At 30.6% G+C, this 53819-nt stretch carries 45 protein-coding genes; 21 read left to right on the forward strand and 24 right to left on the reverse strand.

The annotated features are described in order from the left end of the window. Window positions 1-109: 109 nt before the first annotated feature. The 7 genes from HX088_RS07685 to HX088_RS07715 all read right to left on the reverse strand — a co-directional run bounded on the left by HX088_RS07685 (window position 110) and on the right by HX088_RS07715 (window position 8661). Window positions 110-817 (reverse strand): rhomboid family intramembrane serine protease, encoded by a 708-nt coding sequence (locus HX088_RS07685; protein WP_171622721.1) that lies wholly within the window; start codon window positions 815-817, stop codon window positions 110-112. After that, entirely contained in the window at window positions 817-3390 is a 2574-nt protein-coding gene (locus HX088_RS07690; RefSeq protein ID WP_286483835.1) for a DNA gyrase/topoisomerase IV subunit A, read from the reverse strand. Before HX088_RS07690 ends, HX088_RS07685 begins: the two co-directional genes overlap by 1 nt. A gap of 4 nt (window positions 3391-3394) precedes the next feature. Continuing rightward, entirely contained in the window at window positions 3395-3901 is a 507-nt protein-coding gene (locus HX088_RS07695) for a hypothetical protein (protein WP_260541415.1), read from the reverse strand. Between the two features lie 52 nt (window positions 3902-3953). Further along, window positions 3954-5804, reverse strand: a complete 1851-nt coding sequence (locus HX088_RS07700; RefSeq protein ID WP_171622724.1) for a DNA topoisomerase IV subunit B — start codon at window positions 5802-5804, stop codon at window positions 3954-3956. Window positions 5805-6072: 268 nt separating this feature from the next. Next, window positions 6073-6870, reverse strand: coding sequence for a T9SS-dependent choice-of-anchor J family protein (locus HX088_RS07705; RefSeq protein ID WP_171622725.1), 798 nt, complete (start codon window positions 6868-6870; stop codon window positions 6073-6075). A gap of 215 nt (window positions 6871-7085) precedes the next feature. Beyond that, complete coding sequence (gene ychF, locus HX088_RS07710) at window positions 7086-8177, reverse strand: redox-regulated ATPase YchF (RefSeq protein ID WP_171622726.1); 1092 nt, start codon at window positions 8175-8177, stop codon at window positions 7086-7088. An 82-nt stretch (window positions 8178-8259) separates the two neighbouring features. Further along, on the reverse strand, window positions 8260-8661 hold the full coding sequence (locus HX088_RS07715; RefSeq protein ID WP_171622727.1) for a hypothetical protein: 402 nt from the start codon (window positions 8659-8661) through the stop codon (window positions 8260-8262). A gap of 61 nt (window positions 8662-8722) precedes the next feature. On the opposite strand from HX088_RS07715, the gene HX088_RS07720 reads away from it, so the two are divergent. After that, window positions 8723-9235 carry a thioredoxin family protein gene (locus HX088_RS07720; RefSeq protein WP_171622728.1) on the forward strand — a complete coding sequence of 171 codons (513 nt, stop codon included), beginning with the start codon at window positions 8723-8725 and terminating at the stop codon, window positions 9233-9235. Between the two features lie 35 nt (window positions 9236-9270). Here HX088_RS07720 and HX088_RS07725 read toward each other — a convergent pair whose 3' ends face one another. Next, window positions 9271-9966: an ABC transporter ATP-binding protein gene (locus tag HX088_RS07725; protein WP_284582821.1), complete on the reverse strand. Its 696-nt coding sequence runs from the start codon at window positions 9964-9966 to the stop codon at window positions 9271-9273. A gap of 247 nt (window positions 9967-10213) precedes the next feature. On the opposite strand from HX088_RS07725, the gene HX088_RS07730 reads away from it, so the two are divergent. From HX088_RS07730 to HX088_RS07780, 11 genes are all read left to right on the forward strand, one after another. Further along, window positions 10214-11035: a prephenate dehydratase gene (locus HX088_RS07730; RefSeq protein ID WP_225542407.1), complete on the forward strand. Its 822-nt coding sequence runs from the start codon at window positions 10214-10216 to the stop codon at window positions 11033-11035. Continuing rightward, entirely contained in the window at window positions 11032-12174 is a 1143-nt protein-coding gene (locus tag HX088_RS07735; protein ID WP_286483836.1) for a pyridoxal phosphate-dependent aminotransferase, read from the forward strand. Before HX088_RS07730 ends, HX088_RS07735 begins: the two co-directional genes overlap by 4 nt. Further along, window positions 12171-13019, forward strand: coding sequence for a prephenate dehydrogenase (locus HX088_RS07740; protein WP_171622732.1), 849 nt, complete (start codon window positions 12171-12173; stop codon window positions 13017-13019). Before HX088_RS07735 ends, HX088_RS07740 begins: the two co-directional genes overlap by 4 nt. Window positions 13020-13118: 99 nt before the next feature. Then, on the forward strand, window positions 13119-14198 hold the full coding sequence (locus tag HX088_RS07745) for a bifunctional 3-deoxy-7-phosphoheptulonate synthase/chorismate mutase type II (protein ID WP_286483837.1): 1080 nt from the start codon (window positions 13119-13121) through the stop codon (window positions 14196-14198). A gap of 6 nt (window positions 14199-14204) precedes the next feature. Continuing rightward, entirely contained in the window at window positions 14205-15125 is a 921-nt protein-coding gene (gene rsgA, locus HX088_RS07750; RefSeq protein WP_286483838.1) for a ribosome small subunit-dependent GTPase A, read from the forward strand. Between the two features lie 108 nt (window positions 15126-15233). Then, window positions 15234-15506: a hypothetical protein gene (locus HX088_RS07755; protein ID WP_286483839.1), complete on the forward strand. Its 273-nt coding sequence runs from the start codon at window positions 15234-15236 to the stop codon at window positions 15504-15506. 150 nt (window positions 15507-15656) lie between these two features. Beyond that, the gene (gene dtd, locus HX088_RS07760) at window positions 15657-16106 is read left to right on the forward strand and encodes a D-aminoacyl-tRNA deacylase (RefSeq protein WP_225539126.1); all 450 of its coding nucleotides are present in this window, start codon (window positions 15657-15659) and stop codon (window positions 16104-16106) included. Between the two features lie 21 nt (window positions 16107-16127). After that, a complete protein-coding gene (locus tag HX088_RS07765; RefSeq protein ID WP_260541427.1) occupies window positions 16128-18023 on the forward strand; it encodes a DUF3857 domain-containing protein in 1896 nt (631 codons plus the stop codon). A 9-nt stretch (window positions 18024-18032) separates the two neighbouring features. Further along, window positions 18033-20051, forward strand: coding sequence for a transglutaminase family protein (locus tag HX088_RS07770; protein ID WP_286483840.1), 2019 nt, complete (start codon window positions 18033-18035; stop codon window positions 20049-20051). A gap of 87 nt (window positions 20052-20138) precedes the next feature. Then, window positions 20139-20465, forward strand: coding sequence for a nucleotide pyrophosphohydrolase (locus HX088_RS07775; protein WP_135834709.1), 327 nt, complete (start codon window positions 20139-20141; stop codon window positions 20463-20465). Between the two features lie 2 nt (window positions 20466-20467). Then, window positions 20468-21697: a 3-phosphoshikimate 1-carboxyvinyltransferase gene (locus HX088_RS07780; protein WP_286483841.1), complete on the forward strand. Its 1230-nt coding sequence runs from the start codon at window positions 20468-20470 to the stop codon at window positions 21695-21697. Window positions 21698-21755: 58 nt separating this feature from the next. Here the strand turns inward: HX088_RS07780 and HX088_RS07785 are convergent, their stop codons facing one another. Next, window positions 21756-23588 (reverse strand): ABC transporter ATP-binding protein, encoded by a 1833-nt coding sequence (locus HX088_RS07785; RefSeq protein ID WP_188319525.1) that lies wholly within the window; start codon window positions 23586-23588, stop codon window positions 21756-21758. Between the two features lie 146 nt (window positions 23589-23734). Further along, entirely contained in the window at window positions 23735-24160 is a 426-nt protein-coding gene (locus HX088_RS07790; protein WP_225541950.1) for a DUF2147 domain-containing protein, read from the reverse strand. Window positions 24161-24494: 334 nt separating this feature from the next. Between HX088_RS07790 and epsC the strand changes: the two genes are divergently transcribed. From epsC to clpB, 3 genes are all read left to right on the forward strand, one after another. Then, a complete protein-coding gene (epsC, locus tag HX088_RS07795) occupies window positions 24495-25268 on the forward strand; it encodes a serine O-acetyltransferase EpsC (RefSeq protein ID WP_260541430.1) in 774 nt (257 codons plus the stop codon). Between the two features lie 12 nt (window positions 25269-25280). After that, window positions 25281-26189: a cysteine synthase A gene (cysK, locus tag HX088_RS07800; protein WP_286483842.1), complete on the forward strand. Its 909-nt coding sequence runs from the start codon at window positions 25281-25283 to the stop codon at window positions 26187-26189. Window positions 26190-26347: 158 nt separating this feature from the next. Further along, complete coding sequence (gene clpB / locus HX088_RS07805; protein ID WP_286483843.1) at window positions 26348-28960, forward strand: ATP-dependent chaperone ClpB; 2613 nt, start codon at window positions 26348-26350, stop codon at window positions 28958-28960. Between the two features lie 49 nt (window positions 28961-29009). On the opposite strand, the gene HX088_RS07810 is transcribed toward clpB, so the two are convergent. Next, a complete protein-coding gene (locus tag HX088_RS07810; protein ID WP_188319520.1) occupies window positions 29010-29519 on the reverse strand; it encodes a DUF2480 family protein in 510 nt (169 codons plus the stop codon). 100 nt (window positions 29520-29619) lie between these two features. Here HX088_RS07810 and lpxB point away from each other — a divergent pair, with 100 nt between their 5' ends. The 4 genes from lpxB (at window position 29620) to HX088_RS07830 (ending at window position 33328) form a co-directional block, all read left to right on the forward strand. Continuing rightward, window positions 29620-30735, forward strand: coding sequence for a lipid-A-disaccharide synthase (gene lpxB, locus HX088_RS07815; protein WP_286483845.1), 1116 nt, complete (start codon window positions 29620-29622; stop codon window positions 30733-30735). 248 nt (window positions 30736-30983) lie between these two features. Continuing rightward, window positions 30984-31424, forward strand: a complete 441-nt coding sequence (locus HX088_RS07820; protein ID WP_225541945.1) for a hypothetical protein — start codon at window positions 30984-30986, stop codon at window positions 31422-31424. Between the two features lie 12 nt (window positions 31425-31436). Continuing rightward, a complete protein-coding gene (locus HX088_RS07825; protein ID WP_286483846.1) occupies window positions 31437-31982 on the forward strand; it encodes an RNA polymerase sigma factor in 546 nt (181 codons plus the stop codon). Continuing rightward, window positions 31979-33328 (forward strand): putative outer membrane beta-barrel protein, encoded by a 1350-nt coding sequence (locus HX088_RS07830; RefSeq protein WP_286483847.1) that lies wholly within the window; start codon window positions 31979-31981, stop codon window positions 33326-33328. Before HX088_RS07825 ends, HX088_RS07830 begins: the two co-directional genes overlap by 4 nt. A 15-nt stretch (window positions 33329-33343) precedes the next feature. Here the strand turns inward: HX088_RS07830 and HX088_RS07835 are convergent, their stop codons facing one another. Further along, the gene (locus HX088_RS07835) at window positions 33344-33781 is read right to left on the reverse strand and encodes a DUF2141 domain-containing protein (RefSeq protein ID WP_225532481.1); all 438 of its coding nucleotides are present in this window, start codon (window positions 33779-33781) and stop codon (window positions 33344-33346) included. A 77-nt stretch (window positions 33782-33858) separates the two neighbouring features. Here HX088_RS07835 and HX088_RS07840 point away from each other — a divergent pair, with 77 nt between their 5' ends. After that, the gene (locus HX088_RS07840; protein ID WP_286483848.1) at window positions 33859-35832 is read left to right on the forward strand and encodes a ComEC/Rec2 family competence protein; all 1974 of its coding nucleotides are present in this window, start codon (window positions 33859-33861) and stop codon (window positions 35830-35832) included. Here the strand turns inward: HX088_RS07840 and HX088_RS07845 are convergent. The 12 genes from HX088_RS07845 to HX088_RS07900 all read right to left on the reverse strand — a co-directional run bounded on the left by HX088_RS07845 (window position 35822) and on the right by HX088_RS07900 (window position 52562). Beyond that, a complete protein-coding gene (locus tag HX088_RS07845; RefSeq protein ID WP_171622751.1) occupies window positions 35822-36265 on the reverse strand; it encodes a thioredoxin family protein in 444 nt (147 codons plus the stop codon). The genes HX088_RS07840 and HX088_RS07845 overlap by 11 nt on opposite strands. 14 nt (window positions 36266-36279) lie before the next feature. Then, entirely contained in the window at window positions 36280-38364 is a 2085-nt protein-coding gene (locus HX088_RS07850) for a peptide MFS transporter (protein WP_225541940.1), read from the reverse strand. A gap of 29 nt (window positions 38365-38393) precedes the next feature. Then, window positions 38394-39878, reverse strand: a complete 1485-nt coding sequence (locus HX088_RS07855) for a peptide MFS transporter (protein ID WP_286483849.1) — start codon at window positions 39876-39878, stop codon at window positions 38394-38396. Between the two features lie 118 nt (window positions 39879-39996). Further along, window positions 39997-41583: a peptide MFS transporter gene (locus HX088_RS07860; protein ID WP_286483850.1), complete on the reverse strand. Its 1587-nt coding sequence runs from the start codon at window positions 41581-41583 to the stop codon at window positions 39997-39999. A gap of 26 nt (window positions 41584-41609) precedes the next feature. Beyond that, window positions 41610-43769: a S9 family peptidase gene (locus tag HX088_RS07865; RefSeq protein WP_260541440.1), complete on the reverse strand. Its 2160-nt coding sequence runs from the start codon at window positions 43767-43769 to the stop codon at window positions 41610-41612. Window positions 43770-44671: 902 nt separating this feature from the next. Next, window positions 44672-45175: a hypothetical protein gene (locus HX088_RS07870; RefSeq protein WP_286483851.1), complete on the reverse strand. Its 504-nt coding sequence runs from the start codon at window positions 45173-45175 to the stop codon at window positions 44672-44674. Next, window positions 45168-46937 carry a dynamin family protein gene (locus HX088_RS07875; RefSeq protein WP_286483852.1) on the reverse strand — a complete coding sequence of 590 codons (1770 nt, stop codon included), beginning with the start codon at window positions 46935-46937 and terminating at the stop codon, window positions 45168-45170. Before HX088_RS07875 ends, HX088_RS07870 begins: the two co-directional genes overlap by 8 nt. Then, complete coding sequence (locus HX088_RS07880; RefSeq protein ID WP_286483853.1) at window positions 46927-48504, reverse strand: GTPase domain-containing protein; 1578 nt, start codon at window positions 48502-48504, stop codon at window positions 46927-46929. The genes HX088_RS07875 and HX088_RS07880 overlap by 11 nt, the downstream gene beginning before the upstream one ends. 3 nt (window positions 48505-48507) lie before the next feature. After that, window positions 48508-50805, reverse strand: a complete 2298-nt coding sequence (locus HX088_RS07885; RefSeq protein WP_286483855.1) for a dynamin family protein — start codon at window positions 50803-50805, stop codon at window positions 48508-48510. 23 nt (window positions 50806-50828) lie between these two features. Beyond that, window positions 50829-51515 carry a hypothetical protein gene (locus tag HX088_RS07890; RefSeq protein WP_286483856.1) on the reverse strand — a complete coding sequence of 229 codons (687 nt, stop codon included), beginning with the start codon at window positions 51513-51515 and terminating at the stop codon, window positions 50829-50831. 97 nt (window positions 51516-51612) lie between these two features. Next, window positions 51613-51813, reverse strand: coding sequence for a DUF6140 family protein (locus tag HX088_RS07895; RefSeq protein ID WP_286483858.1), 201 nt, complete (start codon window positions 51811-51813; stop codon window positions 51613-51615). Window positions 51814-51869: 56 nt separating this feature from the next. Beyond that, the gene (locus HX088_RS07900; RefSeq protein ID WP_286483859.1) at window positions 51870-52562 is read right to left on the reverse strand and encodes a hypothetical protein; all 693 of its coding nucleotides are present in this window, start codon (window positions 52560-52562) and stop codon (window positions 51870-51872) included. A gap of 69 nt (window positions 52563-52631) precedes the next feature. On the opposite strand from HX088_RS07900, the gene HX088_RS07905 reads away from it, so the two are divergent. Next, window positions 52632-53519 carry a helix-turn-helix transcriptional regulator gene (locus HX088_RS07905; RefSeq protein ID WP_286483860.1) on the forward strand — a complete coding sequence of 296 codons (888 nt, stop codon included), beginning with the start codon at window positions 52632-52634 and terminating at the stop codon, window positions 53517-53519. Window positions 53520-53819: the final 300 nt, after the last annotated feature.

The following is a 53819-nucleotide window of genomic DNA, read 5'->3' on the forward strand; positions in this document are numbered from 1 at the left end:
AGCCCGATACAATATCGAACTCATTTTTATAATTATTAATTTTTAATCTGTCCAAACTTTTGGGTGCAGTCTATAAATTTTGAAGCTTTTTATTTTGATAATCATTTTTTTATTTCCGATGTTCTTTCAATATCATTATAAATAAAACGATTAGCGGAAGCATCATTCCTAAAATATAATAGGTATTAATTTGTAATATAGTTGGATAAAATAGAATAGCAGTAAGCATCCCTACAATTGCGCCTCCTAAATGTGCGGAATGTCCAATGTTACCTAAATTAGTTTTCATCCCGTAAACAGAATATCCTAAATATAGAATGGCAAAAATCCAAGCAGGAATAGGAAGTGCAAAAAATAATCGTAATTCCATTTCAGGAAAAGCTGCAATCGCAGCAAATAAAATTCCTGTTACTCCTCCCGAAGCTCCTACAGCTGAATAAAAGTTTTCTTTTTTATGAATCAATACCGACAAAAGGTTTCCCCCTATAACAGCTGCTAAAAAGACCAAAAGAAACATGCCGTAGCCTATATTTAATTTTGCATTCGAGAAATCTCCAAACAAAAATCCTTCTGGACTTGCAAAAAATGCAATCACAGGGTTTGCAAAAAAATACAAGGTTAACATATTAAACAACAAATGTGTAAAATCAACATGTAAAAACCCAGAACTTAAAATTCTATAATATTCTTTGTGATGCAGGATAGATCCTACCTGAAATTTATATTTATCAAAGAAAGCATGATCATTAAATCCTTTCCAACTTACCAATACATTTACGCCAATTACGGCTAATGCAACGAGTGAGATATCCCCCATTATTCTTTTATATTTTCTTCTTCATTTGTATTCTCCTCTATTGCATCAAACAATGTCGGCTGCTGCTCTTCTTCTGACTCTGATTCTTCCTCTTCTTCTGGTTCGTCGAATGGAAGTGGCTCCAAAATATTTATTTGTTTCAACTTAAACGTTGTTAACTGATTTCCTTGTGCTTTTATACCTTTAACCGTTATAAATTCTTCTAAATTAATCACTTCTGGTTCTTTTTCTACACCTTTCACTTTAGGAAAAATCAGTTCAATTACAGGTAAATAATCTGTCGAAATAACTTTAATTGACGATTTTCCATCTTCTAATGTATAGAAAATTTGAGGAGAAAACGTATCCTCTAATACAAAGCGTTTCACGAAATAACGTTCTTTCTCTGCATCGAAATACACACAAGAAATTGGTTTTGCAGGTTTCCATTTTTCGATAATTTCTAAATCCTCGTCAAAACGATTACTCAAATCAAATGAAACCAATTTCGCTTCACCTTTTTTATTAATCGTTAAAATTTTATCATCTCCTTTAAAAGAACCCAATAAAATGCCAATTCCATCGGCGTTTAAACGTTTTGTACCCGTGTCAAACCAAATTTCACGAGGGGCTAAAGTTGAAACTCCCTCCTCTTTTAATTCTATTTTTTTGATAGGGTATTTAGTAACCAAATTACCTTTTGAAGCACGACCTTTAATGGCTAAATCAGCAAAATCTATATCAAATTTCATTTTTTTGATGCGTTGATGCGTTTTCAGAATAATTGAAACGACTTCTGCTTCTCCATTTGGATTTGCTGAAAAATATAACACTTCTGAACCTTTATTTCCTGCTGTTAAATCATATTCTTTGTCGCGTGTAATTCCGGTTACAGCAAAACGTTTTTGATAAGCAGGGCCATTTTTACCATCGCGATAAATCAAATTATAAATGGTACGTTTATCATTTTTATGCCAAATTCCGATATGAATAATTCCTTTTCCAACAAATGTCTTTGTATCAACCTTAGTTACAATCATGGAGCCATCATTTTTGAAAACAACAATGTCATCAATGTCAGAACATTCGAATAAAAATTCATCTTTTTTCAATGAAGTTCCGATAAAACCTTCTGTTCTATCCACGTAAAATCGTGTATTTGCTACTGCAACTTTTGTTGCATCAATCGTATCAAATGTTCTAATTTCTGTTTTACGTTCTTTACCTTTTCCGTATTTTGTTTTTAGATTTTTGAAATAATCAATCGCATAATCAATTAAATTAGCTAAATGATGCTTTACATTTTCGATTTTATCTTCTAACGATTCAATAAATTGTTGGGCTTTATCTAAATCAAATTTCGAAATACGTTTGATTCGGATTTCAGTTAATCGGACAATATCTTCTTCTGTAACAGGGCGAACTAAGTGCGCAATATGTGGTTTTAACCCTTTATCAATCGCAGCAATTACTCCTTCCCATGTTTCTTCTTCTTCGATATCGTGGTAGATTCTATTCTCGATAAAAATTCGTTCCAAAGAAGAGAAATGCCATTGTTCTTGTAACTCATCTAACTCAATTTCCAATTCCTTTTTCAATAAGTCAACAGTATTGTTGGTGTTATGAATCAGAATTTCAGAAACGGTCAAAAATTCGGGAGTTTGTTCATTGATGACACACGCATTTGGCGAAATAGAAATTTCGCAATCAGTGAATGCATAAAGTGCATCAATTGTTTTATCGAGGCTACTTCCTGGAACGAGATGAATTAAAATTTCAACTTCTGCTGCGGTATTATCTTCGATTTTTTTAATCTTGATTTTCCCTTTGTCATTGGCTTTCAACACCGAGTCGATCATAGATCCTGTTGTTGTTCCAAAAGGAATTTCTGTGATTTTGAGCGTTGTTTTATCTTCTTGTAAAATTTTTGCACGAATCCGAACTTTACCTCCTCTTAATCCGTCATTATAATCAGAAACATCAATCAATCCTGAAGTTAAGAAATCTGGAAAAATTTGAAATTTCTTTCCTTTTAGATGTAAAATTGACGCATCAATTAATTCATTAAAATTATGAGGTAAAATCTTTGTTGATAGACCTACTGCAATTCCTTCTACTCCCTGTGCTAAAAGTAAAGGAAACTTGATTGGTAAATCGATTGGTTCTTTATTTCGACCATCATACGATGGTTGCCATTTTGTTGTTTTTGGATTATAGACAACTTCTAATGCAAATTTAGTTAATCGTGCTTCTATATAACGAGATGCAGCTGCACGGTCGCCAGTGTAGGTATTTCCCCAGTTTCCTTGCATGTCAATCAACAATTCTTTTTGACCAATTTGCACCATTGCATCACTAATCGCCATATCACCGTGTGGATGATATTTCATTGTATTTCCTACAATGTTCGCAACTTTGTTGTATCGTCCGTCTTCCAACTCACGCATTGAATGTAAAATTCTACGTTGAACTGGTTTCAATCCATCATAAATAGAGGGAATTGCTCGTTCTAAAATTACATAAGAAGCATAGTCAAGAAACCATTCTTGGTACATACCAGAAACTTTCTTGATGCTCTCTTGATTGTCTTGCATCATGTTAAATAGCTACTTCTACTTTTTTTTTAACTATAGAATTAGACGAAACAATTTTATCTAATTCTGTCAAAATAATATTAAGATTTCGATTAGATATGAATGCTAAACGAAATTTCACTTTTGTTAAATTGGTAGGATTCTTTTTACTATTGATATAAAAAACAAGTGTTTTAGAAAATAGTCCTTTCTGAAAATCGTACTTGATTAATTTATATTTTGGTAAATCGATTTTGTTTGGTTTTGAATTTAAGAAGGATAAAAATCCTACATTCTTTGTTTCAAATGTTATCGTTTCCCCTTTTGTGTCAATTGCAAAAAATTGATTTCCACTTTTACAACTCACATAAATCAGTAATGCGATAAAAACAGATACAATATAAGGTGGTATTATGTGATACTTGTGCGGTAAAATACCCGTATACATAATGATGTTTAGAATGATTAAAATAACGATTGTGATGTTAAGCATTCTGAAAAGCTGTATCACATTTATATTATTTTTTTTCATAAATATTATAATAGGTTATTAGGTAGATAGAAAGAATTTGATTTATATAATTTTAATTTTTTATAGCTTCTATTGCTAAATTGTTAATAATAAACTCTTGTCTTGTTGGTGTGTTTTTTCCCATGTAAAATTCTAAAAGACTATCAATCGTTTGATCTTTTCCAATCATTACAGGTTCTAAACGAATATCTTTTCCAATAAAATGTTTAAACTCATCTGGCGATATTTCACCTAATCCTTTGAATCGTGTGATTTCAGGATTTTTCACTTCTTCCAACGCTTTTATTCGTTCGGCTTCAGAATAACAATAACGTGTTTCTTTTTTATTTCTTACTCGAAAAAGAGGTGTTTGTAAAATATATAAATGCCCTTCTTTGATCAATTCTGGAAAAAACTGTAAGAAAAACGTAATAATCAACAAACGAATATGCATTCCATCGACATCGGCATCAGTTGCAATTACAACATTATTGTAGCGTAGATCTTCTAATCCTTCTTCTATGTTTAATGCAGCTTGTAACAAATTAAATTCTTCATTTTCGTACACAATTTTCTTTGTTAAACCATACGAATTTAACGGTTTTCCTCTCAAACTAAATACAGCTTGCGTTTCTACACTTCTACTTTTCGTGATTGATCCGCTGGCAGAATCTCCTTCGGTAATAAAAATCGTTGTATCTAAACGCAATTCAGCTTTTGGATCGTTATAATGTTGACGACAATCTCGCAATTTTTTGTTATGCAAACTTACTTTTTTAGCTCGATCACGTGCTAATTTTCGAATTCCGGAAAGTTCTTTTCGTTCGGTTTCCGATTGTTTTATCTTACGTTCAAGTGCTTGTGCAACTTCTGTATTTTTGTGTAAAAAATTATCAAGATTTGTTTTGATAAAATCATTTACAAACGTACGAACTGTTGTCATTCCTGGTCCAATTTCATTCGAACCAAGTTTTGTTTTCGTTTGAGATTCAAAAACAGGTTCAATGACTTTAATCGAAATTGCTCCAATTATTGACTTTCTGATATCCGCAGGATCATAATTTTTATTGTAAAATTCGCGTACTGTTTTTACAATTGCTTCTTTAAAAGCTGTTAAATGTGTTCCTCCTTGCGTTGTGTTTTGTCCATTTACGAAAGAATAATACGTTTCTGAATAAGATTTTGAGCTATGCGTCATCGCTAATTCTATATCATCTCCTTTCAGGTGAATAATCTCGTAGATTGTTTCTTCTTCAATATTATCTTTCAATAAATCTTTCAATCCATCTTTCGAAAAGAATTCTTCTCCATTAAAAATAATTTTCAATCCAGGATTTAAATAGACATAGTTTCTCAACATTTTATCTACATATTCCTTTCTGAATTTAAAATTCAGGAAAATTGATTTATCTGGAACAAACGTAATTTTGGTACCTTTTCTTAAAGAGGTTTCTTTCTCATCTTCTTGAGATTTCAGAATTCCTTTTTCAAAATCTGCTACACGCGTTTTTCCATCACGAATAGATTGAACACGAAATGATGTCGACAAGGCATTTACCGCTTTTGTACCAACACCATTTAAACCAACCGATTTCTTGAAGGCCTGTGAATCGTATTTACCTCCTGTATTCATCTTAGAAACAGCATCTACCATTTTTCCAAGAGGAATTCCACGACCATAATCACGAATTGTTACTTCATCTTCGCGCAGATTAATCTCGATAGTTTTCCCTGCTCCCATCACAAATTCGTCGATACAGTTATCTACAATCTCTTTCAACAATATATAAATCCCATCATCTTGAGACGAACCATCTCCCAGCTTCCCAATATACATACCAGGTCGCATACGAATATGTTCGCGCCAATCAAGAGTTTTGATATTGTCTTCCGTATAATTTACTTGTTGATCTATTTCTGACATTTGAGTTGTTGAGTGTTAAAACGAGTTTTACAAAAATAAGAAAAAAAATCTTAATATTTTGAAGGTTCATTGATTTGATTTTGAGTAAAATCAACCTATTTTGGAAAATGATTAAATCAAAGTTGCCTCATGCTTCTTCTCTTATTTTTTGTTGAATCAATTGACAAATGAACATCAAGCGATAAATTTAAGACAAAGATTTCATGATAATGATTTTGTTTTCTTAAACAGAAAAAAAACGAGTTGCAATTACACAACTCGTTTACTTTTATTTTTTTATAATTTTTCTCGAAATAACGCTATCTTCCGTATAGAAATTAACAATGTAAACTCCTTTTGGCAAGGTTGAGATATTAGCTTCTGACTTCTGAACTTCTAACATTTGTTTTCCTGTAACATCAAATATTTTAACTCTTTTCACCTCTTTTATTCCTGCTATTTTTACGAATCCATTATCTTGGAATACTGTAATTGTAGATTGATTAACATCTGAAACAGCTAATTTTTCTTGTACAACTTTAACATCATCCAATCCTATATATAAAATATCAGAACAATCGTAATGTCTAAAAACCAATTGCACATCTTGACCAGCATAATCAGAAATATCCACATTTACTGTTTTGGCAACATCGAAATAACCACCGTCTAAGGTTTCTTCATAAACAGGCGTCTCAGTACCTACAAAAGTTGTATTTGCAGGAATTACATAAACAGCATAATGTTCTTCAAAATAACCTTCTTCGTTATCTGCAGCTGAAACTTTAAATGTCAATTCGGTTTTATTACCTTCAGGAATTGTGAATATAGGACTTGTTAAAGTATTGTCTGGCGTAAAAACTTGAAAAAACCAAGAAAAAGACCAAGCGAAAGACCCCGTAAACGAAGGCGCTTCTGCTTCTGCTGCTTCTACAAATTGCCAAGTATCTTTATCTCCATCCAAATCACCTATTGTCCATAAAGCTTGTTTTTCTGGTGTATCAAAATTTTCTTCGAAAATTGTAGTCTGAGCATTAATTTGAGAAGCGAACAATACACCTCCTAATAAAAGTAAATTTTTAATCATATCTTATTCGTGTTAATAAATTAGATGGTAATATAATTAAATTCACTCTTCATTTGATTAAACATCCTGAAAAATTTCACATAAATCTACATTTTCACCATAAAACAAATACTTTATTGAATATTATTTACTTCTTTTTAAGATTTAACTAAATTAATCGTACAAAAAAACTCAATCTTTCGATTGAGCTTTCTATATTTCGTTTCAATATATGCTTAAACATTAAATAAGAAATGCATAATATCACCGTCTTGTACGATATATGCTTTACCTTCTACGTTTAATTTTCCTGCTTCACGACATTTTGCTTCAGAACCGTAAGTCAAGAAATCTTCAAATTTGATTACTTCTGCACGAATAAATCCTTTTTCAAAATCGGTATGAATAACTCCAGCAGCTTGTGGCCCTGTAGATCCTTTTTTAATTGTCCATGCACGAACTTCTTTTACACCAGCTGTAAAATAAGTTTCTAAGTTTAGTAAAGAATAAGCAGAGCGAATCAAACGATTAACACCAGGCTCCTCTAATCCTAATTCTTCTAAGAAAATTTGACGTTCGTCGTATGTTTCTAACTCGTTGATATCCGCTTCAATTTGAGCTGCTAAAACCAATACTTCTGCATGTTCGTCTTTTACCGCTTCTTTTACTTTCGCAACAAATTCGTTTCCATCTTTTGCTGCAGATTCGTCAACATTACACAAATACAAAACTGGTTTCGCTGTAATTAATTGCAAAGAATCAATAATTTCTTGTTCTTTTTCATCTAATTCCATTTCACGAACATTTTTTAACTCTTCTAAATGAGCAATAACAGCAGTCAAAACTTCTACTATTTTTTGTTCTTCTTTGTTACCAGCTTTAGCCGCTTTTTTAGATTTATCGATTCGTTTTACAACCGTATCTAAATCCTTTAATTGCAATTCTAAATCAATTGTTTCTTTATCACGAATAGGATCGATAGATCCGTCAACGTGCGTAATGTTTTCGTTTTCGAAACAACGTAAAACGTGAATAATAGCATTACACTCACGAATATTTCCTAAAAATTGATTTCCTAAACCTTCTCCTTTACTTGCTCCTTTTACCAAACCAGCAATGTCCACTATTTCTACAACTGCAGGTACAACGCGTTCTGGGTTTACAATTTCTTCTAATTGATTTAGACGTGTATCTGGTACAGAAACCGTTCCTACATTAGGTTCAATTGTACAGAAAGGATAATTCGCCGATTGTGCTTTTGCATTCGACAAACAGTTAAATAAAGTAGATTTACCAACATTAGGCAATCCAACAATTCCACATTTCATATATGTTGTCTCTTTTTTTAATGATTGATTATTAGATCGATGTTCTAATAATTTTGTGCAAAGATAATGATTTCCATTAAATTTATTGAACCGAAGAAACTCTGTTCAATTTTATATTTAAGACATTACCAGAATATGATTTCATTTCGCCCAACAAGCAATCGCACGTAGTATCATAATTCAAATCATAATAATTAGATGTTTTATCAAGATTGATCTTTCTGAATTTGAGTTGAGGAAAATTAAAAACAATAGAATCTGTCACATCTTTTTCATAACCATCCTGAAAATCAAATTCAATTGTCAGTTTTGATTTAATTTTAGAAACATCCATGATTGCATTACTTTTTGACAATGGAACTTCTACCACTTTCGATTTATAATCCAAAAAGTCTTGTTGCCATTTTCCTTCTATTGTTTTTATGTTATTCGTAGCACAACTTGTCAGTAAAATCAAGAAAATAAATCCTAAATAATGTTTCATAAGTGTTAATTTTAATTGAAAATACAATTATTTTTTTACATTTACTTAAATACTTATTACAATGAAATTAAACGTTTTAATTATTGGTTTTGTAATCGCCTTAAGTAGTATTGTAAATGCACAAACAGCGACAGAAATATTAACTAAAGCTCAAAATCAAGCAAAAGTTGAAAATAAAAATGTCTTTTTAATTTTTCATGCTTCTTGGTGTGGTTGGTGTAAAAAGATGGAAAAAAACATGGACGATCCTCTTGTAAAATCTTATTTTGATGCGAATTATGTCAAAACATTTATTACGGTACAAGAGCGTGCAGAAAAGAAAAATTTAGAAACGCCCGGTGGAGATGCTGTTAATAAGAAATTAGGAGGAAAAGATCAAGGTTTACCTTTTTGGGTAATTTTAGATTCGGAAGGGAAAGTCTTAGAAGATTCTCGTGTGAATGGTGAAAATATTGGAGGCCCAGCTTCGGAAGATGAAGTAAATAATTTGATTGCAAAATTAGAGACAACATCTAAAAACGAAAAAGTTAATCCCGAAAAAATAAAAGAAGTTTTTATCTTGAAAAAGAAATAATTCATAAATAAAATCCGCTCAATGAGCGGATTTTATTATTGTGTCAAAACATGAAAAGCTTCTTCCAAGTTTTTATATTGTCCTTTAAATTCTTCAATAGATTGATCTGCGATAATTTTACCTTTATTCAATAGAATTACACGTGAACAAAGCGCTTCTACTTCTTGCATAATATGCGTCGATAAAATCACTGTTTTTTCTTTTCCAATTTCACGAATAACTTCTCTTATTTCTATAATTTGATTTGGATCCAAACCATTTGTAGGCTCATCTAAAATTAATATTTCTGGACCCGAAATAATCGCTTGAGCCAATCCGACACGTTGTTTATAACCTTTTGATAACTGATGAATTTTCTTGTGTTTTTCGGGAGATAACCCTACTTTTTCAATTACTTCATCTATTTTTGATTTTGGTACTTTTCTTATGTTTGTGACAAATTCTAAATATTCTTTCACGTACATATCCATATACAGCGGATTATTTTCTTGTAAAAACCCAATCAACTTCTTTGATTCTATTGGTTGAGTCGAAACATTCAAGTCATTCACAGAAATTTCTCCAGCATCTGTATTAATTGCATTGGTAATACTTTTCATCAAGGTAGATTTTCCTGCTCCATTTGGTCCTAATAAACCAACAACTTCTCCATTGTTTATAGAAAATGAAACATTGTCTAAAGCTAATTGTTCGCCGTATTTTTTTACTAAATCTTTAATGATTATTCCCATTTGATGAAAAAATTTCGATAAAATTAGTGAAAAAGATTTGGATATATAAAATTTTATCTTTTAGATTTGTAACTGTAAAAATAAAAAAGTCAAGAATGACATCATTCAATTATTTTAACGCATTTTTCTTTTACTTTTTTGGATATTATCCAGGAGAGCAGGGACTGCGTTGTCGTAATTGATTGTAACATCAACATAAGATAATTTAAAGTCCCGCATTTTGTGGGACTTTTTTTGTGGAAAAAAAATGAAAACAAGAGTTGCAATACAAGGTTATATTGGTTCGTATCATCATGAAGCTGCCAATAATTATTTAGGAAATGACATCGAAATTGTAGAATGTGATACATTCAAAACCTTGGCAAAATCGCTTGCAAAAGGAAAGGTTGACAAAGCAGTAATGGCAATTGAAAACACAATCGCCGGAGCAATTTTACCAAACTATGCATTGCTTACAAAATACAATTTAAAAGTTGTTGGCGAGATTTATTTATCCATTCAACATCAACTAATGGTCAAAAAAGGACAAATTTTAGAAGACGTAAAAGAAGTTCGTTCGCATCAAATGGCCTTATTACAATGTGATAAGTTTCTTGAAAAACATCCAACTTGGCGCGTTGTAAATGATATTGATACCGCATTAACAGCCAAAGATATTGTAGAACAAGATTTAAATGATGTTGCGGCGATAGCCTCTCGAAAGGCAGCAGAAGTTTATGGATTAGACATTTTAGCTTCGAGCATTCAAACGTTTCAAGATAATTTTACTCGTTTTTTTGTATTGCAACGCGAGCACAATGATTACGAAGATTTCAACAAAGTTTCGATGCGATTTTCAGTTCCACACAAAGCTGGTGCTTTGGTAGATGTACTGAATCAAATTGCGGAATGTGGAATTAATATGGATAAAATACAATCTGTTCCAATTATCGAAAAACCTTGGGAATATTCTTTTCACATCGACATTACGTTCGATCAAAAAGAAAAATATTATGAGTTACTTGGCAAAATTGCACGAAAATTAACGGATTTAGAAATATTAGGCGAATATAAACTGGGAAAAAAATGATAGCAGAAGCCCAACGATTAGAAAGTGTTCAGGAATACTATTTCTCGAAAAAATTACAAGAAATAGCGAACATGAAAACCGACATACCAATCATTTCATTAGGAATTGGAAGTCCAGATTTACAACCTCATCCAGATGTGATTGCAGCATTAATCAAAAATTCTCAAAGCGGAATTAATGGTTATCAAAGTTATCGAGGTATTCCAGAAATGAGAGAGGCAATGGCTAATTTTTACAAAAATAAGTTTCATGTAACAGCTAATCCTACAACTGAAATTTTACCGCTGATGGGTTCAAAAGAAGGAATTATGCATATTTCGATGGCTTTTCTGAATGAAGGCGATAAAGTTTTGATACCAAATCCTGGTTACCCAACGTATTCTTCGGTAACTGAATTAGTACAAGCAGAACCCTTGTTCTACGATTTGAAAAATGAAAATAATTGGCTACCTGATTTTGAACAATTAGAAAAATTAGCTGAACAAAAACCCAAAATCATGTGGTTAAATTACCCACATATGCCTACAGGAGCTAAAGCTTCGAAAGATGTTCTAAGAAAAATAGTGGAATTTGCTACTCGTCACAATATTTTAATCGTCAATGATAATCCGTATAGTTTTATTCTGAACGATGAACCAACAAGTATATTAGCAATTGATGGCGCAAAAGAGGTTTGTATTGAACTGAATTCCTTAAGCAAAACCTTTAATATTGCGGGGTGGCGTGTAGGAATGGTAATCGGAAAAGAAGCTTTTATTAACGCTATATTAAAAGTGAAATCTAACATGGATTCGGGAATGAATTTTGCTATACAAAAAGCCGCTACAAAAGCACTTTTAGTCGATGATTCTTGGTACGATGAGTTGACAAAAGTATACGCAGAACGAAGAAAAGTGATTTGGGAAATTGCAGATATTCTAAATGTAAACTATAACCCAGATGCTGCAGGAATGTTTATTTGGGCAAAGCTTCCAGATGGAAAAGATGATAAAGAATTTATTGACGAAATTCTTCACGACAAGAAAGTGTTTATAACACCAGGAAGTATTTTTGGAAGCAATGGTGAAGGTTTTATTCGATTCTCACTATGTGCACCATTAGAGAAGTTGATTGAAGTTAAGAAAAGAGTCGAAGCATGAAAACAATTTCAGTAATCGGTTTAGGATTAATCGGAGGTTCGTTTGCTTTAGCGTTAAAAAAAGTTGGTTTTGCCGAAAAAATTATTGGAGTAGATCAAAATGTAACGCATCAAATTGAAGCGTTAGAATTAGGTATTGTCGATGAAATTGCACCATTAAATGAAGCACTTTCTCAATCAGATTTAGTCGTTATTGCAGTTCCAATTAATTCGATTCAGAAAGTATTACCAGAGATTTTAGATCAAATTAATGATAAAACAATTGTGATGGATATGGGATCAACAAAAGCTGGAATTTGTAAAAAGGTTTTGAATCATCCCAAAAGAAAACAGTTTGTTGCTACACATCCAATTGCTGGAACTGAAAATTCAGGACCAAAAGCAGCTTTTCCAGAACTTTTTTTAAACAAAGTCGCAATTTTATGTGATGTTGAAAAAAGTGAAAAAGAAGCTGTTAAAAAAGTGAAAAAGATTTATCAATCGCTTTGGATGAATGTCAAAACGATGACATCTGATGCGCATGATGCACATATTGCTTATGTTTCTCATCTTTCACATATTACATCGTTTGCCTTGGGACAAACTGTTTTAGAAGAAGAAAAAAACGAAGAAGCAATTTTTGACATGGCAGGTTCTGGGTTTGAATCTACTGTTCGTTTAGCAAAAAGTTCACCTGATATGTGGACACCTATTTTGATTCAGAACCGAGAAAATTTACTCAATGCGATTGATGCTTATCAAACCCAAATTTCTAAAATCAGAAAAATGATCGAAGAAAAAGAAGCCACTGATATTCATCAATATTTAAAAAATACGAACGACATACGTCGAATCTTAAATAAATAAAATAATAGCTGTCTTTCTGAGCTTGGCGAAGAATCACAAAAAAGAATAAATAATTTACACTAAAACAAGTAAATATTAAACCTTAAATTTGTAAATATTATGGAAAATAATAATTGGATAAAAGAATACGATAAACCAATGATCATCGCTGGACCTTGTAGTGCAGAAAGTGAAAAACAAATGATGACAATCGCCGAAGATTTGGACAAAGATTATATACAAGTTTTTCGTGCTGGAATTTGGAAGCCTCGTACTAAACCAAATTGTTTCGAAGGAGTTGGTGCAATCGGATTAAACTGGTTGAAAAAAGTAAAAGACGAATTCGGAATGAAAATCGCAACTGAAATTGCCAACGCAAATCACGCAAAATTAGCATTAGAATATGATGTTGATGTATTGTGGATTGGTGCACGTTCTACTGTAAACCCGTTTACAGTTCAGGAAATAGCAGAAGCTTTACGCGATACAGACAAAACTGTTTTGGTGAAAAATCCTGTTAATCCAGATTTAGATTTATGGATTGGAGCTTTAGAACGTTTAGAGGGTCAAGGAATCAAAAACTTAGGTGCCATTCACCGTGGTTTCTCTACGTATAAAAAGACAAAATACCGTAACAATCCACAATGGCAAATAGCGTTAGATTTCAAAAATAAATTACCTAATGTTCCAATTATATGTGATCCATCTCATATTTGTGGAAATAGAACAGGTTTATTTGATGTTGCTCAACAAGCCTTCAATTTCGAGTACAACGGATTAATGATTGAAACACATAATAATCCTGATGAAGCTTGGTCGGATGCTGCACAACAAATTACGCCAGCTCGTTTATTAGAAATCTTGAAAGATTTAGAAATTCGCCAATCTGATGATCCAGATGCAATTTACAAAACTGGAATTGAAAACTTACGTCATCAAATTGATGAATTAGATAACTCTATTTTAGATACTATTGCACAACGTATGAGAGTTGCAAATTCTATTGGAGAATTGAAAAAAGAACATAATGTGGCTGTTTTTCAACCAGATCGTTGGAAACAAATTAAAGATAATTCGGTAAAAGCTGGAGTTTCTTTAGGTTTATCGGAGGATTTTGTTGATAAATTATTACAAGCAATACATCAAGAGTCTGTTGCACAACAGAACCAGATTATGGTTAAAAAAGAAGAAAAAATATAAACAATATTGAAAGGAATTGTCATAAAATCTACTGGTAGCTGGTATCATCTTCTTACGGAAGATGGTACAACTTATCAGGCAAGAATTAGAGGAAAATTTAGAATAGCAAATATCAAACACACTAACCCAATTGCGGTTGGTGATGAGGTTGATTTTGAAATTGATAAAGATGATATTGCGGTTATTACAAAAATATATGACCGTAAGAATTACATCATTCGAAAATCGGTCAACCTTTCCAAAAAAACACACATTATTGCTTCTAATATTGATGTCGCTTTTTTGGTTGTAACGCTTACTAATCCCAAAACTTCGTTTGGTTTTATTGACCGATTCTTGATTACTGCCGAAGCTTATCATATTCCTGTTGTCATTCTATTCAATAAAATGGATTCGTACACAGCAGATGAAATCGCTGAATTAGAAATTTACAAATCAATATACAATACAATTGGTTACGAAAGCATTGATATTTCTGCCGAAACAGGTTTAAATTTAGATAAAGTAAAAGCGTTAATGAAAGATAAAGTAAGTTTAGTTTCAGGACATTCTGGAGTTGGAAAATCTACATTATTAAATACATTAAATCCCGATTTAAATTTAAAAACGCACGAAGTATCTGATTTTAATAGCAAAGGACAGCATACCACAACTTTTGCCCAAATGTACGAATGGCCTTTTGGTGGTTTCATTATCGATACTCCTGGAATCAAAGAATTTGGTTTAGTACACATTGATAAATCTGAATTGCAAGGTTACTTTCCTGAAATTTTAGCGTTGAAATACAATTGTAAGTTTGATAATTGTATTCATGTTAACGAACCAAAATGTGCTGTTCGAGATGCTGTTGAAAATGGTGAAATAGCTATTTCTCGTTACGAAAATTACCTCACTTTTTTAGAAGAAGATATTTACACTGGTAAATAAAATAGCATAAATAAGCCGTTTCTATAGAAATGGCTTATTTTTTTTCAAATTACGGTTTCACGTAAAAAAAGACCATTCACTCCATTTATTTTTGCTAAAATTATTTGAATGAACAATTTATCTGTGCAAATTGCATTGGATTTTGTAGAATGCACAAAAGAACAAAAAGAAATATTTTTGAAACATTTGGAAGTTTTAAAATGGCAGCCAATTAATCCAAATAAATTATGGATTGCTGAGTTCGAAAATAGTGAAAACAATCAAAGTCGATTAGATAGTATTGAGCGAGAATTAATCTTAGCAAAAGAAATCTCTAATCTGTATGAATTAGATTATGCAATAATTATTGAAAATGAAATTTATTTTAATCAATTAAATTAACCATAATAAACATAAAGCGATTGCTTTCCAAACTAAAATTACGACAAAGCGTTAAAACTCATTTAAAATATGTATTTTTAACGCTTCTTTATTTGTTAATTTTTTCTTAAATTTCTAAAGTTTTTTTATTAAATACAAGACACCTTATTTATGCGAATGATTTTACAGCGTGTACAACATGCTTCTGTAATGGTTGAAGGAGAAATAACTGGAAAAATAAACAACGGAATTTTGGCTTTGGTAGGTTTTGAGCCTGAGGATACAAAAGACGATTTTGAATGGATTTCAAAAAAAATGATTCAATTAAGAATTTTTAACGATGAAAACGGGGTAATGAATTTAGACGTGCAACAAACAAAAGGTGACATTTTGATCGTTTCCCAGTTCACGTTACATGCTTCAACAAAAAAAGGAAACCGTCCTTCTTACATAAAAGCATCAAAACCAGATTTAGCTCAAGAGCAATATCACTCTTTTTTGGAGGTTTTAGAGACCAATTACAAGCCTGTACAAAAAGGAATTTTCGGTGCCGATATGAAAGTTGAATTACTCAACGATGGTCCAGTAACCATTTTTATCGATTCGAAAAATAAAGAATAATTAATATAACACTATTATTGAATGAATAAAACTCTACTTTTTACAACTTTATTTATCAGTTCTTTTTGCTTTTCGCAAAATTATGCAGTCGATCAAATTCCAGCCGATTTGTTAAAAGATGCCTATGCTGTTGTCCGAAAGGAGGATGAAAAAATTGATCTTTTAAAAATTGATGAACTCAAACACACAAAAGAAGTTGTGGTTACAGTTTTGAATAAAGCTGGAGATAGCTATGTAAGAGCACAAGCACATTACAATCCGAATATCAAAATTGATGCATTAGAAGCTGTGTTGTTTGATGCGAATGGCAAGGAAATTAAAAAATTTAAATCCAAAGATTTTAGTGATCAAAGTTTTGTGAGTAGTGGTCAAATGTACACGGATGATCGTATCAAATACCTTAATTTCACGCCTACTCAATATCCTTATACGATACATTATAAAATTTCGATTACGAGTAAAAATACGATTGGTATCCCAAAATGGTTTCCTGTAAAAGCTCCAAATTTATCCATCGAAAAATCATCTTATTCTTTCACGAATAAAACAAATTCTGTTATCCGAATTAAGGAAAATAATTTTGTCGGATTTAACATTCAAAAAGAAGGTGATACGAATAATCTAAACTATAGATTTAATCATATTCCAGCTTTTAACGAAGAAGATAAAATGTTGAGCATCAGAAATATTTTTCCAAATGCTGTTTTAGCTTCGAATCAAATTAATATCGATGGAGTTAAAGGTACATTTGATAATTGGAATGATTACGGAAAATGGACCTACGATTATTTAGTGGGAGGTAAACAAGATTTTACAACAGCTCAAAAATCATTTTTCCAACAGCTTGTAAAAGATGCAAAATCAGAAAAAGAGAAAGTCCAGATTTTGTACAAACATCTCCAAAACAAAGTCCGTTATATTGGTGTACAATTAGGTATCGGTGGACTGTCGCCATTTCCCGCTTCTTATGTAGAAAGTAAAAGTTATGGCGATTGTAAAGCGTTGACAAATTACACGATGTCGATGTTAGATGCTGTTGGCATCAAATCTTATTATACCGAAGTACACTCAGGATCACCTGCACAAGATATGACTGAGGATATGATGTATTTACAAGGTGATCATGTTATCTTGTATGTACCATTAAAAGACGAAGATATATGGTTAGAAACAACTAGTCAAACTTCAGCATTTAATTATTTAGGTGATTTTACAGCGAACAGAAAAGTATTTATTTTAGATGAAAAAGGTGGAAAAATAATTCCTTCTCAAAGTTTCAAACCAGAAGACAATCAATTAATCGTAACTGGTAATGCTACAATCTCTGTTGATGGAACACTGAATTTTCAATTTAAAGAAACGTCAAAAGGATTGATTTATGAAAATTTAGCAAGATACAATCAACTTAGTGAAAAGGATCTTGATATTCGTCTAAAAAACAGATTTTCATCTTTACAAGGAATTCATTTTAAGCAAAAAGAGTTTGAAAACGATTGGGAAAATGCAGTTTTTACATCCAATTTTGATTTTTCAGTTCCTAATTACGCTAAAATTCAGGGAAACAATATCATCATTAATATGATTCCTGTAAATCGTGAAGAAACCTCTTTGAAAAAGGCAAAAGACAGAAAGTTTGATTTTAAAATTGAATCTGGATATGTTGACGAAGTAATCTATTCGCTTGCATTACCTGCTGGTTATAGATTGCCTCAAAAATTTGATTCAATTTCTGTGAAATCGGTTTTTGGTGAATATCATTTAGAAATCAATCCAAAAGAAAATGCCACAATCGAGGTTAAACGTATTTACAAACAATTGCCTGGAAAATTTACCAAAGAAAAGTTCAATGAATATGTAGAATTTCGCCGACAAATAGCAGGATATGACAACACAAAATTACTTTTAGAAAAACTATAACACACTTATATGAAAACATTAATTGCGATAGTGGCCTCTGTTGCTACAGTTTCAAGTTTTGCGCAAGATGTGAAATTTGGAAAAATATCAAAACAAGATTTCGAGAAAACAAAGAGTACAATACAGGCAGATGCTCCAGCAGAAGTTTTGTATGCAGATGGAAATTATAAAGTAAGTTTCAATACAAATCAGGGCGGTGTTGAACAAACAAAAAAAGTTTTTTATCGCATGATTGTCTTTGATAAAGACAAAACACCTGACGATGTTTTAAAAATTGAAATTCCTATTTATAAAAGCACAACAACTGATCAAGATAAATTACTTTCTTTAAAAGCTGTTACTTATAACTTAGAAAATGGAAAAATAGTTGAGCAAAAAGTAGAGAAAAAAGATATTTTCTTAGAAAAAGTTCATCGTTTTTTAGATAAGCAAACCTTTACATTTCCAAATGTTAAAAATGGCTCAATCTTAGAATATACATACGAAATTGTTTCTCCTTTTGTTCGACAAACTGACGCTTGGTATTTCCAACAATCAATACCAGTTGTTGCAAGTAATTTTACATTTCAAAATCAGGAATATTTTAATTATCAACAAGATTTGAGAGGTGGTTTTACGCCTAAAATATCAACTAACTCGAAAGAAGAAACATTTACAAGTACTTCCTTTGGAAACAGAGGTGTTTCAAGTTTCGGAGGAGATATGGGAAACCAAGGAGCTACTTCAACTACTCAAAAACTAAAATTAAATACCCAAACCTACACTTTAACCAACTTACCTTCTTATTCTCGCGAAGCTTATGTGCTCAATCCACGAAATATGTTAGCAAGTATTCAGTTAGAGCTAGCCTCTTTCTCAGTACCGGGTAGAACAACAGAAAATTATGCGACTACTTGGGAACGCATTGGAAAAGACTTGATGGATCACGAAGGTTTTGGTCGCCAATTAAACGGAAATAACTTTTTAGACGAGACGGTAAACGCAACAATAGCAGGAAAAAATACGAATACCGAAAAAATGACTGCTATCTATGATTACGTTAAAAAGAATTTTACGTGGAACGAATACCACAGCGAAACAACTGAAAAAGGAATAAGAAAAACATTTAATGAGAAATCTGGAAATGTTGCTGATCTTAATTTATTATTGACTACAATGTTGCGAAAAGCTGGATTAAATGCTAATCCTATTGTGTTAAGTTCTTTGCAAAATGGATTAATTAATTATTCATTTCCTTCTCGCAGCAAACTAAATTATGTCATTGTTGGGGCAGATGTGGATAATGATTTTTATCTGATGGATGCGACGGATAAGAATGCACAAATCAATTTATTGCCACTAAGAGCAATCAACGATCGTGGATTTATGGTAAATGAAAAAGGAATCAAAGAAATTCCTTTGCGCAATTCTGTTATGACGAATAATAAAATATCAATTACCGCCGATTTAACTACTGATGGAAATTTGAAAGGTCAATTTTCTAATGTAAGAGATAATTACTTTTATATGTTCGATAAAAATGAAATTGCAAACGATCCAAAAGCGTTCGAAAAAGAATTTGTAGAAGATTATAATTTCGAAATTTCTGATTTTAAAACACAAGATAACAATCAAAATAATATTCGTCATCAATTCAAATTTGATGATGTAAAAGTGGATGTTGCAGGAAACAAAATCTTATTCAATCCCTTTCTTTTTGTAACAAACACAAAACATAACTTGAATTTAGAACAACGTAATTATAACATCGAATTTGGTGCGCCAATAACGAATACAAATACAGTGAAAATTAAAATTCCTGAAGGATACAAAGTAGAAACTTTACCTGTAGAAAAACAATTTACAATGCCAGATCAAGTTGGGGGATATATTTGCAAAGTAATAGAAAAAGATGGCTATATTATTGCTCAAGCTCAAAAAGTAATGCCTTACAGTACTTTACCAGCACAATATTACAAACCATTGAAAGAATTTTTAACAAATATCATTCAAGCTGAAAGTCAGCAAGTGATTTTAGTTAAACAATAAAAATATAGAAACTGCGAATAAAGCCAACTCCAAACGCGAGTTGGCTTTTTATTTTTGTACCTTTATCTTTTAAAAAATTTAAACAAAATGAGCCTTAAACAAGCACAATTAGACGTTGATAATTGGATTAAAGAACATGGTGTTCGTTATTTTAACGAGTTAACAAATATGGCACAACTAACAGAAGAAGTTGGTGAAGTTGCTCGTATTATTGCTCGTCGTTATGGTGAGCAGTCAGAAAAAGAATCAGATAAAAACAAAGACTTAGGCGAAGAATTGGCCGATGTTATTTTTGTGGCGCTTTGTTTAGCAAATCAAACTGGTGTTGATTTAGAGTCTGCTTTTTACAAAAAATTAGATTACAAGACAAAACGTGATCATGATCGTCATCAAAATAATGATAAATTAAAATAAATATGATTGAAATTTCTGCGCTACAATCTTCCATCAATAATCAACTATCGATAACAGGATCCAAAAGCGAAAGCAATCGTTTATTGTTATTAAACCAATTATTTGAGAATGTTTTGACTTTAGAAAATATTTCAAATTCAGAAGATTCTCAGTTAATGCAAAAGGCTTTAGCAAACAAAACAGATTTAATCGATATTCATCACGCTGGAACCGCTATGCGATTTTTGACAGCTTATTTTTCTATTCAAGACGAACGAAAAGTAACGTTAACAGGTTCTGATCGAATGAAACAACGACCTATAAAAATTTTGGTAGATGCGTTAAACGAATTGGGTGCAGAAATTTCGTATCAAGAGAATGAAGGCTATCCACCTTTGTCTATTGTAGGAAAAAAATTAACCAAAGAAACAATCACTATTCCATCTAATATTAGTTCGCAATACATCACAGCGTTATGTTTAATTGGAACGAAATTAGAAAATGGATTGACGATAAATCTTGACGGAAAAATTATTTCTGTTCCATATATTCAAATGACAATTCAGTTGTTGAATAAAGTTGGAATTAAAGCTACTTTCGAAGGAAATACAATTCAAGTTCCTTTTACGAAAAGGATCGAAGCGCAAATAGTACAAGTTGAATCCGATTGGAGTTCGGCTTCTTACTATTATAGTTTGATTGCTTTATCACAAAATTCTGAAGTTAAAATTTCGACATATTTCAAAGACTCTTTACAAGGAGATTCGGCTTTGCAAAATATATATGCAGAAAACTTCGGTGTGATTTCTACTTTTGATAATGGAATTTTAAGCTTAAAAAACGATGCGAATTTTCAGCCTAAACAAAAGATTGAATTAAATTTAATCAATACACCAGATATTGCACAAACCATTGCCGCAACTTGTGTTGGACTGAAAGTAAATTGTATTTTAACAGGGTTAGAAACATTAAAAATCAAAGAAACAGATCGTTTGGTTGCATTGAAAAATGAGTTAGAAAAATTAGGTGCGATTATTCGTATTACTGATGATTCTTTAGCGATAGAAGGTTATCAAGATTTTTCTGAAACACCAACTTTTGAAACATATAATGACCACAGAATGGCAATGTGTATGGCGCCTTTGGCTCAGAAATATGCGATTCGCATTAACAATGAAATGGTCGTAGAAAAGTCATATCCGACATTTTGGGAAGATTGGACAAAATTAGGATTTGAGATTAAATCTATTTAAAATAATATCAAAAAAAAATCCGCTCGTGAGCGGATTTTTTTAGAATATACTAAAGTTTTTATTCAAAATTTTGCATGTTTACAAGATTTGCGTAAACACCTTTTTTCTCTATTAATGAATGATGATTTCCTTCTTCAATAATTTTTCCAGCTTCCATCACCACAATTTTATCTGCATTCTGAATTGTAGATAAACGGTGCGCAATAACCAAAGAAGTACGATTTTGCATCATATTATTTAAGGCAACTTGTACCAATTTCTCCGATTTAGTATCCAATGCCGAAGTCGCCTCATCCAAAACCATAATTGGTGGATTCTTGTAAACTGCACGCGCAATACTTAAACGTTGTTTTTGTCCACCAGAAAGTTTGCTTCCACCCTCTCCTACCGACTCTTGGTATTTTTCTGGCATTTTGATTATAAACTCTTCTGCATTAGCAATTCGCGCAGCACTCACAACTTTCTCCTCACTTGGCGATTTATCTCCCAATGAAATATTATTAAAAATAGTATCATTAAACAGGATAGAATCCTGCGTTACCAATCCAAATAATAAGCGATAATCGTGTAGTTTTATATGTTTAATATCAATTCCATCAATTAATATTTGGCCAGATTTTACATCCCAAAAACGCGTAATTAAATTCGCTAAAGTCGATTTTCCTGAACCTGATTGCCCAACTAAAGCAACTGTTTCTCCTTTATTTATTGTTAAATTAAAATCTTTGATGACATCATGTTTTCCATAGGCGAATGTTACATTTCGAAACTCGATTTTATCTTCAAAAGCTTCAATTCCTTTTGCATTTGGTAAATCTTGAATTGATACATCTGCATCCAAAACTTCAAAGATTCGTTGAGCAGAAACCTCTCCTTTCTGAACATCTGATAAAGCTTTCGAAAACTTTTTAATTGGGTCTAATAAAGTGTAAAAAGTAGCAATATAAAAAATGAATTGTGAACCTGTTAATCCATTTCCTTCTAATGATAATTTTCCTCCAAAAAAGACTATCAATCCAATTGTAACCGCACCTAAAAACTCACTTGTAGGTGAAGCTAAAGCTCTCTTTTTCATTACCTTTTGAAGGTATTTTCTGTAACGATTAATCGATTCATCAAATCGTCCTTTGACTTGGTCTTCAGCATTAAAAATCTTAATGATTTTTAGAGATGTCAACGTTTCATCCACATAGGTAATAATGTTTGATAATTCATCTTGTGCATGAGCAGCAGCTTTTTTTAAGCTTTTACCGATCAAGGAAATAATTGTCCCCATAATAGGAAAAACTAAAATAGCGAATATGGTCAATTGATAACTAACTGTAAATAGTACACCTACAAAAACGATAATCATAATCGGCGATCGAACAATTTCGACAATCGAATTGAGAATATTTGATTCTACTTCATTCACATCACTCGAAATACGATTAATCATATCTCCTTTTCGTTTTTCAGTAAAATATGCAACAGGCAAATCGATAATTTTGTTGTGAATATCAACACGTAAATCACGTGTAACACCTGAACGTAAATCCACTAAACAAGTTTCAGATAAAAAACTAAAAATATTTCGGAATAAAAAAGCGACTATAAAAATGACACACGAAATTGCCAACACATAAATAGGTCCTTCTGTTTGAGAAACTTCATTCATATAGTAAGCCGAATAATCAGAAAAGAACTGCTTCAAATCATCTAATTTACCCGAATAGATAGGTTTCGTGACAACTTCATTATTTTCTTCACCAAATAAAACGCTCAAAATTGGCATCATAAAAGCTAATGCAACAACATTGAAAAGTGCGTAAAGTAAGTTGAAGATGATCGCTGTAATAAACGAACTTTTATATGGTTTAGCGTAGTTGAACGCTCTTTTAGTTAAACTCATTTTATATTTTTAATCATCAAAAGAATAATTTTGACTTTGCAAATTTAAGCAAAAAAAATAATGACTATTCTTTTTAAGAAATAGTCATTATAGAGTAAATTTTGTGGTTTGATTACTCAGAGTAACCTTTTCGTTTTTGTTTTGATTTATTTAACTCGATGCCAAGTTTGCGTTCTTCCAACAAGAGAAATTCCGATATAACCTCTTACATCAAGTTTGTCATTACCATTTAATGACATTTTTGCTTTGTATTCTTTTCCATTATTAGGATCAAGGATTTTTCCTCCATTCCATTCTTTACCATCTTTTTTAAGACCTGTAAGAATTTGCATTCCTAAAATTGGTTTATTTTTTAACGCTCCTGAACAATCTGTACATTTAGCGTCTTCTTTTCCTTTTGTTAAAATCTTAGTGACTTTACCATACAGTTTTCCATCTTTCTCGAAAATCTCTACGTAAGACTTCGCTTGTTTTGTTTCATCATCAATTGTTTTCCATGTTCCAATCGGTGATTGCGCATACATTAAAGATGTCAACATAAAGAATAATCCGAATAAAATTGATTTTTTCATATTTTTATCCTTTAAAATTTATTTCACTAAAGTAACTCTTTTTTGGTGTAAACAAAACACTAAGTATTATTTTTTATACAAATCGTATAAACTAAATGCTTAAATACATTTAAACATTTGTTTTTTAAATATTTAAAAGTTAGTAATTTTTTAAATAAATAGTATATAATTTTATTTATTCAAGTCAATACAACGTATTATTTTCCATCTATAATCGCCATATAAATGTTTCATATTTATCAAAAAAAAAGATTTTTAGCTTATTTTTATACAGAAACCTAAAAAAATGAATACATTTGTCTACTATTTTTATAGAGTTTATAGATAAAGTAAAATGACCCATTTCTCAAAATATAGTTTACCATTCAACAAAGCGGATTTAGAACCAATAATTGAATCTATCATTTACGATGAAATTTTTCAGCAACCAAATTCAACTTACAGAAAAGAAGATTTGTTAAATCAATTCAATACTATTTTGCTAAAAATTGTTCCAGAAGAAAAATCAAATAAAATTAGTCTTTATTTCTTTGAACAATTTACGCAACTACGACAAGAATTAGAAAATCTTATTTACATTTTTTATGCGAATGACCCTGCTTCAAAATCCGAAATAGAAATTATTTTAGCCTATCCAGGTTTTTTTGCAATCGCTATCCATCGTTTAGCTAATATTTTATTCAAATTGGACACTCCAATTTTACCACGTTTTTTCTCAGAATACGCACATTCTAAAACTGGAATTGATATTCATCCTGGTGCCACAATTGGAAAAAACTTTTATATAGATCATGGTACTGGAATAGTAATTGGAGAAACAACTATTATTGGGGATCATGTCAAAATTTATCAAGGTGTAACTTTAGGAGCATTTTATGTTTCGAAGAATTTAGCGGATAAAAAACGTCATCCAACCATCGAAAATAATGTAACAATCTATGCTGGAGCTACTATTTTAGGTGGAACAACTGTAATAGGTGAAAACTCTATAATTGGAGGTAATGTTTGGATTACAGAAAGTATCGAAGATAATTCGATTGTTTATCAAGAAAATAAACCACAAATAAAGAAGCAAAAAATTGAACAACATCACGATTATATCATCTAAAAATCTATCAAAATGATTTATAATAATATCTTAGAAACCATTGGAAATACACCAATAATCAAATTGAATAAATTATTTCCAAATCATCATGTATACATAAAAATTGAGAAACAAAATCCAGGAGGATCAATCAAAGATCGTATAGCTTTGGCAATGATTGAAGATGCTGAAAAAGCAGGTATTTTACAACCTGGAGGAACAATTATCGAACCTACTTCAGGTAATACTGGTATTGGATTGTCTTTTGTAGCTGCAGTAAAAGGCTATAAAATGATTATTACAATGCCAGAATCAATGTCGATTGAACGCCGAAAAATAATGGAAGCTTATGGAGCTGAATTTGTTTTGACTCCAAAAGAATTAGGAATGAAAGGTGCAATCGCAAAAGCACAAGAATTAGCTGAAAACATAGAAGGAGCTTGGGTTCCACAACAATTTGAAAATAATTCAAATCCAACTATTCATTATACTACAACAGCCAAAGAAATTCTTGCAGATTTTCCTCAAGGAATTGATTATTTAATTACAGGTGTTGGTACGGGAGGACATCTTTCTGGTATTGGAAAAGCATTAAAAGAAGCGAATTCTTCAACTAAAGTTTTTGCTGTAGAACCAACAGAGTCACCTGTGATTTCAGGAGGAAATCCTGGTCCACATGCTCTTCAAGGAATTGGAGCTGGATTTCTACCGAAAAATTTAGATTTAACTATTGTTGATCAATCAATTCAAATTACAAAAGAAGAAGCTTTTGAATTCACCAAAAAAGTTGCTAAAGAAGAAGGTTTATTTGTTGGAATTTCAACAGGTGCATCTCTTGCTGCTGTTTCTAAAAAATTGGATATAATAGGAAATGAAGCTAAAATTATAACGATAAACTATGATACAGGCGAACGTTATTTATCTGTAGAAGGTTTGTTTTAAAGTCAGTATTAACCAAAATCCTAAAGGAGACATTGTCAAAATGTCTCTTTTTTTTATTCAATAAGGTCAAAAAGTCAGTTTTTTAACATCTTATCTACTTTGGAATTTTTTTTGATGGAATAAAACCATACAAAACGAATATAAAAAACTAAGGGTCAATGGATTTTAATCAATTTACAATAAAGGGTCGAGAAGCAATACAGGCCGCGCAACAAATCGCAGTTTCACATAAAAATCAAGCGATAGAACCTGCTCATATTTTAGGAGGAATGATTGATGTTGATGAAAACGTATTATCATTAATCTTAGAAAAACAAGGTGTAAAAATGGATATGTTGAAACCTGAGCTGGATTTAGAAATCAATAAATATCCAAAAATTGAAGGTCAACAAGGAAATCATCTTTCAAATTCATCTAACCAAATTTTGCAATCTGCACAAGAAATTGCAAAAGAGATGAACGATGATTTTATCACCTTAGAGCATTTATTATTAGGTATAATCAAGAATGTATCACCTGTTAGTCAGTTATTAAAAAATAAAGGTGTAACATTCGAGAACACAAAAAAATTAGTAACAGAATTGAGAAACGGAGAAAGAGTAACTTCTGAAAATGCAGAAGGAACATATAATTCATTAAACAAATACGCTAAAAATTTAACAGATTTAGCAAAAGAAGGGAAATTAGATCCTGTAATTGGTCGTGATGAAGAAATTCGTCGTGTTTTACAAATTCTATCACGTCGTACAAAAAATAATCCAATCCTTATTGGTGAACCAGGTGTTGGTAAAACCGCTATAGCAGAAGGTTTAGCACATCGTATCATCAATGGAGATGTTCCAGAAAATCTTTTGAATAAACAAATTTTTTCATTGGATATGGGAGCTTTGGTTGCAGGTGCAAAATACAAAGGTGAGTTCGAAGAACGTTTGAAAGCCGTTGTAAAAGAGGTAACTGCTTCGAATGGAGAAATTATTTTGTTCATCGATGAGATTCACACGCTTGTTGGTGCTGGCGGTGGCGGAGAAGGCGCAATGGATGCAGCAAATATCCTGAAACCTGCTTTAGCTCGTGGTGAATTACGTTCAATAGGAGCTACAACGTTGAATGAATATCAGAAATACTTTGAAAAAGACAAAGCTTTAGAGCGTCGTTTTCAGAAAGTAATGGTAGAAGAGCCTGATGAAGAATCTGCAATTTCGATCTTGCGTGGTATTAAAGATAAATACGAACAACATCATAAAATAGGCATCAAAGATGAAGCTATTATTGCGGCTGTAAAATTATCAACACGTTATATCACAGATCGTTTTTTACCAGATAAAGCGATTGATTTGATGGATGAAGCAGCTTCTAAATTACGTATGGAAATGAATTCTAAACCAGAAGATTTAGATAAATTAGACCGAAGAATTATTCAATTAGAAATTGAAATTGAAGCGATAAAACGTGAAAATGATGAGAAAAAATTGAATCTTTTGAAAGAAGAATTATCAAATCTTCAAGATGAAAGAAATCAATTGAACTCGAAATGGGAAGCAGAAAGAACACGTGCTGATGAAGTTCAGGATTTGAGAAAACATATCGAAAATATCAAATTTGATATCGAACGTGCAAAACGTGAATACGATTATGCAAAAGCATCTAAATTAGAATTTGAAGATTTAGTCAATGCCAAAAAAGATTTAGAAGAAGCTGAGAAAAATTTAGAAGAAAACAAACACAACAAATTGGTGAAAGAATTTGTTGATGCAGATGATATCGCAGAAGTTGTTTCGAAATGGACAGGTGTTCCTGCTCAAAAAATGATGCAATCTGATCGTGAAAAATTATTGAATTTAGAAAGCCAATTACACAAACGTGTTTTAGGGCAAGAAGAAGCTATTACAGCTGTTTCTGATGCCATTCGCCGTTCTCGTGCAGGTCTTAGCGACGAAGGAAAACCAATCGGTTCGTTCTTATTCTTAGGATCTACCGGGGTTGGTAAAACGGAGTTGGCAAAAGCTTTAGCCGAATTCTTGTTTGACGATGAAAATGCAATGACGCGTATCGACATGTCTGAGTATCAAGAACGCCATGCGGTTTCTCGTTTAGTTGGGGCACCTCCGGGCTATGTAGGTTATGATGAAGGTGGACAATTAACAGAAGCGGTTCGTCGTCGTCCTTACTCGGTTATTTTGTTAGATGAGATTGAGAAAGCGCATCCAGATGTTTTCAATATTTTGTTACAAGTTTTAGATGATGGACGTTTGACAGATAACAAAGGTCGTGTGGTCAACTTTAAAAATACAATTATCATCATGACTTCTAACTTTGGTTCGCATACAATTTTAGACAAATTTGCTGATATTGACGAAAACAATGTCCCACAGATTTATGATGAAACAAAACAACTTGTTTTTGATGAGTTAAAACAAAATTTTAGACCAGAGTTTTTAAATCGTATTGATGAAATCATATTATTCCGTCCGCTAAGTGAAAACCAAATTTCTGGAATTGTATCTATTTATTTGAATGGAGTGGCTAAAAAATTAGCACAACGAGACATCACATTAGATATTACACCAGAAGCTGTAGAATATTTAGCGAAAAAAGGATATGATCCTCAATTTGGAGCAAGACCTCTAAAAAGAGTCATTCAACAAGATGTATTAAACGAATTATCAAAAGAAATTTTGAAAGGTTCTATTAATGATAATGATGCGGTTTTAATCGATTATTTCGAAGAAAAACCAGGAGATAATAAATTAGTTTTCAGAACTAATCAATAAATTACGATTTATTGTTGTGTAAAAAATCCGCTCAATGAGCGGATTTTTTTTATTTCTTCTTTTTATAAAGTGGAACGGTACTGCATGCTTCACCAAACATTAACGAACTAACAATAGGTTGCAAACGTTCTATTAATTGAATATAAGCCGAATCTGGAACGGGTTTGTGCGAACATCCTTTTACAATTATTTTTCCATCGATATAATCATCATAAGGTAAATGATCGACAATCTCTGTGTACAAAATCGTATCCAAATCTTCTAAACTTCCGTGAACAACGCGTTTTACTATTCCCGACAAGTATGTTGCGACCAACAAATATGCCCAAGACGGAACAATTGCATCTGCTGTACACGTTAATGCAACATATTTATCTTGATATTGTGACCAATCATGATTTTTCAGATTTTCTCTAAAATCTTTTTCTCTAAGAATCAATTCTTCATATAACCAATCTTTCAAGTCAAAAACAACACGATCTCCATCAGGATAATAATCCTGTAAATCAATTGTGACTAAGCTACTATTGGCAACTTTATTTATAATCTCGTCTGACATTTTTCTTTCTTTGAAAGAGTAAATTTACGCAATAAAAAACATTGAAATCTACTCCACTTATAGATTTCTCCTATCTTTGTAAGAAGAAAAATGATTTCCATTGAAATACTATATCATTGCAGGTGAAGCTTCGGGCGATTTACACGCATCGAACTTAATGAAAGAATTAAAATTAAAAGATCCACATGCCGAATTTAGGTTTTGGGGAGGAGATTTGATGCAAGCGCAAGGCGGAACTTTAGTCAAACATTACAGAGATTTGGCGTTTATGGGGTTTGCTGAAGTTGTAATGAATTTGAAAACGATTTTAGGAAATATTTCTGTTGCCAAAAAAGACATCGAAACCTATAAACCTGATGCGGTAATTTTAGTTGACTATCCTGGTTTTAATGTAAGAATTGCAGAGTTTGTAAAAAAACTTGGAATTAAAGTTTACTATTACATTTCGCCACAAATATGGGCTTGGAAAACGGGACGAGTTCATAAAATTAAAAAAGTTGTCGATAAAATGTTTGTCATTCTTCCGTTCGAAGAAGAATTTTATCAACGTTATGATTATAAAGTCGATTTTGTAGGAAATCCTTTGTTAGATTCGCTCAATCATCTTCCCGCAATTGATGAACAACGATTTCGAAAAGAGCACAATTTAGACGAAAGACCAATTATAGCTTTGCTTCCAGGTAGTCGAACACAAGAGATTAAAGTCAAATTACCCTTGATGCTTTCTGTAGAAAACGATTTTCCAGATTATCAGTTCGTTGTGGCAGGAGCTCCTTCTCAACCATCAGAAAATTATAAAAAAATTGTCGGAAATCAATTGAAAATTGTTGAAAATAAAACCTACGATTTATTACGTATTTCACATGCAGCCTTGGTTACATCGGGAACAGCAACATTAGAAACAGCTTTGTTAAAAGTTCCAGAAGTGGTTTGTTACAAAGGAAATGCAATTTCGTATGAGATCGGAAAACGTGTAGTGAAAAATATTCGTTTTATTTCATTGGTCAATTTAATTATGGATGAAGAAGTCGTAAAAGAATTAATACAATATGACTTAACGTACGAAAATATTAAACGAGAATTAAATCTAATATTAAATTCACCAAAACGAGATAAAATCCTTCAAGATTACGAAGAATTGTACCATAAACTTGGAGGAATTGGCGCTTCAGAAAGAACAGCAAATTTAATCGTAGAGGATTTAAAAAATAAATGAAGAGAAAAATAAAAGATTGACGCAACCTTTTATTGATTTTGTAATCTTGTAGTCTATAGATGTCATTCAGTCTATTGTTAAAAATGTTTCGGATTGACCTAACTTAAAAGTTTACAACCTTTTCTAACAAAGCAATCCTCTTGATTCTCAAGAGGATTTTTAATTTTATAGTGTTAAAATTAAATTTAAAACGCAACCATTTTAAAAAATTGTAATCTTACATTTATAACAATTAAAAAACTCATCCAATGAAATTAATGAAGAAATTAAGCATGTTTGCTTTGGTTAGTGCTATAGGATTATCAACTTTTAGCTGTTTAGATGATGATGGAGATTTTACAAATTATGGTTTTTTACCTACAACTGATATCTATGTCCACGAAGACTCGATTAAGCCTGTTGGAGAAACAACAAACATTCATGTAACTTATCAAAAAGCAAATTCTTGTCAGAACTTTATTCAATTTAGTTCTTTAAGTGGAGATACAAAATTTAAACATCATATTGGAGTTTATGCAAGTCAAGCAAGCGGTTCTTCATGTGTACAAGAACTTACTTCAGAAACAAAAACGTTAAATTTTACTCCTAAAGAAGCTGGGCAATATACCTTAAAATTCTGGACAGGAAATAATATTGAATCAAACAAACCTATTTATGATTCAATCATTTTAGATATCAAAGAAAAATAAAGTCCAATCAGTTTGAATAAAGACTCTCTTGAATATTTAATCAAGCAATGTCAAGAACAAAATAGAAAAGCGCAAGAAGAAATTTATCTTGAATTTTCACCTGTTTTGTTCTCGATATGTCTTCGCTATGCCGAAAGTTACGAAGATGCGCAAGATATTTTTCAAGAGGGATTTATTCATATCTTTAATAAGGTTAACCAATTCAAATTTAAAGGATCGTTTGAAGGATGGATGAAACGAATAATGGTAAATCTCAATTTAGAGAAATTAAAAAAGAAAAACACTTTACCATTTGAAGACTATGAAAAACTCATTATAACACAAGATGACGACGAAGATATTGAGGATAATTTTGATTATCAACAATTATTAGAAGTTGTTCATAATCTTCCACCTCAGTACAGGCAAGTTTTTAACCTCTATGTTTTTGAAGAATTTACACACCAAGAAATTGCAGAAATGTTAAACATTTCGGTAGGAACTTCAAAATCAAACTTATCAAGAGCGCGAAATTTATTAAAACAAAAACTCAACCTTTTAAAAACTGTCAACAAATGAACAAATTAGATCAACATATTAAAGATAAACTCTCTCAACCACAATTACCACCGACAGATGCGTGGAAAAATATTCAACAAAAATTAGAGGAAAAAAAGAAGAAAAAACGTATTGTTCCGATTTTTTATTGGATAAGTTCTACTGCAGCATGTTTGGTTGCTGGAATTTCGGTGTATTATTATTTTAATCAAAATGATGCGACTACAAATCATCCGTTTCCAACGAATGAAATTGTAAAAACTAACATAAATTCTAATCAAAACTTTTCAAATAAAAATGAAAATGTAGAGGAGAAAAATTCTTTTAAAAATCCAGTAACTTCAACAACAAACAATCTTCCACAAGATGATAATATGACTAAACAACCAAATTCATATTTTGATGAATTAAATAAAAAGTCAACGTTGTTTTCTACTACAAATCAAAAAGAAGAAAATCAAACACAAAAATTTCCCCTAAATAATTCTTTCCAAAACGAGCTATCAGACCAAAAGAATAACTCTTTTAGTGAGAAAGGAAATAATTTTCAGCAAAATACTATCCTAAAAAATCAAGACGAAAAACCATTAGAATTGGTTCTTGAAGAAGAAAAGAAGAAAAAAGAAGAGGAAAAAATAGAAATCAAACCTAAAGCGCCTATTCTGGCCATTTCTTCTTATGTTAATCCAACCATAATATTAGATTCAAAGTCTATTTTAGCGAATGAATTTAACGATTATAACATCAAAAACAGCATTACAGTTGCGTATGGTGCAAAAGTTTCGGTTCGAATAAATAAAAATTTAAACATCCGTTCTGGTATTGCTAAAGTGGAGTTACAACAGCATACAACAAATGTTAATTCTGGAATCAATACTGGGATTTCTGCACTTTCTGCAAACGCTCCAAAATCATCTAATAACATTAATTATCACACTAATATTAGAGTAGTTGCCAATAATACCTCTCAAAGTACGATGATGACTATGCTTTCTTCTGAAACAAATAATATGGAACAAAAAATTAATTACATTGAAGTTCCTGTAGAAGCAGAATACAAATTAGCAAGTTTCGATAAGTTTAACCTTCTTGCAACAGCGGGAGGAAGTTATTATATTCTTACAAAAAACTCCATTTCTTTGGCAGATACCAACACAAAATCTCGATACAAGTTGGGTGAAGCAAATAACTTGAACAATACAAGTTATAGCGCAAATGCTGGTGTTAAATTGGAGTATAATTTATCGAATAAATCAAGTATAAATCTTGAACCAAATTATAGATATATGATTAATCCTTTGAAAAATGTAGATACCAAAAATCCTTCTTTATTCGGATTGAATTTAGGCTTTTCGATTAAATTTTAATCCATAAAGACGTGGTTAATCATCGCCTTTATTATTATTCAATTTTATTGAAATCGTATTATTTTCTTCCGTCATTTCTATTTTTGCTTCCTCAAAAGTAGGTTCCCTTAAAATAGGATCTAAATTCTTCGAAAAACCATAAGGTTCTTTACGAACCCCTAAAAAACTCTTATCAAGTTTCTTGTTGTTATTGGTATCTAAATACACTTTTACGGCATAAAAAGTAGGTTCGATATCTTTAAAAACCGTTTCATATTTATCAATCTCAGCAACAGGAATATATAATTTCTTGAATGCATTTTGACCTTTTGTATAATTTTCTACATTTCTATAAAACTCAATTGCCAGATTTCCCTTCGTTTTTTTAAGATTTGTAATTGTTAACTTCACATCAATCTGTGCCATAGCTACTTGAGTGAAAAATAACACAATTAGTATAATAATTTTCTTCATTTCTCTATTTTTTTTAATCAACTCATTTACAAATGATTAAAACCTACTATTTATAAATATTGTCTTAAATTATTGGGGTGAAAAAATATCTATTCTTTATCCTAACAATTTGTTTCTCAATTGGAATAATTATTTCTGAATTATTAATTCCTGCTACAAATTTACGAATTATATTTTTTCTACTGATTATTCTTCTTTTTATCTCCCTATTAAATAATCAGAATCGTCAAAATATCATTCCTTTTTTAATCATTTCGCCTATTTTAGGCTATTATATTCACCAGAATTATAATCAATATTCAAAAAATATCATTGAATCCGACTCAAAAGCTCATCTCTTAAAAGTCTACTACAATTCAAATTCAACTGAAAAATACACAAATTATATTGTTAAGGACATTGAAAATAACAAACAAATTTTACTTCATTTAAAATCTCAACAAACAAAATTATATCCAAATGATGAAGTGATTGTATATGGTCAAGAAACCGAAATTCAAGGTCCTCTAAATCCTTTTCAATTTGATTACAAACGTTTCTTAAATAGAAAAAGAACTTATTCACAATTAGTTGCAAACGAAATAATTTCTATTCACAAAGAAGGAAAAGGTTTTCGAAATTGGTCTGCAAAATCGAAAGTTATCATTAGAGAACAATTAACCAAACAAGGTTATTCGCTCGAAAGTAGAGCTATTATTTCTTCGATGCTTTTGGGCGATAGAACAGAACTTTCTCAAGAACTTAATCAAAGTTATGTTGCTACTGGAGTCGTTCATATTTTATCAATTTCTGGACTTCATGTGATGATGATTTTCATGATCCTACAATTCGTTTTGCAACCTTTATTAAGTTTAAAATATGGTCGTAAAGTTAGAATTATTATCAGTTTGATTTGTATTTGGCTCTTTGCATTTTATGTTGAATTACAACCGCCTGTTTTTCGTTCTGCATTGATGATTTCTATTTATTATATCAGCGAATTACTCAATCGTCCTAAAAATATTTACCACACCCTTTCGCTTTCTGCATTCATTATTTTGGTGTTTCAACCTAATCTTTTGTTTGATGTTGGCTTTCAATTAAGCTTTTCGGCTGTCTTTTTTATTGTATGGCTTAATCCAATTTTCGAACATTTTTGGAAAGTGAAAAATAGTTTTCTGAAGAAAATAAAGATTATGATATCAACAAGTTTATCTGCTCAATTGGGTACATTACCTGTTTCTGTTTTCTATTTTAATCAGTTTTCTGGCTTGTTTTTATTTGGAAACTTAGTGTTGATTCCTGCTTCTTTTTTTATGATTTGTGGCGGAATAATTAGTATTGTTTTAATTATCATTAAGGTCGAAATTCCAGCTTATACGTGGGTTTTTAATCAATTTATTTCTATCATTAATCAATACATTTATTGGTTATCTGATTTTAATTTTATAGCAAAAGAAGTCTACATTAGTCTATTCACAGCAATGTTGATTGGCGTTATTTTATATTTTCTGAAACCATTGTTCCTCAAAAAATCGACAACTGCTATATTCATTTGCTTGACTTGTTTATTGGTGATTCAAATGGAACGATTGTACCACGTTTATCAATTGAATAAGTCGAATGAATTAATCGTTTTTAATCAATACAAGAATAGTATAATTGGAATACGAAATCAACGTTATTTAGTTGTTCTAAGTGAAAAACCTTTAGATGAAAAAACGTATAATTTTACGATTAAACCTTATAAAATTCATCAACGAATTAAACAAGTAGATTTCTATTCTTATCATTCATCTTTTCGACATCAATATTTTATCAAACATCCACATTCAATCGAAACTAAATCATTTAAACTCTTATTAAATGAAGAACATTCCGATATTTCTGATCTTCCTTTTTATGTGTTGATTCATCAGTCTAACTCATATTCATTCGAAAAAAATAGTCAATTAAAAAGGGTAATTGCTGATGCCAGCAACTACCCTTCTGTTGTTTCAGAATTAGAAAATAAATTCGATTCTGTTTTATGGAAAACCTCTACACAAGGTTATTTCTTAATTAAATTTTGATATCAGTTATGAAATCAGATGAACTACGATAACCTAAAACAATTTTATTGATATCTCCTTTGCCATTCATCAAAACAGTAGCAGGATAACTCAATTGTCCGTTTGTTAGCGCATAAGCCAAATAATTTGCTTTTGCAGGAGCAATATATGTATATTGAATTCCCATGAATTTCACCATATCTTTTGTTTCTGCATCAAATTTTACAGCAATATAATTGTTGTTTACGTATTCTGAAACTTGAGCATTTGCAAAGGTTTCTTTGTCTAAACGCTTACAGAATCCACACCAAGTAGTATAGAAATTAATCAATACAGGTTTTTCTGGATGTGCTTTGATTTCCTTTGACGCTTCCTCTAAGGATAACCATTTAATTTCTTGTCCGAAAAGAAATGACGATAAAATTAACGTTGCGATGACTAAACTTGATTTCATAATTTCAATCTTTATTATTTAACTCCGTGCATCAATTTCTTCATTATTGGATTTAATGCAATAACGATTAAACCAGCTACAATTGGAACAATTGTAAAGATTAAGAAGAAAGTTGATAACGAGTATTCTTTTGTAATATTTTCGATTTGACCTCCTAAAATAGCTGCCAATTTGTTACCAATTGCAATTGCAAGGTACCACATTCCGAACATAAATGCAATCATACGTGCTGGTACTAATTTCGAAACATACGAAAGTCCAACTGGTGATAAACAGAGTTCACCTAATGTGTGGAACAAGTAAGCCAATACTAACCAAATAATCGAAACACGAACACCTTCTGAGATTCCGTAAGAACCGAAAGCTAAGAAACCGAATCCGATTGCCATAATGATTAATCCTAAACCATATTTTACTGAAGCTGAAGGGTTATATTTAGAATCCCAAATACGAGAAACTAAGGATGCTAAAGCAATAATGAAGAACGAGTTTAAAGTAGAAAACCAAGAAACGGTAATCTCTACTTGACTATCCTTAATTTCTGCAACTTTAGCAGGTACAATTTCAGACGGTTTATTTTGATTTTTATATTCAGCATCTAATTTTACTAAACTTTCTGGAGAAACTAATACAAATTTATCTCCTTCTTTGTGAATGTTAATCGCCGTTCCTTGTGTCAAAGCATCTTGAGAAGCTAAATTAATCACGTCATCTACAATGACATCTGTTGGTTTTGCAACATAAGAAGCCGTTACTGGTTCTAAGTTAAAAGTTGCTTGTCCTTTATCGTCTAAAACAGGTTTTCCTGCATCATCTACTTTTGCTGTTTTGATTGCTTGGTACGAAACATCGTAAGAATGAGAAGACCAATTGTAGTTTAACATCCAAATAGCAGCAGCCCAAATTCCTAAGAAAGTAAATGCTAAAACGACATTAGATGCGGCAGCTTTTTTGAATGTTTGTTTTGCTAACAAAAACAATACATACGTGATAAACAATAATGGAATAACTGTTAATAACGTATTGAAGATATTGAATGCCATTGCAGCTCCTCCAATTAAATTACGTTCTGTATTATCACGTGCAAAAATAACTAACGATGTAGCTCCTTGCTCGAAAGACATCCAGAAGAAAATAACGAAGAATGCGAAAATAATAACCGCAATCATACGGTCGCGAACAACTTTTGTGTAATTCGCTAAACGACGAATCACGACAAAGAAGAACATGAATAATGCAATTAAAATGACTACATTTTGTCCTGCTAATCCTCCTATTGAAAAGTCAAATAAATTAATTCCTCCAATTGCATTTAAGGGATCATTGAACGCATATCCTAATCCTAATAACGTCATTATAACGATTAAGATTTGATCTAAAATAGTAAAAGGATTTGGTTTTTCACCTGGCTCATATTTTGGTGTTTCATCGTCAGCAGTAATTTGATTTCCAGTTTTTGATGGAACTTCACCAATATGTCCAAATAATGGTTTAGCCAACCAGAATTGCAATGTTCCTAATAACATAAAGATTCCAGCTAATCCGAATCCCCAGTGCCATCCAACTTTTTCTGCTAAGAATCCACATAACATCATTCCGAAGAATGCACCAGCGTTAACTCCCATATAGAAGATTGTGTAAGCACCATCTTTTTTCTCTGGGAAATCTTTATACATTTCTGATAATATTGATGTCATGTTTGGCTTAAAGAATCCTGTTCCAATTACCAAACATCCTAATCCTAAGTATAAAAATAATGGAGTGTCAAAGGCCATAAAAGCGTGACCTAACGTCATAATTATCGCCCCTACAACTACTGCCCATCGATAACCTATGTATTTATCGGCAATAATACCTCCAAAAATAGGCGTAATGTATAGTAACATTGCGTAGGTTCCGTATAAAGCTGTTGCCTTTTCAATAGACCATTCCCAGCCTGGATTTAAACCAATAACTGCAGCTGTTAAAAACTGAATTAATAAAACGCGCATTCCGTAGAATGAAAAACGCTCCCACATCTCTGTAAAGAAAAGCACGAACAAACCCGAAGGATGCCCAAGTACTTTTGAATCAAAGAAATTTTCCGATTTTGAACTCATGTTTGTTTGTTAAAAGTATTTCTTAAAAGTTATTTTACGTCTTGCATTAATTTGCGAATTAATGGGGATAAAGCGATTACAATAATACCAGCTATTAATGAATATAAAGCTAATTGTTGATAACCATCTGTATAAGCCATTAATTTATCCATTAATGAAGCATTTTCGTTTGGAGAAGACATTCCCGCTCCTAAAATACCAGCCAAATATTGTCCATAAGCAGAAGCTAAGAACCAAAGCCCCATCATCATTCCTCCTAAATGCTTAGGTGATAACTTTGTTACCATCGATAAACCAATTGGAGAAAGACATAATTCTGCTATTGTTACAACGAAATACGCTAAAGCAAATATCTCTAATGAAGATAATCCGTTTTCATCTGCAAAGAATCTTAACGAATAGAAAATGTAATATGCACCTGCTAACATTAAGAACGCTAAACCAAATTTTACAACTGTATTTGGTTCAATTTTCTTTTTAGCCATCCATAACCAAACTAATCCTAATAAAGGTGCAAAAATGATTACGTATAAAGAGTTTGCACTGTTATTTACAATATTTGGATCTAATGGAACTGAGAATAAAGTAGAATGTAAATTTTTATTCGCAAACAAAGCTAAAGAACCTCCTGCTTGTTCGAAGATTGCAAAGAATAAAATAGAAAATGCAATCATAATAAAGGCTGCAATAAACTTACTTTTATCTTTAGAATCTGGAATTTTATATAATTGGATTAAAAAATAAATGATTGCTAATGGTCCAACAATAAACATAAACATATCTGTATATGCCGTATTATGAATCATAATAAAGATTAATGGAATACAAGCTATTGCACCTGCATAAACTGCAATTTCGCGAATTAATCGTTTTTTAGGATCCATTTTTATTAGAGGTGAATCACCAATTGGTCCTAATTCATTTCTAATAAATAGGAACAACACAACCCCAATAATCATCACAATACCTGCAGCTAAGAAAGCTAAGTTCCAGCTCACTTGTTTTCCTAAATAAACACAAACAATACCTCCTAAAAAGGCACCAATGTTAATTCCCGAATAAAATAATCCAAAACCAGCATCACGACGTGGATCGCCTGGTTTATAAAGTTCTCCAACCATCGAAGAAATATTTGGTTTGAAGAATCCTGTTCCGATAATACTCAGTGTAATCCCGTAGTAAAAGAAATGATGAGGGTCTGCAGCAATTAATAAGTTTCCTGCAACCATAACCAATCCTCCAAAAACTAAAGACTTTTTGAAACCTAAAATTTTATCAGCAAAAATACCTCCTACAAACGTAAACGCGTAAACAAAGGCTTGGATTGCGCCATATTTCAAATTCGATTCTGCATCTGTAAGTCCTAACATATCTACCATAAAAATGGCAAGAACTCCTCTCATTCCGTAAAAGCAAAAACGCTCCCACATTTCTACCATAAACAAATACCAAAGCTGTTTGGGATATTTTCCTTCAAAGTTTTGTATTTGATCCAACGTTAATTTTTGACTCATGATTTTTTAACTATGCACTAATATATCCTTTAGATTTTATTAGCAATCAACGAAAGTAAAAAAAACCTCTGACAAAGCAGAGGTTTTTTTTACTTATTCAATGATTTTTGTCAAATTATTAATTTATTCCGTGCATCATTCGTTTTAAAATAGGATTTAATGCAATTAATATAATCGCAGTAATCGCAGGGATAATTGCGAATATCATAAAGAAATAAGACATTGAATGTGTTTCTACAATCTGATCTATATACGATCCTAAGAAACCTCCAATAAAGTTTGCAATTGCAGATGCACAAAACCAAAAACCAAATAATAAGCCTAAGAATTTCTTTGGAGATAATTTTGATACATAAGACAATCCCACTGGAGATAAACATAACTCTCCTGATGTATGGAAGAAATAGGCAATAATTAACCAAATCATACTTACAGAAGCTGTTTTTGCTCCTTGAGGTATTTCGCTTGCTCCATAAGCTAAAGCTGCAAACCCTACTCCAACTAAGAATAATCCTAATGCAAACTTAATTGGTCCTGAAGGATTCCACATTTTTTCCCAAAACTTACTAAATGATGAAGCTAAAGCAATAATAAAAAAGGAATTCAAGATTTGAAACCAAGAAGCCGCAACCTCTGTTTCTACAGAATTAAATTCTCTGAAAATTTTCCATAAACCTAATCCCCAAATAATTACAAATGAAACTGCGGTAAAAATAATGGTTAGAGGGTATTGTTTATAAATCTTTTTTGCAAGCGCATATAAAACAAGTGTTACAATTGCTATCGGAACAACCGTCAAAATAGCATCAACCCATTTAAAAGTTGTTGCAGCATTTCCTTCTAAAACACGCTGTGTATAATCTTTCGCAAAAATAGACATTGACCCTCCCGCTTGTTCAAAAGCTAAGAAGAATACAATACTTGCTAACATTAAAACAGCAACAACTATTAATCGATCTCTTACCACAGCAGCAGATGTCTGTACTTCTGGCTCTTCTTCGTGATTTGCAATTTTTTTGTCATGAAAAGCTTTTACTTCTTTCGGAGATTCTCCAATTATACCAAAAATCTTTTCTCCAAAATAAAACTGTAACATTCCAAAGAACATAAAAACTCCAGCTAATCCAAAACCATAATGCCAGCCTACTTTTTCACCGATATATCCACACAATAACATCCCTAAGAATGCACCAGCGTTAATACCCATGTAGAAAATTGTATAACCTGCATCTTTTTTAGCACTTGTATCAGGGTATAAATTTCCAACCATTGAAGAAATATTTGGCTTGAACATCCCATTACCCAGAATCATTAATCCTAACCCCAAATAGAAAAACCAAGGAGCTATTCCTTCAAAAGCCATTGATAAATGCCCTAATGTCATAATCAAAGCACCTATTAAAATTGCTTTTTTATAACCTGTAAATTTATCTGCAATGATTCCTCCTAATAAAGGTGTTAAATATACCAACCCTGTATAGGTTCCGTATAATTTCATAGCTTCGGCATTTGTCCATTCCCAACCTCCATCTGCAATTGTACTGATTAAGAATAATGTCAACAATGCACGCATTCCGTAATAACTGAATCGTTCCCACATTTCTGTAAAGAACAATACAAATAATCCAGCAGGATGACCATTTACCATTTTATCGTCCATCCCCAAACTATGAAGATGTTTAACTAAACTATTGTCTTGACTCATATTTCTTGTGTTAAATTTTTAGAAAGTTATAAATTCTTTTTAATAAAATTTGTCATCTTACGGTAAAGCTGTACACGTGTATTTCCACCATAAATTCCATGGTCCTTATCGGTATAGATTGCCATATCAAAATCTTTATTTGCTTGTACCAACGCTTCCGATAATTCGTATGTGTTTTGTGCATGTACATTATCATCTGCAGATCCAGAAATCAACAAGAAGTTACCTTTCAAATCATTTGCATAATTAATAGGTGAATTGTCATCATATCCAGATGCATTTTCTTGTGGTGTACGCATAAAACGCTCCGTATAAACCGTGTCATAATAACGCCAATTGGTAACAGGTGCTACTGCAATCGCCGCTTTGAACACATCATTTCCTTTAAACAAAACATTAGATGCCATAAATCCTCCGTAAGACCAACCCCAAATTCCGATTCGTGAATTATCAACATAAGGTAATTTCCCAATTTCTTTTGCTGCTGCAATCTGATCTTCTACCTCATATTTACCCAATTGTAAATACGTTTGTTTTTTGAATGCTTCTCCTTTATAACCTGTTCCACGTCCATCAACACAGAAAACAATATACCCTTCTTGTGCCAACATCATGTGCCAATAATCGTTTGAATTGAAGTACGAATTGTTGACATTCTGAGAACCTGGACCAGAATATTGATACATCAACACAGGATATTTTTTGTTTGCATCAAAGTCTTTTGGTTTTATCACATACGCGTTCAATTCGTTTCCTGCAGCAGTTTTCAAAACAAATAATTCTTTTGTCCCGATATTATCTGCATTCAATTTTTCTTTTACAGATGTATTGTCAACGATAACTCCTAAGTCTTTGCCTGATTTAGAATCTACTAAACTAATTGTTCTTGGCGTAGTGATAGAGGAAAAAGTATTAATGAAATACGTAAAATTCTTACTAAAAGCAGCCGAATTTGTCCCATTATTCTTCGTTAACATCGTTGTTTTCTTACCATCTAAACTAACCGAAGAAATTTGTCTTTCTGTCGAAATACGTTTCCCGTTATTAGAATTTGATTGATAATAAAGCGTTTTGTTTGCCGGATTATACCCATAATAATTCGTTACTTCCCACTCGCCTTTTGTAATTTGATTGATTAACTTTCCGTTATCGGCATAATGGTAAATATGATTATTTCCATCGCGCTCAGAAGTCCATAAGAACGAATTATCCGCTAAAAACTCTACAGTTAAGTTATCTGTCTCAATCCACGCTTTATTTGTTTCAGTAAATAATTTATTTACTTTTTTCGTGTTGATATCATAAAACGAAACATCTACATTATTTTGATGACGGTTAGACGTTACAACCGTTAATAAATTCGCTTTTGAAGAGAACTTAATTTTAGGAATGTAATAATTCTGAACTCCGTCTAAATTAACATTTGCAGTTGAGTTATTCTTCGTATCAAAAACATGTAACGAAACTTCCGAATTATCTTGCCCTGCCTTTGGATATTTGTAACGTAATTCTTGTGGATAAAGATTGTTGTGATAAATCGGAATATTAATTTCTTTGACTTTCGATTCGTCAAAACGAACATAAGCCAAAGACGTTCCATCAGCATTCCAATCAAAATTTCTTACGAAACCAAACTCTTCTTCATAAACCCAATCGTTGATCCCGTTGATAATATTATTCTTTTTACCATCCGTTGTAACTTGCGTTACTTTATTTGTTTTAAGATCCTGAATGTATAAATTATTTTCAAAAGCAAAAGCTACTTTAGATGCATCTGGCGAAAACAAAGGTTCTTGAATTTTCTTCCCATCAAAAACAACTACTTTCGATTTCGTTTGTGTATCATATACTTCAAATTTCGCTGTAAATGAATGGCGATAAATCCCTTTCGTTTCTGTTTGCAATAATACATAGCGCTCATCCGAACTAAATTCATATCCCTCAAACTTACCTGGCACAACTACAACGTCAGAAGATTGTCCCTTTTTCAATGTCGATTCGTACGAACGTTTTACCAATCCGTCTTTTGTCAGAATAGTATAATTTTCTCCATCATTCAATGAATTAACACCAAATAATGAGCTTTCGCGGTATTTACCTCCATAAATTCCTTCGAGCGTAATTTGCTGTGCATACGAATACGCACCCATCGCTAAGACCGCTAAACTTAAAATAAATTTCTTCATAGTTTTCTTAAAATGTGAGTTCAAACTATCAAATATAAACAATTCTATTTTTTCTAAAAGCACATTTTTTCGAATAATCCATTATAATTATCGTTTCAAAAAAATATATAAAGCTACTTTACACTTTGGATAATGAACAACTCATAAGATTCTTTGCGGTGTTTTAAAGCTTTTTGTATTCCAAATCCACTTATTTTATCTCTAAAAAGTTATAATATAACAAATTAAACCACACAAATTACAATTCAATTCATTTCTGTCCACATTTGTCCATATTTGTCCACTTTTGTCAATCAATTTTCAAAACAATAAGTGCTTTAAGCAAAAACAAAATAGCCCCTACCCCGCTGTTTATAGGAGCTAACGGAGATATATGTTTTGAGTTGATTTTGAGCTTGTTCGACCTTTGTTCGAGGATGCTTCGAGAACTCTTCGGAAAAATGGGCTTTTAGTCGAAGGATAGTCGAACAAGACTCGAACATAACACGAAGAATTCTTATGATTTTGGGTAACGAAAAGATAAATTTCGAATATTTTATCTAAAAAACGACACTACAAAAAGAAGTTATTTATAGTAAAAAAAATAGAATGTATAATATTTTTGTCCGATTTGGATATGCCGTTTAAACAGCAGAATGCACCTTTCCGAGCATTCCTAACTACAAAATCATTTATTCGAAACGGCACTTATTAAAAGTCAATGTTTTGACTTAAAACTTTTAGTGTATAATAGCATGTTATGTAAACATAGCTTTGGTGGGGTGGCTGGCTTATCCCCATTTTGGTATGTGTTGGATGGAGTTTCTTGCTGTTGGTGGCATTCGATTCTTATAAAACTTATTATAATGGGTTTTATACAAACAAAAATGCGAGAATCTCGTGGAATCTCGCATTTCATTATTTTATATATTAGATTTGATCAATAAATATATGAAAATGAATATTAATAAGCCTATTATTATATATAAAAGATATTTTTGAAAAGCCACTTTTTCTTCCAGCGATTCAATTTGTTCTTTATAATTAAGATTTAATATATCATTATTTAATTTATTATACTTTTCATTTATATCATTATTCTTTATATGGTTAAAAATATCTAAATTATAGCTTTTATTATCTAATTGAATTTGTCTTAATTCATCAGTTAAATTCTCAATTCTAATTATTAAATTTTGATCAATATTCTGAATTTCTTTATGAAAGAGATTATTATCTAATTTTAAATGGTCTATTTCTTTAACTAACTTATCTATAGAATCACGTCTTTTTACTTCTTCAGTTAATTTATCAATTGTAATTGCTAAATTTTTTTCAACTTTTTCAGATAAACCATCGCTTACATTTAATAAAATTGTTGCTATATCCTGCTTATATTCTTCTGTTAAATTAGATTTATTACTCATTTGATAATGTATTTTTAATTCTTGTATGATTATCTGTCATTCTATAAAGCTTTAGAAAATTCTCAAACTTACAAATTGATTTATCTGTTTTCCATGTTTCAAGGGACTCTTCAATTCTATTTAATAAATTAATGGAATACATGTCTATATTATGATTTACTTTTTCTATTTGATTCAAAATAGAAATTTTTTGAGCATGTTTATCCTTATTTTTTTCTAAAAACAGCTTATTTCTTTTTGTCAATTCATTAAAATTATTAGATATATCCCTTTCTAAAATTGGGAAAATTAAATCAAATTCTTTTAATTTTAAATCCATTAAATTTGAAAACAAAACTTTGTTATCTTTTAATTCTTGATCATAAATATATTTTTTAAAAAAACTTTCATCATTATTAAAAGAAATAGAAATTTCTTTTTGAGCTGTATTAAGTTTCTCAAGATAAGTTTTAAAGTTGTCTTCTAACTTAATTCTATTAATAGAATCATTAATTTTTTCGGAGTGCTTTTTAATATATTTATTAGTATCCTTAAGTGCATCATAAAACAATGATCTCTTATCAATCTTTCCAAAACTATTTTTCAGTTCTATAAAATTATTTTGTAAGCTAGCCTTATAGACTATAGTTTCTTTAATAACCTTTTTACTCACATTTAAGTTATATTCTATCTTTGTCTTTTCAGTGTAGTTTTCTTTTATATCTTTATTGATGATTTCCAACTCTTTATTAATTATTTTGGAATAATTCTTTAATTGATTCTTTAATAAATCTAATAATAAATTAATACTCTTAAAGTTTTGATCTTTAAATTGAGTTAACAAATCAACCTCAAGTTTTTCAATTTGTTGATAAGTATTTACCCTAGCAAATTTTTTCTTAGGATTTTTAAATGATGTAAAATATATACTACTCCTCTTCAAATTATCTAAATCATCAAAAACATTAATATTAATGTTTTGAATCATTTCTTTTTTTCTATCAAAGACCTTTTCATAACTCGGCTCTTCGCAATCATAATCAGCAATATCAAATTGATTTACTATGAAATGTATTGACTTATTAATATCTTGAACTAATGATTTATTTTGCTCTAATAAGACTAAATCATCTGATAAGGTCCTTTTAGAGCCATCAAGTAACCATAAAACAAACGATTTACCATTAAAGTTTTTTAATACAATGGGATCTGTTTCAGATTTTGAAGATCCCAAGCCAGGGGTATCTATAATTTTATAATTTTTAAAATATTTTAAAGGAAATTTAATACTTATATTTTTTACAGTATTAATAAGATTTATTATATCATCTTTATCTTTCTTTGCAATTATATGATTACGAAAATAATCTATCTTATCATTTGTATCTAATGGAAAAAATAATTGATTTGTAAAATCTAAATATCTACAATAATATGGAAATATATTTCGATTAAATTGAATAGTATCATAAAGCTCTATTATAGCATGAGCTGATAAAATAGATTCACAATGCTCTAAAGATTGTACTACTCCCGTTTCAACTTTTGTAGAAGTCTTAAATAATGGTGTTTTCTTTGTATCATAATCCAATAAAAAATTTAATAGAGTTGATTTACCTGTACTTGTCTTACCAATTATATATATACTTTTCTTTTCTTCTAAAACTTCCTCTCTCCAAAATTCTATTGAATTTTGATTGGAATCAGACGTCAATTTATCTAATAATTTAGAAGTAATCTTATCATAATCATTAAGTATCTCTTTTAGAAAACTACTTTGCATATATTTCCTCTAATTGAGTTTTAAAATCTTGTAGTTGATTAATTTTATCACACAAAGGATTATTTATTATAATATTTTCTAAATCTATTTTTTGATTATTAATTAACTCATTTTTTTTAATATTAAAGTAAATATTCATAGACTCTAGTATTTCCATTTTAGATGTTTGTATTAAAGTTTCGACTTCTTGATAATATGTATACTTTTTATAAAGAATTATACCATTACTAATATTCAATCCTAATTCAACCAATACTTCCCCCTTTTCAAACCAACTCATTTCATTTAAAGATTTCTCTTTTTTATTAGCTTCTTTTTCTTTATTACTATTATCATCTTTATTATTAGATTTTTCAGCTAATAAAATTCTTAATTTTTCAAAATCTAAATTAATCGGTGATAAAATATCATTTCCAACGATAGGAAGAATAGGTATGGTAATATTATATTCTTTATACTGATTGGTTAACTTCTGCCATGCATTATCCCATTTTTTTATAAAATTGGCTCTCTCTTTTTCATAATGATCATCATCAGTACTTTTATTACGATTTAATACAGAATTAAAAATAGTTGATTTAACCTCATTTAAAATAAGTTCTAAATCACTTACAATAGAAACTTCAAAACTATTCTTATTTTTTTCTATTTCCCTATATTTTTCTTTAAATTGTAATTCTATTTTTCTTTTTGATAATTCATTTAAATTATCTTTTTCTGAAGTAAATTCATTTAACCTATTCTGAATAATAGCAATATAATGATTAAAGACTCTTTTAGCTTTATTACGTTTTGATAAATCAATAATTTCTAAATGGGATTCTATTAATTGATCTTGAATTTCATTAATACCATTATTCTCCTTTGCTTTAAAATAATCATTTGATGATATAATTTGATATTTATAAACATTAATATCTTTAAAGCAAGTATTTAATCTATCGTTTACCATAATAGGAATTGTTTTACGAGTTATCCCTTCATCTGGATCAGTCATATCAGCCATTGTAAAAACTACAAACAAAGGAATTTTCAAATCATTAATTGATTGTAATAATACGTATTCTTCATTACTTATTTTCCCAGTTGCTTGAGTGAAAAACAATATTAAATCTGCTTCTGAAATCATTCTTTCATAAAAAGAAACATCTCTTTTATAATCTAGTACTCCTGGAATATCTACAATAATTCTATCTTTTAAAATATCTTTATTTAAATAAACATCTAAAACTTCTTCTTTATCATTAAAAGACTTAAATATCTGTTTTCTCTCTAAAACTTCGTCTGGCAACTGTATAGTAGACCCATCTCCCAATTTTATATGATTTTTTTCAGCATAATTAAAATTAAATCTAGACTTCGTTGATACATTAGTACTTACAAATAATTCATCACGTTCAAGACCTAAAAAAGCATTTAAAAATGTAGTTTTACCAGTAGAACTTTTACCACATAAATAAATCAAAGGAGCTTTATTAGCCAATGAATCTATTAGCTCATAATATGGTAATTCTAATTCATTGATATTCTTCTTAAGAAAATCAAAAAAATTATCTGTATTTTTCATAAATTATAATGTATATTTTTTTAAATCATTTTCTATCTTTTCACAAATAGAAGTCCCGGCCAATAATATTCTTAAATTTTTGTCTTCACTACTAGATTGCTCTAGCAACTCTTTATTTATACTCTCAATAAGTTCTTCTAAAACTATTTCTGCTTGGTTATAAAATAATTTATCAAAACCTCCGTCTAATTTTAAAGATTTTTTTAATTCTCTTTTGATATCGTAATACATATCATATAAATCTTTTCCTAAAGACATTAAGTCATATACTATTAAAGCCCAACCCAACGGAGTTCCTCCTTTAACAGCTGTACTTTTAGCTTTTTTTATAGCAATCTTCTTTCCCTCATTTTGGATTAATTTTCTTATAAGTTTAACTACTGGTTTAATAAAATTTCTTTTAAATACAGTATTTGCTCCCTTTCGTAAATCTCTCTTTGCTATATCTTTTAATAAATTCTGCAAAATATTTTTCATTAATGGAGAAATAATCTTCAGAATTTTATTCATAATTGGACTAACATCTATATTATTAATACCTTTACCTTCAAAAGAAAAGGGACTATTACTATCATCCTTTTTAAATTTATTATTAATATTTTCTCTTTCAAGATCCAGAAATATAATTTCGATATGTTCACTCCCTCTTCTAGCTATTTCATTTAAAGATTCAACAATTTCTTTATTAATAATATCTTCTATTATAAGTGAAACTTTTCTTGAAATTGGAGATTCTGAATTTTCCCCTTTCAAAAAATTTGGAATTAAAGAATTTAAAACTTCTTTCATAAATTCAATTACACCAATTTCTTTTTCTATTCTTTTAAAAATTTCAGTTAATACTTTATCTTCAAAAAAATTGGATTCATGTGGAAGATTAATTTTGACCCATTCATCAAAACGACTTTTTATAAACTTAACTAACTTTTTATAATCTTCTTTTCGTTTTAAATCCTCCCTACCTAATTTCTCAATTTCATTTTCATAATAGATTTTTAAATTATTTAAACGTGAGATTACATTGTCATCACTTTCTTCCTTACTAGCAATTCTTTTTAGTTTTCTTTGAATCTCATCAACTTTCGATTTTTTTGCTCTTGGTATTAAATGTTCTTCACTAAATCTGGCAAAAGCATTATATTGAGACACTTCCCCTAAAACCTCTAAACCTAAATCTGTGTAGTATGCAGAATCACCATCTACTGTACATAATCCTTTTTCTAAGCAATAATTATAAAATGATTCTACTTCAAAATCGAAATCAATTAAATCTTTATCTGATTTATTAATCCCATATAACTTATTATCTCTTAACACATCAAGATTATCTACAGAATCACTATAAGCAAAACCATGATGCATATAGTTATAAATCATCCTTAATTTTGATTCCTCACTTTCTAAATCTTCAAGATCAATAATAAACTTAGAGTTCCCTTTATGGTTTTTAGAAATCTGAGCAAAAATCCCATTGAATATAAATAATGCAATTTCATCATTCACTCTCATTAAGCGATTACCTTCTAAATTAATTAGAAACTGATCTACAACATCTATTACCCCATTGTCCTCATCTTGTTTATATAATTTATCAGGAAACGTTATTATACCTACAATTCGATCATTGTCTGCATGAATTTTTTTTATTAACCAACTATTAAATTGATCTAATATTTGCTCTTTACTATTTACCCATAAAATAATATCTGACTCTGCAAATAAATGCTGTACTTTCGGATAAAAATCTTCAGTAAGCACATTCATTCCTGGTGTATTAATCAATTCAATATTATTTAGAACATCACTCTTTATATAAAACGTAACATATTTTATATCCTTAATTAATATTTTCTCCTCTAGATTTCTACTAGCTTTGTCTATAATTTTATTTGCCTCATCAACTGAACATATTTTTTCAGTTCCATCAATTAATTCAAAAACTGCTTTATTAATCTCATCTTCACTTCGAGGATAAGATAATCGAACAATTACATTTTCATTCTCGTTTGTTGTACTAGGCATTAATGACTGTCCTAGAAGTAGATTAACAATGGTTGACTTCCCTGTTCCTTGACTTCCAACAACAGCTATCTTAAAGGGCGTATCCAGTTCTTTATAAAATTGTGATAGTTTATCTTTTAAGCTGATTGAAATTTGCTCTAAATTTTGAGAATCTTGTCCAGAAGAATCTGTTACTCTATAATCTTTTAATTCAACAGCTATTTCACTAATAATATTACTAAGATTATCTTTTGAATGTAAAAGTCTTTCTTTTAATATATATATTTCTTGTTCATTCATTTCTCTAATAGTTATTAAATAAATTATAATTCAAATCTCCCCTCCAAAAAATCACTCCAAGTATTTGGTGAGAAATAAGCAGAGGTATGTTTAATGAATGTTAAGTTGATTTGATGCCCATCAATCGTAATTGAGGCCGTACGTGGGCTTACGTTGTTTATTTCTGGATGAACGATACGATCTGTACGTTTGATGTTTAATTTATCCATCATTCGTTCGAATGGTTCTGCGGCACGTACTCCTATAAAAATACAATCAGTAGGTTTAAGAATTTTAGCTACTTCGATGAATGTTTCCCACCCTTTATCAAAATCTTTGATCGTTGGTTGTTCTGTATTTTTTTGTCCGTTGATGTTACTGTAATTCATACTTCTTTGTACAAAATTATAGTATGCCAATTGACTCCATAATTTTTCCTCGTTTATTGGCTTATTTCCATATAAAGCGGAAAACAAGTTTTTTAAAGGTTTATGTTCGTAGGCTTTTTGAATTTGTGTTTGAAGAATTGTATTTCTTGTAAAATCGTTTTTAGCCGCTAAATTTAGATTAGCCGAGAAAGCATCTTCTGAAGAACCATCAGCGTAATGAGATTCCCCGATAATTAGAAATCTTTTATATGAATTGAAAAAATCTTTTCCAATCCAAGGTAACCAAGTTAGTGAAGAAATTGTATTTAGTTTTGCGTCTTCATTGGAATTAATTAAGCTCATTTTTAGTTTTTTAGTTTGTTATAAAATTTGCTAAATATAAGTTCTAATTTGAAATTAAAATACCATATTGTTTATTTAATCTTAAAAAATCATTGAATTATAATTTCCTAATCTCAAAATTAGAAAGACTTAAACCATTAACAGCTGTATTTGTTCCGTACTTTTGGTTAATAGCATCAATAATTTCTCTTTGATTAGGTGGTCTTGATGTGTTACGAATTATAATCTCTACGGACATCCCTTTCGCTAATTTTCCGTACTCTTTTTTAGCTGTTACTTTGTATAAATGTGTTGACATATTTTTTAGTATTAATTTAATATTATTCTTTAACATAAATATACTTATCAACCTAATTAATTGAATATTATACTTGAATAGTTATATATGATGAGATTTATAAAATATGATTTTACCTCTTTAAAATCTAATAACATTAAAAAAATTGCCCATCCTATTATCATTTTACCACTTATTAAATAAGGCAACCCTCCGAATCTTATTGGAAATAATAGATTTCCGATTAATCCTATTGCAATAACTAACGTGAATGTGAACAAGCAATCGAACCAAATGTTACTATACCAAACAAAAAATTCCAACCTATCTAAAGCTTCAAAAGCTTTCTCATCTATGATTTCATGTGTATTTATTTCACTCAATTTTATTTGAGGTAATGGCGCAAACTGACTATTCTGTTTATTGTAAATTGTAATTTGCTGATTTATATAATTTTCTAAATCAACCTTAGATAAGCCATTTCTATTAAAGGTGTTTATCCAATTTTCCACCCTTTCTTCTCGAGATGAAAAAAAGGAACGATAACACATTTTAAAAGGAGCTAATGAGAAGTATTTCGTTTCAATCTCTATACTGCCTCTTACTTTCTCTTCAAGGTAATCATTCACTATTAATTTTAAGTATTCATTAGGGGCAATTCTATTGACTATATTCTCCTCATTGACCTTTTGATCTGAATCATTATTCTTTTTACATGAAAAACATAATGCAATGACTACTAAGATTGATAAACTAAATCTTTTAAGCATTTTTCTTTTTATTGTACTTATTTGAGACAAAACTACTACCTTAGTGCATCAAACTATGATACACTTAAAATGGGGCAAGAATTAATTATAAAAAGGCAGATTTTATTTGTAAAAGCACTACGAAATAAGCCAAGCACACAAAAGGAAATTATTGATTACATTACCACTCGTGATGAAGAAATTGGTCTGATTGATCGAAATATGTTTGAACGAGATAAAAGAGCAATTAAAAATGTATGGAATATGGAGATTAATTATAATTGTGGAAAATATGAGATCTCAGAATCTTATCATAAAAATTATATCATCGAACGATTAATTAGTTCTTATGAAATTATTTACGCTTTAAACAGACCTCATACGTTACATCAAAATCTTTATCTTCAAAAAACAGCTACAAACCAAACGAAGTATTTTGATGATATCTTAAATGCTATTGAAAATAAAAATAGTATTGAATTTCAATTGGATAGTTATGATAAAGGTATAAGTAAAAGAAAATGTGCGCCAATAGCTATTAAAGAAGCTAATTATCGCTGGTACTTAATTGGTTATGATATCGATAAAAAAGCATTTAGAAATTATGGATTAGACCGTGTTGATTCACTTAGAACTTTAGACGAAAAATATACTTCACCTCCTTTTAATGTGGATGAAAAGTTTGCACATACCATTGGGATAGAATACGACAAAGAAGTAAAAGAAATTATTTTACAATTTGATTTGAGCCAAAAAAAATACATCGAAAATTTACCTATTCATACGAGTCAAGAAATAAAAAACTGTACAGATACTACGTTTGACGTTCATTTATTTTTACAACCGACATATGAGTTAAAAATGAAAATTTTAGAATATAGTGACCATTGTGAAGTTTTAGCTCCTGCTACGCTTCGAGCTGAATTAAAAATGACAGTAGAGAAATTGTATAAGAAGTATACTACTCAAAATAAGTAAGCTGCGTAAGTAAAAATGGGCAAAAAGATATTTTTTTTTGAAGTTTAGAAAAAACTGTTTTAAACAAAGATAGTAACGCAATAAGAAGAACCAATGGTAGTGTTTCAGATGTGTTGGTGAGTCATAAAAAACACATAAACAATTAATTAACAATAAAATAATTTTACTCAATAGTGGATAATCTCTACTATTGGGTATTTTTATTCACTTAAAACATCTAAAATCAATTCATTTGATAAGTTTGTGTATCAGATGTGTTGGTAGAAAATTTTAACACAATTTAATCTTTAACAATGTATG

Source organism: Empedobacter sp. 225-1 (genome assembly GCF_030328185.1).
Classification (GTDB): domain Bacteria; phylum Bacteroidota; class Bacteroidia; order Flavobacteriales; family Weeksellaceae; genus Empedobacter; species Empedobacter stercoris.

Coding starts and splice junctions, on each gene's coding strand:
- HX088_RS07685 (WP_171622721.1), bottom strand. CDS start 817: ATGGGGGATATCTCACTCGTTGCATTAGCCGTAATTGGCGTAAATGTA.
- HX088_RS07690 (WP_286483835.1), bottom strand. CDS start 3,390: ATGCAAGACAATCAAGAGAGCATCAAGAAAGTTTCTGGTATGTACCAA.
- HX088_RS07695 (WP_260541415.1), bottom strand. CDS start 3,901: ATGAAAAAAAATAATATAAATGTGATACAGCTTTTCAGAATGCTTAAC.
- HX088_RS07700 (WP_171622724.1), bottom strand. CDS start 5,804: ATGTCAGAAATAGATCAACAAGTAAATTATACGGAAGACAATATCAAA.
- HX088_RS07705 (WP_171622725.1), bottom strand. CDS start 6,870: ATGATTAAAAATTTACTTTTATTAGGAGGTGTATTGTTCGCTTCTCAA.
- ychF (WP_171622726.1), bottom strand. CDS start 8,177: ATGAAATGTGGAATTGTTGGATTGCCTAATGTTGGTAAATCTACTTTA.
- HX088_RS07715 (WP_171622727.1), bottom strand. CDS start 8,661: ATGAAACATTATTTAGGATTTATTTTCTTGATTTTACTGACAAGTTGT.
- HX088_RS07720 (WP_171622728.1), top strand. CDS start 8,723: ATGAAATTAAACGTTTTAATTATTGGTTTTGTAATCGCCTTAAGTAGT.
- HX088_RS07725 (WP_284582821.1), bottom strand. CDS start 9,966: ATGGGAATAATCATTAAAGATTTAGTAAAAAAATACGGCGAACAATTA.
- HX088_RS07730 (WP_225542407.1), top strand. CDS start 10,214: ATGAAAACAAGAGTTGCAATACAAGGTTATATTGGTTCGTATCATCAT.
- HX088_RS07735 (WP_286483836.1), top strand. CDS start 11,032: ATGATAGCAGAAGCCCAACGATTAGAAAGTGTTCAGGAATACTATTTC.
- HX088_RS07740 (WP_171622732.1), top strand. CDS start 12,171: ATGAAAACAATTTCAGTAATCGGTTTAGGATTAATCGGAGGTTCGTTT.
- HX088_RS07745 (WP_286483837.1), top strand. CDS start 13,119: ATGGAAAATAATAATTGGATAAAAGAATACGATAAACCAATGATCATC.
- HX088_RS07755 (WP_286483839.1), top strand. CDS start 15,234: ATGAACAATTTATCTGTGCAAATTGCATTGGATTTTGTAGAATGCACA.
- dtd (WP_225539126.1), top strand. CDS start 15,657: ATGCGAATGATTTTACAGCGTGTACAACATGCTTCTGTAATGGTTGAA.
- HX088_RS07765 (WP_260541427.1), top strand. CDS start 16,128: ATGAATAAAACTCTACTTTTTACAACTTTATTTATCAGTTCTTTTTGC.
- HX088_RS07770 (WP_286483840.1), top strand. CDS start 18,033: ATGAAAACATTAATTGCGATAGTGGCCTCTGTTGCTACAGTTTCAAGT.
- HX088_RS07775 (WP_135834709.1), top strand. CDS start 20,139: ATGAGCCTTAAACAAGCACAATTAGACGTTGATAATTGGATTAAAGAA.
- HX088_RS07780 (WP_286483841.1), top strand. CDS start 20,468: ATGATTGAAATTTCTGCGCTACAATCTTCCATCAATAATCAACTATCG.
- HX088_RS07785 (WP_188319525.1), bottom strand. CDS start 23,588: ATGAGTTTAACTAAAAGAGCGTTCAACTACGCTAAACCATATAAAAGT.
- HX088_RS07790 (WP_225541950.1), bottom strand. CDS start 24,160: ATGAAAAAATCAATTTTATTCGGATTATTCTTTATGTTGACATCTTTA.
- epsC (WP_260541430.1), top strand. CDS start 24,495: ATGACCCATTTCTCAAAATATAGTTTACCATTCAACAAAGCGGATTTA.
- cysK (WP_286483842.1), top strand. CDS start 25,281: ATGATTTATAATAATATCTTAGAAACCATTGGAAATACACCAATAATC.
- clpB (WP_286483843.1), top strand. CDS start 26,348: ATGGATTTTAATCAATTTACAATAAAGGGTCGAGAAGCAATACAGGCC.
- HX088_RS07810 (WP_188319520.1), bottom strand. CDS start 29,519: ATGTCAGACGAGATTATAAATAAAGTTGCCAATAGTAGCTTAGTCACA.
- HX088_RS07820 (WP_225541945.1), top strand. CDS start 30,984: ATGAAATTAATGAAGAAATTAAGCATGTTTGCTTTGGTTAGTGCTATA.
- HX088_RS07830 (WP_286483847.1), top strand. CDS start 31,979: ATGAACAAATTAGATCAACATATTAAAGATAAACTCTCTCAACCACAA.
- HX088_RS07835 (WP_225532481.1), bottom strand. CDS start 33,781: ATGAAGAAAATTATTATACTAATTGTGTTATTTTTCACTCAAGTAGCT.
- HX088_RS07845 (WP_171622751.1), bottom strand. CDS start 36,265: ATGAAATCAAGTTTAGTCATCGCAACGTTAATTTTATCGTCATTTCTT.
- HX088_RS07850 (WP_225541940.1), bottom strand. CDS start 38,364: ATGAGTTCAAAATCGGAAAATTTCTTTGATTCAAAAGTACTTGGGCAT.
- HX088_RS07855 (WP_286483849.1), bottom strand. CDS start 39,878: ATGAGTCAAAAATTAACGTTGGATCAAATACAAAACTTTGAAGGAAAA.
- HX088_RS07860 (WP_286483850.1), bottom strand. CDS start 41,583: ATGAGTCAAGACAATAGTTTAGTTAAACATCTTCATAGTTTGGGGATG.
- HX088_RS07865 (WP_260541440.1), bottom strand. CDS start 43,769: ATGAAGAAATTTATTTTAAGTTTAGCGGTCTTAGCGATGGGTGCGTAT.
- HX088_RS07870 (WP_286483851.1), bottom strand. CDS start 45,175: ATGAGTAATAAATCTAATTTAACAGAAGAATATAAGCAGGATATAGCA.
- HX088_RS07875 (WP_286483852.1), bottom strand. CDS start 46,937: ATGCAAAGTAGTTTTCTAAAAGAGATACTTAATGATTATGATAAGATT.
- HX088_RS07880 (WP_286483853.1), bottom strand. CDS start 48,504: ATGAAAAATACAGATAATTTTTTTGATTTTCTTAAGAAGAATATCAAT.
- HX088_RS07885 (WP_286483855.1), bottom strand. CDS start 50,805: ATGAATGAACAAGAAATATATATATTAAAAGAAAGACTTTTACATTCA.
- HX088_RS07890 (WP_286483856.1), bottom strand. CDS start 51,515: ATGAGCTTAATTAATTCCAATGAAGACGCAAAACTAAATACAATTTCT.
- HX088_RS07895 (WP_286483858.1), bottom strand. CDS start 51,813: ATGTCAACACATTTATACAAAGTAACAGCTAAAAAAGAGTACGGAAAA.
- HX088_RS07900 (WP_286483859.1), bottom strand. CDS start 52,562: ATGCTTAAAAGATTTAGTTTATCAATCTTAGTAGTCATTGCATTATGT.
- HX088_RS07905 (WP_286483860.1), top strand. CDS start 52,632: ATGGGGCAAGAATTAATTATAAAAAGGCAGATTTTATTTGTAAAAGCA.